The organism is Streptomyces sp. NPDC127097 (assembly GCF_042724075.1).
GTDB lineage: Bacteria > Actinomycetota > Actinomycetes > Streptomycetales > Streptomycetaceae > Streptomyces.
This window is the reverse complement of record NZ_JBHXFI010000004.1, coordinates 112,275-169,378: the sequence shown is the minus strand read 5'-3', so window position 1 is coordinate 169,378 and position 57,104 is coordinate 112,275. Positions and strand designations below refer to the sequence as shown.

Below are 57,104 nucleotides of genomic sequence, written 5' to 3'. Positions count from 1 at the left end.
GCTCGCCGACATCACCGCCGCCTTCCTCAAGGTCCAGATCGCCGCCGGGGCGAGCGCGGTGCAGCTCTTCGACTCCTGGGTCGGCGCGCTCTCCCCGGCCGACTACCGCCGCTCCGTGATGCCGGCCTCCGCCAAGGTCTTCCGGGCCGTCGAGGGCCTGGGCGTGCCGCGGATCCACTTCGGTGTCGGCACCGGTGAACTCCTCGGCCTGCTGGGCGAGGCGGGCGCGGATGTCGTCGGCGTCGACTGGCGGGTCCCGCTGGACGAGGCGGCCCGCCGGGTCGGCCCCGGCAAGGCGCTCCAGGGCAACATCGACCCGGCCGTGCTCTTCGCCCCCCGCGAGGCCGTCGAGACCAAGGCCCGTGAGGTCCTCGACGCCGCCGCCGGCCTGGAGGGCCACATCTTCAACCTCGGCCACGGCGTCCTGCCGACCACCGACCCGGACGCGCTGACCCGCCTGGTCGAGTACGTCCACACGCAGACGGCACGCTGAGCGAGGCCGCCGCGAGGACGGGGACGGCGGCCGGGCCGGGGCGGTCCGGCGCCGCACCGCCGGGTCAGGCCCCGGCGGCCCGTACGGCCCCGGCCGCCTTGCGGGCCGCCACCAGGACGGGGTCCCAGACCGGGGAGAACGGCGGGGCATAGCCGAGGTCGAGGGCGGTCATCCGCTCCACCGTCATACCGGCCGTGAGCGCGACCGCCGCGATGTCCACCCGCTTGCCGGCGCCCTCGCGGCCGACGATCTGCACCCCCAGCAACCGGCCCGTACGGCGCTCGGCGAGCATCTTGACGTGCATCGGGCGGGCGCCGGGGTAGTAGCCGGCGCGGTTGGTGGCCTCGACGGTCGCCGTGACGAAACGCAGTCCGGCGGCCAGCGCCTCCCGCTCCAGGAGCCCCGTCCGGGCGATCTCCAGATCGCAGACCTTGCTGACGGCCGTGCCGACGACACCGGGGAAGGTGGCATAGCCGCCGCCCACATTGGCGCCGATGACCTGCCCGTGCTTGTTGGCGTGGGTGCCCAGCGCGATATGGCGGGTGCGCCCGGAGATCAGGTCCAGCACCTCCACACAGTCGCCGCCGGCCCAGATGTGGTCCTGGCCGCGGACCCGCATCGCGAGATCGGTGAGCAGCCCGCCGGACTCGCCCAGCGGCAGCCCGGCCGCGGCGGCGAGCGTGGTCTCGGGGCGGACCCCCAGACCCAGCACGACCACATCCGCCGGGTACTCGCCGTCCTCGGTGGTGACCGCGCGGGCCCGCCCTTCCGTATCGGTCAGCACACCGGTGACGGTCGTCCCGCACACCGTCTCGATGCCCATCCCGCACATCGCCTCATGGACGAGCGCGCCCATGTCCGGGTCCAGGGTGGACATCGGCTGGGCGCTCTGCTCCAGGACGGTGACCGCATAGCCGCGACGGATCAGCGCCTCGGCCATCTCCACGCCGATGTAGCCCGCGCCCACGACGACCGCCCGCCGGCCGGACGACGCGTCGAGGGTGTCCAGCAGGGCCTGGCCGTCGTCGAGGGTCTGCACGCCGTGCACCCCCGGCGCGTCGATCCCCGGCAGACCGGGGCGGCGTGGCCGGGCGCCGGTGGCGATCACCAGCTTGTCGAAGCCGGTCCAGGACTCCCGGCCGCCGTCGTCCAGCTCCCGGGTACGCACCCGGCCGCGGTCCAGATCGAGTTCGGTGACCTCGGTACGCATCCGCAGATCGATGTCCCGGGCCCGGTGCTCGTCGGCCGTACGGGCGATCAGCGCCTCCGGGCCGTCGACGTCGCCGCCCACCCAGTACGGGATGCCGCAGGCGGAGTACGAGGTGAAGTGGCCGCGCTCGAAGGCGGTGATCGTCAGCTCGTCGGGCTTCCGCAGCCGGCGTGCCTGCGATGCCGCGGCCATCCCCGCCGCATCGCCTCCGACGACCACCAGCCGCTCCGTCGCCATGCCGGGTCCCCTTCGCCGAGTGGGTGCTTCGTGGTGTGGGTGGTGCGCTGTGCGGGTGGTGCGTCGTGCGAGTGCTTGTCGTGTGGGGTGCCGGCGACTTTCGTGTCCTGGAGGTGCGGGCGCCCGGGCCCGTTACGTTACGGCCCGCACGGTGTCCGCGCGGGCCGGCCGGGCCCGCGCCGCGCGGCGGACACCGGCGGTCCGGCCCGCCGGGGCGGTGCTCAGCGCTCCAGGACCAGTGCCAGCCCCTGGCCCACGCCGATGCACAGTGCGGCGAGTCCGGTGCCCGAGCCCAGGGCGGCGAGTTGGTGGGCCACCGAGCCCGCGAGACGGGCGCCGGACGCGCCCAGCGGGTGGCCGATGGCGATGGCGCCGCCGCGCGGGTTCACCACCGCGGGGTCCAGCTCCGGCCACTGCCCGATACAGCCCAACGCCTGGGCCGCGAACGCCTCGTTGAGCTCGAAGGTGGTCACCTCGTCGAAGCCGCGCCCGGACCGCTCCAGCGCGCGCCGGACCGCCTCCACCGGGCCCAGGCCGAACAGCTGCGGCTCGACGCCGGTCACCGCGCTCGCACGGATACGGGCCAGCGGCTCCCGCCCGGTGGCCCGCAGCCCCTCCTCGTCGACCAGCAGCAGTGCGGCCGCACCGTCGTTGAGCGGCGAGGAGTTCCCGGCGGTGACCGTGCCGCCGGCCGGGCGGAACACCGGCTTCAGCTTGGACAGCGACGTCAGGGAGGACGCCTCCCGGATCGCCTCGTCGCGCACCAGGTCCACGTCCGGCAGCGGTACGACCTCGGCGTCGTAGGCGCCCTCCTGCCAGGCACGCACCGCCTTCTGGTGGCTGGCCAGCGCGAAGACGTCCTGCTGTTCGCGGGTGATGCCGTGCTGGTCGGCGATCTGCTCGGCGCCCTCGCCCAGCGCGACCGTCCACTCCGGCTGCATCCGCGGATTGACCATCCGCCAGCCCAGCGTCGAGGAGAACATCTCCTGATGGCCCGCCGGGTAGGCGCGTTCGGGCTTGCGCAGCACATAGGGGGCCCGGCTCATCGACTCCACGCCGCCCGCCACCGCGATATGCGCATCGCCGTGCGCGATGGCGCGGGCCGCCTGGATGACCGCCTCCAGGCCCGACCCGCACAGCCGGTTCACGGTCACGCCGGGGACGGTCACCGGCAGCCCGGCCAGCAGCACCGCCATCCGCGCCACATTGCGGTTGTCCTCGCCCGCACCGTTCGCATCGCCGAAGCAGACGTCGTCGATGCGCGCCGGATCGAGGTCCGGAGTGCGGTCCACCAGGGCCTTGACCACATGGGCGGCGAGGTCGTCGGGCCGTACCCCGGCCAGCGCGCCGCCGTACTTGCCGACGGGGGTCCGTACGGCATCGACGATGTACACATCCCGTACGCGTGGGTCGGTCATCAGGCGCTGTCCTCGCTGTCCCGGCTCGGCATCGGTGCGGCGGTACGAAGATCGAAGCCCGCCGACCACGAGTCTTTGCCCGTCGCCGCCCGCTGTCAACGGGGCTCCCGGACACCTTCCGCCGCCGTATCGGACGCTTCGGCCGCCCCGGTGCCCTGCCGCTTCCCCGGCTTCCCCGTCCGTACAGCTTCCCGCATGACGCGCCCTCTCGAAGTGGCGTGCCGTTGTGGGCCCTTCGACGGACGCGGCCCACCGGGGCCGCCGTCCGCGGATCGCGATCCGGTCACGGTCGTGTCGGTGGGCTCTGAGAGAGTGGAGGCATGAGCGCAGCGCACACCCGTACGGGCCGCGAGCCCGGTCATGCCGTCGTCATCGGTGGAGGCATCTCCGGGCTGGCGGCCGCGCACCGCCTCCTCGAAGGCGGCGCCCGGGTGACCGTCCTGGAGGCGTCCGGCCGGCTCGGCGGGAAGCTGCGAGCCGGTGCGATCGCGGGCGTCCCCGTCGATCTCGGTGCCGAATCGATGCTGGCGAGGCGCCCGGAAGCGGTGGACCTCGCGCGCGAGGTCGGGCTCGGCGACCGTCTCCAGCCGCCCGCCACGGCCAACGCGGCGCTGTGGACCCGCGGTGCGCTGCGCCCGATGCCCAAGGGACACGTCATGGGCGTCCCCGGGGATCTCGGTCTGCTCGCCGCCTCCGGGGTGATCTCGCCGGAGGGGATGGCGCGGATCGCCGAGGACGAGACGCTGGCGCGGACCGAGGCCGGTGAAGACGTCGCGGTCGGCGCCTATGTCGCCGCCCGGCTCGGCCGGGAGGTCGTCGACCGGCTCGTCGAGCCGCTGCTCGGCGGCGTCTACGCGGGCGACGCCTACCGCATCTCGATGCGCGCCGCCGTCCCGCAGCTCTTCGAGGCCGCCCGTGCGCAGCGCTCCCTGATCGAGGGCGTACGAGCCCTCCAGGCGCGCGCCGCCGCCACCGCGCCTCCGGGCGGGCCGGACCGGACCCCTCCGGTCTTCATGGGCATCGACGGCGGCATCGGGACGCTGCCGGCCGCCGTCGCCGAGGCCGTCCGCCGGGCCGGCGGCGAGATCCACCTCGGGACCCCCGTCCAGGCCCTCCACCGGTCCGCGGGGGAGGGCTGGCGGATCCGCCTCGGCGACCGGACCATCGAGGCCGACGCGGTCGTGCTGGCCACGCCCGCCGGCGCCGCGGCGGGCCTGCTGCGCACCGAGTGCCCCGACGCGGCCGCCGCGCTGGACACCGTCGACTACGCCTCGATGGCGCTGGTCACCATGGCCTTCCGCCGCGCCGACCTGGACCGGATGCCCGGCGGCAGCGGTTTCCTCGTACCGCCCGTCGACGGCCACCGCATCAAGGCCGCGACCTTCGCCAGCCACAAATGGGGCTGGATCGACGCCGCCGACCCCGATCTCTTCGTGCTGCGCACCTCCCTCGGCCGGTACCAGGACACCGCCGACCTCCAGCGCGACGACTCCGAACTGGTCGCCCTCTCGCTCGCCGACCTCGGCGCGGCGGCCGGCCTGGCCGCCCGGCCGGTGGCGAGCACGGTCACCCGCTGGGAAGGCGGACTGCCGCAGTACTCCGTCGGCCATCTGGAGCGGGTCGCCGGGATCCGCGCGGCGGTCGCCCGGATGCCGGGTGCGCTGCGGGTGTGCGGCGCGGTCTACGACGGCGTCGGCATCCCGGCCTGCATCGGCTCGGCGCGCCGCGCCGCGGACGAGCTCCTCGGCACCCTGACGCCGGACGCCGTCCCCGCCGAGTGAGAATGGACCACATGACAGACGCTTCCACTCCCGCTTCCGCGCCGCAGCCCCCCGCGGCGCCCGAGAAGGTGCCGCACGCCGGCAAGAAGGCCAAGGACCTCAACGAGGTCATCCGCTACACCCTCTGGTCCGTGTTCAAGCTGCGCGAGGTCCTCCCGGAGGACCGCAGCGGCTTCGCCGACGAGGTCGAGGAGCTGTTCGCGCAGCTCGCGGCCAAGGACGTGGTGGTCCGCGGCACCTACGACGTGTCCGGCCTGCGGGCCGACGCGGACCTGATGATCTGGTGGCACTCGGAGAGCTCGGACGCCCTCCAGGAGGCGTACAACCTCTTCCGCCGGACCCGTCTGGGCCGTGCGCTGGAGCCGGTGTGGTCGAACATGGCGCTGCACCGTCCCGCCGAGTTCAACAAGTCGCACATCCCGGCCTTCCTGGCCGACGAGCAGCCGCGCGCCTATGTGAGCGTCTACCCCTTCGTGCGCTCCTACGAGTGGTACCTCCTCCCCGACGAGGACCGCCGCCGGATGCTGGCCGACCACGGCAAGATGGCCCGCGGCTTCCCGGACGTGCGCGCCAACACCGTGCCGTCCTTCTCGCTCGGCGACTACGAGTGGGTGCTGGCCTTCGAGGCCGATGAGCTGTACCGCATCGTCGACCTGATGCGTCATCTGCGCGGCTCCGAGGCGCGGATGCACGTCCGCGAGGAGATCCCGTTCTACACGGGGCGGCGCAAGCCGGTCGCCGAGCTGGTCGCGGGTCTGGCGTAACCGGACGCGCGCGTCCGGGCGGGCCCCGGACACCGCACCGCGGGCCGCCCCCTCAGGGACGGCCCGCGGCGCAATGGGGGGCGGCTACTTCCCGGGCAGGGCGTGCTGGGCCCGGGTCGCCTGCTGGCCCGGCAGCGGCTCCGCGCGCGGTGCGCAGTAGGCCCGGTGCGCCGGGACCTTCCCGTGCAGCAGATACGCCTCGGCGTACTTGGTCACACAGGCGTTGTCGTTGAACGCGATGCCGTGGGTGCCCGCGCCGTTCTCGGTGACCAGTGAGGAGCCGGGCAGCCGGCGCTGGAGCTCCAGCGCCCCCCGGTACGGCGTCGCCGCGTCCCGCTCGGCCGCCAGCAGCAGCACCGGCGGCAGCGCACCGGGCTCCGTATGGACATCGAGCGGACCACGCCGCCCATGGAGCGCGTCGTCGACCTGGGTCCTGGCCACATGGCCGGCGACATCGGCCAGGTCCCGCCCGGCAGCGGGGTGGTCCGCGCGGCGCACCGCGGCGTCGAGCTCGGCCGCGGCCGACGCCGGCCGGTCGGGCCAGAAGGCGCACGGCAGATTCATCCAGGCGTTGTCCCAGGTCTCGAACGGGGCGATCCGGGCGATCTCCGTGTTGTCCCGGTTCCACGTCCGCCATGCGCGCGGCCAGGGCGCGTCATTGCACTCCACGGCCGTGTAGACGGCGTTGCTGTTCTCCTCGGCGGCGGCGCCGGTGTCCCGGGGCAGGGCCTGGGCGATCAGCGGCTTGGGGTTGCCGTGCAGGTACCCGGCGAGCGCCTCGGCGCGCATGGGCCAGAAGGCGTCGTTGTAGCCGGTCTTCAGGAACGCCGACTGGAGCTGGCCGGCGCCGATCTTCCCGTTGAGCGGGGTGCGGCGCAGCTTGCTCGCGGCCTTGTTGTACGCCTGCTGCACCGCCTTCTTGGTCGTACCGAGGTGGTACTGGGCGTGGTGCCGGGCGACCCAGCGCAGCCAGTCGCCCCAGCGGCGCTCGAAGGCGATGTCCTGGTCGAGGTTGTTCTGGTACCAGATCTTCCGGGGCGCGGGATTGACCACACTGTCGAAGATCATCCGCCGTACGTGGCCGGGGAACAGCGTCGCGTAGAGCGCACCGAAGTACGTCCCGTACGACGCGCCCATGAACGTCAGCTTCTTCTCGCCGAGCGCGGCCCGCAGCATGTCCAGGTCGCGGGCGTTGTTGACGGAGTTGTAGTACGGCAGGTCCGCGCCGGCCCGGCGGACACAGCCGCGGGCGTACTCCCTGGCCTCCGCCCGCTTCCGGTGCTTGAAGGCGGCATCGGGGTGCATCCGGCTGTCGGTGGGCGCCTTGGCGAACTCCTTGGGGTTCTGGCACGACAGCGGCGCCGAGCGGCCCACACCCCGTGGCGCATAGCCCACGAAGTCATAGGCCCGGGCCACCCTGCGCCACTTGGGGAGCGTCCCGTAGAGCGGGAACTCCATGCTGGACGCGCCGGGGCCGCCGGGGTTGAAGACCAGGGAGCCCTGCCGCTCACCGCGCGCCGTGGCGCGGATCCGGCTGACGGTGAGGTGGATCTTCTTGCCGTCGGGGCGCGCGTAGTCGAGGGGAACGGTGAGTCTGCCGCACTCGACGGTCGACGGCAGATGCTCCACCGCGGCGCAGCGGCCGAATTCGATGCGGTGCGGAACGGGTGCGGGTGGCGCGGCGGCGGCCCCCGTGGCGCCGCCTGCCGGGGCAGTGGCGAGGGCGGTCACCAGCAGCGACCCGATGGTGCCGTACAACGCAAGTGCTCTCACTGGCCGTCCCTTCGTGTGTGCATACAAAAGGGATAGTTGGGGCGGCGATTGTCGTTGTAAAGCACCTGGCTCCGGTGTCGGAGGCTATGCCCCGGAAGAGTGGAGCGCGGCGCGCAAGGCGGGATCGGTGAGGGCGGCGGGGCCGCGGAGGGCAAGAGTGATGAGGGAGGCGGGCGTGGCAGGGGCGGCGGGGGAGTGGCCCACGCCGGGCAGTTGCCGCTCGCCGGCGGTGGTGGCCCAGTCGCTGTACGGGTGGAGCTCGAAGCGGGCCACGGCCCAGGTCCCGAGGGTGAGGATCAGCGGCAGCGAGAACCAGGCCAGCAGCAGCCCGGTGTCCGCGCCGGCCGGAGCCATCCAGTAGGAGGCGGCGGCGGACAGCAGCACCAGCAGGGCGGCGCCCTGCACCAGACGGACGGCGCTGCCGACACCCGGACGGACCGTGGCGGGCACCGCCAGCCCGTCGGTCACCAGCCGGTCGGCCACCTGCCGCACCGCGTCGTCGCCGACCAGGGCGTCCCGTATCGCCGGTATGCGGCGCTGCCCTTCGGGGCCGATGGCGGTGAGGGTGGCGCGCTCGACGGCGTCCTGGCCGACCGGGTCGACGACGGTGGCCCAGCCGGTGTCGGCGAGCAGCAGCCGCCGCTGCTGGGCCATCAGCACCAGCACCACGTCGGCGAGTCGGTGCGGGCCGCCCGACAGGTACGCCATCTCGTACAGGGTCAGGCCGGGGCCGCGGCGCGCTGCGGCCGCATCCGGGACGGTCTCGGGAGCCGGCCGCGGGGCCGGCCCGGGGGTGGCGCGGGCCGCGGCGACCGCCGCACGGCAGAGCAGCGCACAGGACAGCACCGCCGCCGAACAGGCGACGAGGAAGAAGAGCAGCCACATGTCGGTATTTTTATGCGAGGCGACACGACGACCGCCACAAATTTCTCAGTATGCGGGCAGTGGCCCGCCGGGCTCAGCCACCCCCGCAGCCCCCGCCGCCGCAGCTCGACCCGCCCCCGCACGACGAGCCGCCCCCACAGCTCGCACCGCCGCCGCACGACGAGCCGCCGCTGCCGCATCCGGACCCGCCGTCGGAGGAGCCGCACCAGGAGCCACCGTCGCTCCCCGAGCCGCTCCCGGAGGCATCGGACGCGGCGCTGCCGGACGCCGCGGAGCCGCTGCCCGCCGCGGCCCGCTGCGCCTCCTCGAACTGCTGCCGCAGCAGTTCGTCCGCGATCAGCGCCGTACCGCCGAGCGCCACCACCAGCCCGGCGGGCTGCCAGGCCCCGCCCGCGCCCGCGTGGGCGGACGCCGCCTTCGCGGTGTGCAGGGCGAACGACCCCGCCCTGGTGATCCGCCGGGTGAACGCCTTCCGGCACAGCGACGCCACGACCAGACCACCGATCACCGCGGGCGCGGTCGTGACGACCGGCGGCACCGCGAACCCGTCGTCCCCGCCGGACCCGGCGACCGAGAGCAGCACACCCACGAGGAAGAGCACCCCGCACGCCGCCATCTGGACGCCCGCCCACCGGCGCCAGCCCCGGCCGAGCCGCGGCCGGCGCAGCAGTCCGCGGGCCGCCAGCCCGTCGCCGACGCCCTGTACCGCCGCGCTGCGCATCGCCGTGGCCCGCAGCGCGGCGAGTGCCCCGCCGGGTGTCCGGGCGATCGCGTCCAGCACGGCCGCCTCGACGGCGTCCCGGGCGAGCGCCTGGCGCACGGTCACCACTCCGGGGCCGCCCACGGCCAGCCGGCCGTCCTCGTGCATCCCGGCGAGCGCGGCGTCCACCACCCGCCCGGGGCCGCCGGCCAGGAACGCCATCTCCCACACGTCATGGGCCAGGGCGTCGGTCCGCCGGACGGACGGGGTGCGCAGCCGCACCCATACGGTGCCGAGGATCAGCACCAGTGACGAGGCGGCGATCCCCGCGTACACCGACTGGGGGTAGGACATCGCGGTCACCCCCGGCGCCGGAAGAGCCGCAGGGCGCGCGCCAGCCGGGCCGCGGGCCGCGCGGACGGCGGCTTCGGGCCCGCGCGCTCCCGCCACCAACGCGTCAACTGCCGCCGCGCGACCGGGTCTTCGGGCCGCCCCTGGGCCAGCAGATACGCCGCGAAGTCCAGGGCGTCCTGGCGGTAGCCGCCGCTCATGGGCCGGTTCCGGGCATGGTCCGCGAAGGCGGCCCGGTAGTCGGCGCCGAGGATCTCGGGCAGTTCGGGCGCGACCTTGGCGACCACATCGGCCCGCTTGGCGGCCAGCGCCCGGCTCTGCACCCGCAGCCGGGTGCGGTCGAAGCCCTCGGGGGCGGGTGTCCCGGCGACCAGCGCGGACAGCAGCGCGGTCTGCGCCAGGGCCAGTCGCTGGCGGGCGGGGTGGGTGTCGGTGGGGCTGTCCACTCCGGCCTCCACTACGGACGCGATGTCCGGCACCGCCTCAAGCCGCCCGGTCATGGCGGGCCTCCTTCAGTACGGTGCGTATCGCATCGAGTTCGCCGGCCAGTTCGCCGCCTTCGGGGAAGTCGTCGTCCCGCTCCAGCAGCACGCCGGGCGGGGTGGTCCGGTCACACAGCGCGGCGAGCACGTCCAGCACGGGCCGGGTCACCGGGTGGGCGTGGCTGTCGTGCCACACCCCGTCCCGCTCCACCCCGCCCGCGACATGGACGTAGGCGAGGGCGTCCAGCGGCAGCGCGTCGAGGGCGGCCTGTGGGTCCTCGCCCCGGTTGATGCGGTTCGTGTGGAGGTTGGCGACATCGATCAGCAGCCGCACCCCGGTCCGCTCGACGAGCTCGGCCAGGAACTGCCCCTCGGTCAGCTCCTCGCCCGGCCAGTTGATGAGGGCGGCGATGTTCTCCAGCGCCAGCGGCACCGGCAGGGCGTCCTGGGCGATCCGTACGTTCTCGCACAGCACGTCCAGCGCGTCCCGGGTCCTTGGCACCGGCAGCAGATGCCCGGCCTCCATACGGGGCGAGGCGGTGAGCGGACCGCCCGCCCGGACGAAGGCGATGTGCTCGGTGACCAGCGGTGCGCCGAGCGCCTCGGCGCGCTCGGCGAGGGCGGTCAGCCGGCCGGGGTCCGGACGGTCGGCGCCCCCGAGGCCGAGCGAGACCCCGTGCGGGATCACGGTCGTGCCGCGCTCGCGCAACTCCTCCAGGGCGTACGGCAGATGGCCCGGGCAGATGTTCTCCGCGACCACCTCGACCCAGTCCACCCCGGGCAGCTCCGCGATCTCCGCGGCGATTTCCGGCCGCCAGCCGATTCCGGTACCCAGGCGCTCCATGGCTCCCCCTCTCGCTCCGTGGTGTCGTACTCATGCCGCGTGGGGCCCGGCCGAACCCTGCACCGGCCGAGTTCAGAGGTTGATTTGAGCTTCACCGGCGCCGTGGCGGGGCTGCCCGGCGCCGCCACGGGCCCACCTCTGCCGTACGGCGGTGACCGGCGCGAGCGGCGCCGGACGGTGGCCTGATCGGGACGGGTGCCGGGCCCGCCGGCTCACCCTCCGGCCGACAGGGCCCTCCGCAGCGCGGGGTGGTCGGCCACGACCGTGCAGGAGCCCGGCGCGATCTCCGTGAACCCGGCGTCCCGCACCACGGGCAGACCACTGCGGGTGAGCGCGTCCCACTCCGCGCGCCCGGCGGACCGCACCGACAGCGGGAACCCGGCCGCCCGCCACGCCGCCCGCTCCTCCTCGGACAGCTCCCACCACGCCAACTGCGCACCGTGCCCGGCCTGCGCCATCTCCTTGCCCGCCGACATCTCCAGTTCGGGGTTGAACCACAGCACCGGGCCGTCGCCGGGCGCCCCGGGCGGCCGCGGATCGTCCAGCTCGGTGCCCGAGACCTGGAGGCGCGCCAGGTCCTTCGGCCAGCCGTCCAGTGGTACCGGCGGGAAGACCCGTACCTCGGCCTCGTGGCCGGTGACCGTGATGCCCGGCAGGGCCGTCGCCCGCCGCCACTCGGCGCGGCGCGCCCGCCGCACCACCTTCCGGATCCGGGCGTCCTGCCAGTCCCGCACCGCCGCGGCCCACTCGCCGTCCCCGGCCGACCGCTCGTCCGACAGCAGCACCAGCACCGCCCGTGCGGCCGTCTCCAGCGCGTCCGTACGGGCCGGCGGGGCCTCCCGCTCGATCCGTACGACGAGCGGCAGCACGAACTGCGGCGCGGCGTCCCGGTCGGTCTCCGCGTGCTCGAAGGGGCTGCCGTCGCTGTTGCCGGCCGGCCCGGCGGTCTCGGTGCTGGTCACCCGCCCAGTCTGCCAGCCGCCACCGACAGCGCCCCCGGCCCGCTCCCGCCGCTCGGCCACCCGCCGGCCGTGACGAGGCCCAACACCGGCCGCCCGGCGCGAGGTTGGGGCGCGTACGGTCCGCAGCCGAACGCCGCCCCGGGCAGTCACCGGGAGGAAGGCCCGGCTACCGTCGGGAGTGGTGGAGCGGTGGGGCCGCCAGGAGGCAGCGGAGGTGCCGGAACGTATGAGGCTGGACGGGGTGGGGCGGCGGTACGGGGTGCGCGGCCCCTGGGTGCTGCGGGAGGTGGACCTCGACGTGCCCGCCCGCGCGCTGCTGCGCGTCGAGGGAACCAACGGCAGCGGGAAGTCCACCCTGCTGCGGCTGCTCGCCGGGATCGACCGGCCCAGCACCGGCCGGATCACCGGCCGCCCGCGCACCGCCTATGTGCCCGAACGCTTCCCGGTCGCCCTCCCCTTCACCGCCGTCGGCTACCTCACCCACCTCGGCCGCGTCCACGGGCTGCCCGGACCCGAAGCGACCCGCCGCGCCACCGAGTGGCTGGAACGCTTCGGGGCGGCCGGGCACGCCCGAACCCGGCTGGCCGAGCTGTCCAAGGGAACGAGCCAGAAGGTCGCGGTCGCCCAGGCGCTGCTCGCCGAGCCCGACCTCCTGGTCCTGGACGAGGCATGGACCGGTCTGGACGGCGGCGCGCGCGAGGTGCTCGACCGGGCGGTCGCCGAACGGGTCGCGGACGGCGGCACCGTCGTGTTCGTCGACCACGACCCGCAACGGCTGGCGGGCGCCGCCGACGCCCGCTACCGGGTCGTGGACGGACGGCTGTTGACCGACGAGGAGAGCGGCTCGGCGGCGGGTACTACGGGCGCGGCCGGTCCCCGTGTGCGCATCGAGGCCGAAGGGGCGGCGGCGAGTCTGCCGGCCGCCGGAGCGCCGCGGCTGCCCGGTGGGCCGGAGATCGTGCCCGGACCGGACGGGACGACCCGGCTGACGGTGCCGGCCGTCCACTCAGACGCCCTGCTGCGCGCGCTGCTCACCGCCCGTCCGCCCTGGCACATCCGCTCGGTCACCGCCGTCCCGCTGCCACCCGACGACGCCCTCCCCGCCGCCGACGATTCCCCCGCACCCCATGAGGCCCCCCTCCCGTGATCGCTCTCCTCCGCTATCAGACGGCACTGCTCATCGGCTCGCACCGCTGGCTGCCGCCGGTCATCCTCTACGCCGCCTGGCTGGCCATCGGCGTCCAGGGCGGCGGGCCGATCCTCGACGCGTTCGGCTATGCCGCCGGCGGGCTGCTTCCGGCCGCCGTATGGCTGACCCGGGTCTGTGTCACCAACGAGCCGCCGGCCGCCCGCAATTGCGCCGCGGCGGCCGCCGGGCCCGGCCGGGTACACCTCGCCTGTGTCCTGACCGCGGCCGGCACCGGGCTGCTGCCGGCACTGCTCGGCACGGCCGTGGTCGTGCTGCTGTCGGACCCGCGCTCCACCGACCACCAGGTGGCCGTTCCGGTGCCGCCCGCGGCCTTCGCCGGGCTGCTGGCCGCGCTGGTGTGCCTGCTGATGGGCGTCGCCATCGGCGCGCTGAGCAACTGGCCGGTGCTGCGCAGCACCGGCTGGAGCATCGCGACGGGTCTGCTCGCCGCCCTGCTGCTGTTGGTCCTGGCCGCCTCGCCCGCCAACGCCGCCGTATCGGGCCTGGTCACCGGCTCCGTCCACGGAACGATCAGCACCCCCTGGCTACCGCTCGCCGCCACCGGCCTCATCGCGGCCACCGCCACGGCGGCCGCGTGCGCCCTCAGCTCCCGGCGGGGCTGAGGGGGGGCGGCTTCGGGCGAAAGCGCCGCTGAAGGGCCGCCGGCTCTCCCCCGCCCCCTCCCCCTCCTCCCCCTTCGGGGGAGGGGGCGGGGGTGGGTTCGGGGGTGGGGGGAGTGGGCCCCCGGCGCAGCCTCAACGCCACCAGGCCCCCGGCGCAGCCTCAGTGACGCCAGAGCCCAGCCCCCGCCCCAGCGATGCCCGCCCCGGTCACGGCCTCAGCGCCACCAGCCCCCGCCCCCGTCACCGCCCCCGCCTCAGTGCTCCCAAGGCCCCCTCACCGCGAACGTCGTGCCCGGCGTATAGCAGTTGACGTACATCGTGCGGTGGTCGGGCGAGAACGTCACGCCGGCGAACTCGCCCCACTCCGGCTTCTCCGGGGTGCCGATGTTCTGCCGGCCGCGGGCCATCGCATAGACCTCGCCGCGCCGGGTGAGGCCGAAGACATGCTGGGCGCCGTCGCCGTCCTCACAGACCATCAGGCCGCCGCTGGGCGCCAGGCAGATGTTGTCGGGGGATTCGCCGGGCAGTTGGAGATCGGTGTCCGGGCCGAAGACGACGACCTGGGTGAGCCGCCGCTTCTTCGGGTCGTACTTCCAGACCTGTCCGTAGTGGTCGGCCGCCGAGCCGTCCTTGCGGTGGGCGAAGCTGGAGATGAAGTAGACGCAGGAGCCGCCCCAGTAGCAGCCCTCCAGCTTCTGGGCGTGGGTGATGCCCTGGGGTCCGAAGTCCTGGAAGCGGATCGGGGTCTCACGGGCCAGCGGGTCGGGCACATCGACCCAGGTGACGTGGTCGAAGGTGGTGCCGGGCCGCTGGATGGTGGAGAGGTCGGGCACACCGGGGACGCGCAGGGCCTGGAGGCGGCCGCCGGCCCTGAGCGAACCGCGGCCGCCCATCGGCTTGTTGGGCAGGAAGCGGTAGAAGAGGCCGAACGGCTTCTCGAAGGCGTCCTCGGTCTCGTAGACGATGCCGGTGCCGGGGTCCACGGCGATCGCCTCGTGCTGGAAGCGGCCCATCGCGGTCAGCGGGACGGCTCCGGTGCGCCGCGGGTCGTAGGGATCGACCTCGAAGATGAAGCCGTGGTCCTTGGTGTAGTTCTCCTCACCGGCCCGGTGCTCGGTCTCCTCGCAGGTCAGCCAGGTGTTCCAGGGGGTGGGGCCGCCCGCGCAGTTGGTGGAGGTGCCGGCGATGGCGACCCGCTCCGAGAGCACCTTGTTGTCCCGGTCGAGTGCGAGGGCCGTACAGCCGCCCTCACCACCGGGGTCGTAGGTCAGATCGCGGACCCGGGGGACGGCCTGGCGGGAGTTCGTCCGGTTCTCGTGGTTGCGGACCAGGTGGGTGCCGCCGCGGTGGCCGGGAGCGCCGGGGAAGGCCGCCATGCCGTCACAGTTGCTGGGCACCTTGCCCTCTCCCGAGTGCAGCGGGTCGCCCTCCCGGGACAGGACCCGGTAGCGGAAGCCCCGGGGGAGGTCGAGCAGACCGTCCGGGTCCGGCACCAGCGGGCCGTAGCCGCGCCGGCCCATGCTCTGGGCGGTCGCGGTTCCCGTGAAGAGCTCGGTGAGGCTTCCGGAGAAGGCGATCCCCGCCCCCAGCGCACCGGTTCTTGCCAGGATCTGACGTCGTGTCGCGGACATGGGCAACTCCCTGTTGGCGGACAGGTGGCGTGACCCGCTCGTGTGTACCACGCGGCCGGGCCGCCGGGAACCAGCCCGCGGGCACCAACCGGGTGTGGCCGCTGATCCGCCTACCGCGCGTCGGCCACCAGGGAGCCCGCGTCGCGGGCCAGCGCCGTCAGCCGGGAGATGGCCCGGAAGTACTTCTTGCGGTAGCCGCCGCGCAGCATCTCGTCGCTGAACAGCTCGTCGAATGCCTTGCCGGAGGTCACCACCGGCACCTCGCGGTCGTAGAGCCGGTCCGCGAGGACGACCAGCCGCAGCGCCGTGGACTGGTCGGGCACCGCCTGGACATCGGTGAGGCAGACCGCCTCGATGCCGTCGCACATGGCGCCGTAGCGGCTGGGGTGCACCTTGGACAGATGGTCCAGCAGGGAGGGGAAGTCGTCGAGCGAGGCGCCGGGGGTGCGGTACGCGGTGCGCGTGACGGTCTCGTCGTCGTACGGGGCGGGGGCCTCGGGCAGCCCGCGGTGACGGTAGTCCTCGCCGTCGATGCGCAGCGGACGGAAGTGGGCGCTCAGCCCCTGGATCTCGCGCAGGAAGTCGGCGGCCGCGAACCGGCCCTCGCCGAGCTTGCCGGGGAGGGTGTTGGAGGTGGCGGCCAGCGCCACCCCGGCGTCCACCAGCTTGCCGAGCAGGGTGGAGACCAGGACCGTGTCACCGGGGTCGTCGAGCTCGAACTCGTCGATGCACAGCAGCTTGTGGTCGCCGAGCGTCCGGACGGTCTGCTGGAAGCCGAGCGCGCCGACGAGGTTGGTCAGCTCGACGAAGGTGCCGAATGCCTTGCGCTCGGCCGGCGCGGGGGTGGCGTGCCACAGGGAGGCGAGCAGATGGGTCTTGCCGACGCCGTAGCCGCCGTCCAGATAGACCCCGCGGGGGCCCTGGGGGGCGGCCGGCTTCCTGGCGAACCAGCGCCGCTTGCCCGCGCCGGCCCGTCCGGCGTCGATGCCGTCCGCGAAGTCGCTCAGGACCTGGACGGCCTCGGCCTGGCTGGGCTGCTTCGCGTCCGGGATGTAGGTGTCGAAGCGGGCGCCCTGGAAGCGCGGCGGCGGCACCATCTCGGCGACCAGGCGGTCGGCCGGGACGTGCGGGGCGCGGGCGGTGAGTGCGGCGGGCACCGCGTCGGCACCGTCGGCCGGCGGTCCGGCGGCCGGGTCGGTCTGCGGGGCGGAGGACTGGGAAGGCGACACAGCCGTCCAGCCTATCGCGTGTGCGGTACCCGCCGGTCCGGTGAGCGAGGCATGTCACACTGCCGCCATGCGACGCCTGTTCCCGCTCCCCGCCCCACCCGTACCGGCCCCTGACCTCGACAGCAGTGGGGCGGCGACGACCGAATCCACGGACCGCGAGTGGACGCTGGACGAGCTGGCCGCGGCCTATGCGTACCCGGCGGCGGACGACCCGGTGCGCTCCGGGCGCACCGGCTGGCTGCGGGCGAACATGGTCTCCTCCCTGGACGGCGCGGCCCATCACGACGGCCGCTCGCAGCCGCTGTCCGGCGCGGCCGACATGCGGATCTTCGGGGTGCTGCGGGGGCTCGCGGACGCCGTGGTGGTGGGGGCGGAGACGGTGCGGCAGGAGGGCTACCGGCCGGGCCGCGCCCGGGAGGCGTTCGCCGCCCGCCGGGCCGCCGCCGGCCAGGGCCCGGCCCCCGCCATCGCCGTGGTGACCGCCGGTCTCGGGCTGGACTTCACGCTGCCCCTGTTCACCGAGCCGCTGGTGCCCACCGTGCTGCTGACCGGTGCGGCGGCGCCGGCGGACCGGGTGGCCGAGGCCCGGGCGGCGGGCGCCGAGGTGCTGTTCGCCGGTGAGGGGCTCGGGGTCGACCCGGCCCGGGTGGCCGGGGTGCTGGCCGGGCGGGGCCATCACCGGCTGCTGACGGAGGGCGGGCCGCGGCTGCTGGGGCAGCTGGCGGCGGCCGACGCGCTGGACGAGATGTGTCTGTCGCTGGCGCCGGTGGTCGCCCTGGGTGACGCGGCGCGGATCATGAACGGTCCCGCCGTCGCGGTGCCGGAGCGGTTCGCCCTGGCATCGGTGTTGGAAGAGGCCGGGTTCCTGTTCACTCGCTACCGTCGGTCCTGACAATCAGCGGAACAACCTGTTCCGCTTAGCTTCGGTTGGGCACACTAAAAGCCAACAGGTCCCGCGTGACGACGGGGCAGGATGGTGTCTGTCGGGCTCCGTGCCATGCGGCGCCCCGAAGAGAAGAAGGGCGTCCGTCGTGTTCACGAGCGTATTGATGATCGAGAAGCCTCTGACGCCCGCCGACGTGGAGTTTGTGACCACCCTGCACGGTGATGACCGGATCTCGTTCGTCGTGCTCATGCAGCCGCGGGGTAAGCAGGACGTGCTGCTGCGGGCCATCGACGACGTCGCCCTCGGCGAGTTCGACGACGCCGTACGGGAGGCCGAGGAACCCGGCGGCTCCCAGGCCGAGGCCCCCGCCGAGCTGGCCCTGGCGCACACCCTCCAGGCGCTGCGCGACGCCGGTTCGGAGGCCGTCGGGCAGGTGGTCGAGAACAAACCGCTGGACCTTTTGCAGTCCATCGTCGACGAGACCGGCGCGGACGAGGTGATCGTGCTGACCACCCCGCACTTCGTCGAGGAGTTCTTCCACCGCGACTGGACCTCCCGCGCCCGCCACAAGGTCGGCGTCCCGGTGCTCAAGCTCTTCTCGCACGCGGCGGACGACCAGCCTCAGGACACCGCGGGCGGCTGAGGCCCCTCCGCGGAGCCGGTTCCGCCGGGCCACCGCGGCCGGGCGGGGACCCGGCCGCGGGGGTGCGCGTCAGCGGCGGACGCCGCGGTGCGGGCGGAGCCGGCCGTCCCGTACCTCGGCGACCTCGTCCGCCGCGTCCAGATGCGCGGGGTCATGGGTGACCAGCACCGTCGCGGTGCCGCGCTCCTTGGTGAGGGTGCGCAGCAGCGCGAGCACCGCGGCGCCCCGCTCGTGGTCCAGGGCACTGGTCGGCTCGTCCACCAGCAGCACCGCGGGCTCGTTCATCAGCGCCCGCGCGATATTGACCCGCTGCCGCTGGCCGCCCGACAGCTGGTGCGGCCGCCGGTCCGCGAGCTCCGCCAGGCCGACCGCCGCCAGCAGGTCCCGCGCCCGGGAGCGCGCCGCACGGGGCGGACGGCCGTCCAGATGGGCCATCACCTGGAGCTGCTCGGCGGCCGTCAGCGACGGCAGCAGGTTCGGCTGCTGGAAGACCGTGCCGATGGTGGTCCGGCGCAGCGCCGTCAGCTCCGCGCGGCCGCGTCCCGCCGTGTCGGTGCCGTCGATCACCACCCGTCCGCGGTCCGGGCGGATCAGCGTCGCGGCGACCGCGAGCAGGCTGGACTTCCCGGATCCGGACGGCCCGATCACCGCCGTCAGACCACCGGGGGGCACGGTCAGCGAGACCCGGTCCAGCGCGGTCAGCCGGGCGTCGCCGTCGGGGTAGGTGAGGGTGACATCGGTCAGTTCGAGGCTCATCGGGCACTTCCCAGGGCGGTCAGCGGGTCGACGGAGGTGAGGCGGCGGATGGCGAGCGCGGCGCCGGCGGCGCCCAGCGCGATCATGATCAGGGCCGGGACCAGCACCGTCGGCGGATCGAGCACGAACGGCACGGTGCCGCCGACCGCCGCGCCGACCGCCGCCGCCAGGGCGGTGCCCAGCGCGGTCCCGGACACCAGCAGGACGACGGCCTGGCCGAGCGCGTCCCGCAGCAGCGCGCCGGTCGAGGCGCCCAGCGCCTTCAGCACCGCGACATCGCCGCTGCGCTGGATCGTCCACACCGTGAAGAACGCGCCGATGACCAGCGCGGAGATGGCGAACAGAAAGCCGCGCATCAGCTGGAGCGAACCGTTCTCGGCGGTGAACGAGCCGATGGCCCGCACGGCCTCGTCCGTGGTGACGGTCTTCGTGCCGAGCTCCTTGTCGGCGGCCGCCAGACCGGCCGGCCCGGTGGTGGACAGGGCGAGCACCGTCGCGCCGGGGGCGGCGCCGCCGTCAGGGCCCTCGTCGCGGGCGGCCGGACCGGCGCCGCCCGCGAGCCGCTGCCAGTCGCCCAGCGACGTCCACACCACCGGGGTGTGGCTGTACATCGCCGCGCCCGACACCGCCGCGACCTCGAACGTCCGCCCGCCCAGCGTCAGCTGCCCGCCGGCCCGCAGCCCGAGCGACGCGGCGGCCTTCCCGGACAGCACCACCGCACCGTCAGCGACCCGCTCCGGCGCCGGCCCGGATCCGGGCCGCACCCCGAAGGCCGACACCGCGGCGGTCCGGCCGCCCGCCTCCGCCCGGGTCGTCGTGATGCCCAGCGGCTCGGCATGCCGTACGCCCGGCACCCGCGCCCAGGCCCGTACGGTCCGCTCCGGCAGCCGGGAATCGGTGAACGCGAGCTTGCTGCCGTCGGCGGGCGCCGAGAACACCAGACGGTCGGCGGGCAGCCCGGTGATCGCCGAGGTGTTCTCCCGGCCCAGGCCCGCCGTCAGGCCCGACAGCAGGCCCACCAGCACCGTGATCAGCACGACGACGGTGCCCATCAGGGCGAACCGTCCCTTGGCGTATCTCAGGTCTCTCCAGGCGACGAACACGTGCTGCCCTCTTCGGATCGGGGCGCCGGACCCGACTGCCCGGCGGCTGCTCCCCACCGTCGCGTCCCGGACGGGGCCGCGGCATCGCGCCGGGGAGGGGTCCGCCGGCGCCGAAAGGTGCGCCCCGCGGTCAACCGTTTGATTGATGCCGCGGGTGCCCCCGGCCCGTAGCCTGGACGGGCCGTGACCGAAGAAGCCGTGACCGCTCACTCCCTCACCCCCGTCCTGCGGGCCCTGCGCAGCTGCCTGCATCTGATGGTGGCCGCGCTGCTCGCGCTCGCCGCCGTACGGGCGGTGGCCGACCGCACCCCCGACGCCCCCGCCGTGCTCGCCGCCGCGGTGGCGCTGTGCGCGCTCTACGTCACCGGCCCCCGGCTGCCCCGGCTGCGCACCTCCACCGGCGCCGCCGCCCTCTGGCTCACCGCCCTGGCCCTGGTCTGGCTGGTCCTGCTGGCCCTCACCCCGGACGGCGTCTGGGTGGCCTTCCCGCTCTTCTTCGTCCAGCTGCATCTGCTGCCGACGCGCTGGGCCCTGCCCGCGGTCGCGGCCACCACCCTCGCCGCCATCGCCGGGTTCGGATGGCACACCCACACCCTGAGCGTCGGTACGGTGCTCGGCCCGGCCCTGGGCGCCGCCGTCGCGGTCGCCGTCGTCCTCGGGTACGAGGCCCTCTACCGGGAGAGCGAACAGCGCCGCCGCCTCATCGAGGAGCTCACCGCGACCCGCGGCGAACTGGCCGACGCCGAACACGCCGCCGGTGTGCTCGCCGAACGCGAACGGCTCGCCCGCGAGATCCACGACACTCTCGCGCAGGGCCTGTCCAGCATCCAGCTGCTGCTGCGGGCCGCCGAGCGCGCCCTGCCGGAGCGGCCCGGCACCGCCCTCGGCCACGTCCGGCAGGCCCGCACCGCCGCCGTCGACAACCTCGCCGAGGCACGCCGCTTCGTGCGCGCGCTCAGCCCGCCCGACCTGGAGGCCGGATCGCTGCCCGCCGCCCTGGAGCGGCTCTGCGCCACCACGGCCCGTACCTCCCCGCTCGCCGTGCACTGCCAGGTCTCCGGCGTGCCCACCGCGCTGCCCACCCCGCACGAGGTGGCCCTGCTGCGCATCGCCCAGTCCGCGCTCGCCAACACCGTCCGGCACGCCGCCGCGGGCCGCGTCGAGCTGACCCTCAGCTACATGGACACCGAGGTCGCGCTGGACATCGTCGACGACGGCACCGGGTTCGTGCCCGCCGAGGTGCCCGCCCCCGGCTCCGCCGCGGTCCCCGGCACCGGCTTCGGTCTCGCCGCGATGCGCGCCCGGGCCCGCGCCCTCCAGGGCACCCTCGTCGTCGAGTCCGCCCCGGGGGAGGGCACCGCGGTCGCCGTCACCCTGCCCTGCCCCGCGCCCGCGCCCGCCGCCGCGCCGCACGCCGCACCGGAGGCCGCCTCGTGACCGCGGCGGACTCCCCGGAGTTCCCGGCCGCTCCCGCCCGCCCCCGGCGCATCCGGCTGCTGCTCGCCGACGACCACCCCGTGGTCCGCGCCGGACTGCGTGCCGTGCTGGAGACCGAGGAGGACTTCGAGATCGTCGCCGATGTACCGACCGCCGAGCAGGCCGTCGGCCTGGCCGCACGGCTCGACGTCGACGTGGTCCTCATGGACCTCCAGTTCGGCGGCCGGATGCTCGGCTCACAGGCCACCGCCGCGATCGCCGCCGCCCCCGGGGCCCCGCGCGTCCTCGTCCTGACCACCTTCGACACCGATGCCGACATCCTCGCCGCCATCGAGGCCGGCGCCACCGGCTACCTCCTCAAGGACGCCCCGCCGGAGGAGCTGGCCGCCGCGGTGCGCACCGCCGCGGCCGGGAAGTCGGCGCTCGCCCCGACCGTCGCACTGCGCCTCATGGACCGGATGCGGACCCCCGCCACCGCGCTCTCCCGCCGCGAGACCGAGGTCCTCCAGCTCGTCGCCGACGGCCTGTCGAACGCCGCGATCAGCAAACAGCTCTTCCTCAGCCAGGCGACCGTCAAGTCCCACCTCGTCCACATTTACTCCAAGCTGGGGGTGGACTCCCGTACGTCCGCGGTCGCCGCCGCCACCGCACAGGGCCTGATCCGCCGCTGACCTCCGGTCCCGGCGCCGGGCGCGCACCCGGCCGGGATCCGTGGACCGGCTCTGTCGGTGCCGGGTGCGAGAATCATCGACAGCACGACAGAACGACCGCACCACCGCTCGCGACGATCGACATCAGGGAGACCCACCCATGGCACCCGCCATCCCAGCCTCGATGGACCGGCCGCACTTCATCGGCATCGGGGGAGCCGGTATGTCGGGCATCGCCAAGATCCTTGCGCAGCGCGGCGCCCGGGTGGCGGGCAGCGACGCCAAGGATTCCGCGACCGCCCAGGCCCTGCGCGCCCTCGGCGCCACGGTCCACATCGGCCACGCCGCCGGGCATCTCGCCGAGGACGCCACCAGCGTCGTCGTCTCCTCCGCGATCCGCCCCGACAACCCCGAGCTGGCCGCCGCCCATGAGCGCGGCATCCCCGTCGTGCACCGCTCCGACGCCCTCGCCTCCCTCATGGACGGCCTGCGCCCCATCGCCGTGGCGGGCACCCACGGCAAGACGACGACGACCTCCATGCTCGCCGTCTCCCTCGGCGCCCTCGGCCTCAAGCCGTCCTACGCCATCGGCGGCGACCTCGACGCCCCCGGGTCCAACGCGGAGCACGGCTCCGGCGAGATCTTCGTCGCCGAGGCCGACGAGAGCGACCGCAGCTTCCACAAGTACGCCCCCGAGGTCGCCATCATCCTCAACGTGGAGCTGGACCACCACGCCAACTACGCCTCGATGGACGAGATCTACGAGTCCTTCGAGACCTTCGTCGGCCGCATCCGCCCCGGCGGCACTTTGGTCATCGCCGCCGACCAGCCCGGCGCCCGCGAGCTGACCGAGCGCATCTCCGGACGCTACGACATCGAGGTCGTCACCTACGGCGAGTCCGAGGACGCCGACGTCCGCATCCTCAAGGTCAACCCCCGCGGCCTGACCAGCGATGTCACCGTCACCCTGACCAGCGGCAAGATCCTCACCTTCACGGTCTCGGTCCCCGGCCGGCACTACGCCCACAACGCCGTCGCCGCGCTGGCCGCCGGCGTCGCCCTGGGCCTCGCGCCGCACAACCTCGCCTCCGCGCTCGGCAAGTACACCGGCGTCAAGCGCCGCCTCCAGCTCAAGGGCGAGGCGGCCGGCGTGCAGGTCATCGACTCCTACGCGCACCACCCCACGGAGATGACCGCCGACCTGGAAGCGATCCGCGGCGCCGCCGAGGGCGCCCGGGTCCTGGTCGCCTTCCAGCCGCATCTCTTCTCCCGCACCCAGGAGCTGGGCACGGAGATGGGCCAGGCACTCGCCCTCGCCGACGCCTCCGTCGTGCTGGACATCTACCCGGCGCGGGAGGACCCGATCCCGGGCATCACCAGCGCCCTGATCATCGACGCCGCGCGCGCCGCGGGCGCCGATGTCACCCCCGAGCACGACCAGGCCGCCGTCCCGGAGGTCATCGCCGGAATGGCGAAGCCCGGTGACCTTGTTCTCACCATGGGCGCGGGCGATGTGACCGACCTCGGCCCCGCCATCCTGTCCCGCCTGGGCAGCTGAGCTGAGGAGGACCCCGATGCCGTACGAGATCGACAAGCCCGACGAGCAGTGGCGCGCCGAGCTGAGCCCCGCGGAGTATCAGGTGCTCCGCCAGGCCGGCACCGAGCCCGCCTTCGTCGGCGAATACACCGACACCAAGACCGAGGGCGTCTACTCCTGCCGCGCCTGCGGTGCCGAGCTCTTCCGCTCCGACACCAAGTTCGAGAGCCACTGCGGCTGGCCGTCCTTCTACGACGCCCGCGACTCGGACGCCGTGGAGCTCATCCCCGACAACTCCCACGGCATGGTGCGCACCGAAGTACGGTGCGCCCGCTGCGGCTCCCACCTCGGCCACGTCTTCGAGGGCGAGGGGTACCCCACCCCGACCGACCAGCGGTACTGCATCAACAGCATCTCGCTGCGGCTGACGGCCGACGAGGGCTGACGGCGGAGGGGACGGGGAGGAGACGGACGTGGCACCGGGTGCGCCGACCGGCGCTCCGGTGCGTTCTCTCTCCACCTCGGCGGACTTCGGGCGGGGGCCTAAGAGGGTGCTGAAACGGGCGTGAGCTTCTCCTGGCCGATACGGTGGCCCGACTGGTAGATCGTCACGACTCCGTCGTGGATGCGATAGCGGTACGGGTCGTTGTGTGCCTCGTATCCGTCCGGCGTCTTTTTCGCGGGCATGGCGATCCCGTCCTCCCGGTGATCACTGAACTCTCCGTAGTAGAAGACCTTGTCGTCCTCGGTGCGGCAGAGAGTGATCGATTTGTTCTTTGTGCGGTACGCCTTCACCAGTGCGGCGCCGTCACCCCCTGGCAGTGCGGAGGCGATCCGCTCGGGGCACGAGGGCGGACCGCTCTTGGCGGATCCCGCGCCGGGGCTGCGCAGACCGCTGGTGAGTGCGTCGCATGCCTTGCTCAGCAGGGGAAAGCCGATGAGGAGCAGGATTCCCAGGACGCACCCCGTGCCCTTGCCCCCGGACTTCGGAGCTTTGTAAACGGGCGGCCGGTAGCCAGGCGCGGTGGTCCAGGGGGGAGGCGGCGGGACGGGCGGTGGCGTCGCGCGGGGTGGGGGAGCCGGGGGTGTGGGGGTGTAGCCGTGCGGTGCTGCCGCGGGGTAGAAGACTTCACCTGCCGCGGCCCGGGGCGAGGTGCTCCGTCCGCCGGTGCTCTTGCGTGGTGTCGAGGTACGGGGGGCGCTCTTACCACTCCTCGGCCGGGGCGTCGACGTGCTCTTCCGGGCACTGGCAGACCCCGTGCCGGACGGCTTGGCGGTGGTGGGCCTCTTGGCGGCCGTCTTCTTGGCCGACGGCCTCTTGGGCGCGGCACTCTTCGCCGCTTTCCATCCCGTCCCGCACACGATGCAGGACAGATCGCTCCGTGCGTTGTTCGTGTCGCATTGACGGCATTTCCAGTTGGTCGACGGCCGGGCGGAGGCCGGCCGCTTGGCCGCTGTCCGGCCTCGCTTCGTCTCGCATGCCTCGCACGCCGTCAGACCGGGATCGTTGTACGTATCGCATGCCGTACACCGCCAGTTCGCCCCCGACACCCCTCTCCCTCCCCCTGGCGCCTAGGACGCCGGTTCTGCTTCGATCCGGTGGAACACTTCCGCGTAGAGCTCCTCCGCAGGAGCACCCGCGGGGGAGACGAGCCAGTCCTGGCCCGCGGAGGGCACCCGGGCCAGCGGCTCCTCCTCTGCCTCCTCCGACGTCACGTTCCTGATCCCGTACTCGCGCTCGAGAGCCGCCACGAACCGCTCTGCCCGGGCGGCCCATTCGGGCGGGACGTCGGCCAGCGCCACGACGGTGCCACCGGACTCCTGGTTTTCCCGCCGGAACTGGAACACGAGCTGCCGGCTGCCGTCCTGCCCGCGCGGCCGGAACCGCACCGCGACACAGCGGTTGACGAATACCTCCAACCAGGCGAAGCCTCGCCAGCCGAATTTCAGGATTCCTTCGGCTACGTTCAGCTCACAATCCGGCAATTCCAGCCTCACAGGCTGTTCGCAATGGTCTCGATGATCTCGTCCATCTCGAATTCCTCAAGGCCCTCTCCTGCCTTGGACTCGAAGTGCAGCGTCAGGTCCCACTCCTCGGCGATGGGGTCAGACCATGGGCTGCCCTCGGGCGCGAAGAGCACCAGCCGCTTGGCCGACTGCTCCATCACCGCGCTCTGGCTGCGCGCATAGCCCCACTGCTCGAAGAGTTCGTCCATGCTGCGCGGAATCGAGGCGGGGTACGACTGTGCCGAGGCACCCGCTGTGCCCAGCGGATGGGCAGGCGCGTCGGTGAACATCACGACCACGTGCCGCCTTCGGTCGAGCCCCCTCTCCCAGGGCGAATTGATGGCAAGAGCCAGTGCTTCGAGGCCGGACTCCGGGATGTCGCCGCCGCCCATGGCGTCGATTCCCCGGACGAAGGCATTGAAGGCATCGGACTGCGCGGGCAACTGGAGGAAGTCCGTCTGCTCGATGGCGTTGGACGGATCATCGCCGAAGTCACGGAAGGCGATGACCTTCAGCCTGAGCTGACTGATCGCCTTGCCCTTCTTCGCCATGACGTCATGGAGACGGTCATGGAACTGCAACGAACTGGACTTCACCGAGTCCAGGACGGGGAACATGCTGGCGGTCGCATCGATGCACAGCACGATGTCCACCGCGTACTGAAGGTTCCCCTGGTACTGCTCGACGTTCGCGTTCATATGGTGCCTCCTTGGACTGGCGTTACGGCTTGCGGCGATCGCCCAGGTTGATCCGCACCCTGGACGTCCTGCGCGCGGGGGGCCCGGGCTCCGCCGGCGGCGTTGGAGCCGCGGTGTTTTCGGGACCCGAAGGGGGAGCGGATGCCGGAGCGGGCTCGGGCGTGCCGGCGGTGGGGCGCGCGCTCCCGCCGCCCGTGAGGTTGGCGCGGATGCGGCTGGTGCGGGGTGCCGCAGCGCCCGGTTCCGTGCCCGTTGTCACCGGGCCCGTACCGGCAGGTTCCGCATCCACCGGTCTTGAGGTACCGGGCCGCCGGTGCTGGAGCGCACAGACCTGAGGGTCCTTGAGCGCCGTCAGATAGGTGGCCATCCGCGGCCGACGACCCGGTTCCCGCGCCGTCATGGCCCGGATCAGACCGCGCATGGAATCCGACAGGCGCGCGTCGATGGTCAGCTCCTCGCCCGCGTTGACCGCGTCCGCCGGGGAGCCGTACTGCGCGGCGTGCCCGGGTGTCGCACCCGTCAGGTAGTAGTGCGTCATCAGCCCGAGAGCGAAGATGTCCACCGCCGTCGTGAGGTGCTCGGGCCGGACGTCCCCTTCCTCCTGGACGTAGTTCCGCCACTCCGGAGCGCCGTAGAGCGAGTCCCCGGCGATGTCCTGGGGCCCCGGCGGCATACGGGACACATAGGCGTCATCGAAGTCGATCAGCTTCGCGGTGTGGAAGGCCATGCCCTCCCGCTTCTGCACCAGCACGTTCAGTGGCTTGAGATCGCCGTGCACCACATCGATGTCGTGCAGTTGCTGCAGGCTCATCCCCAGGGTCTTGAGCAGCACCGCCTTCTGGCGGGGCTCCAGTGCCTGCGGCTTCTCCAGTGAGGAGGTGTCGATCCGCTCGGTGACCTTGTAGTACGTGCTGCCCTCGTGGAAGAAGTCCTGGGCGAGGACGAGATTGCCGCCGCCCCGGGCATCGGGGCGCAGCCGTTTCATGATGGTGCGGTGCCGGTTCTCGAACTCCTCGCACACCTCCAGGCGGATCCGCCGGCTTGCCGCGCTCGCCGTGGAGCCCTCGCGAGGCCGTTTGGGCTCCAGGAAGCGCTTCAAGAAGAATTGCCGGCCGCCCTTCTCGGCGAACGCCCACATGCACTTGCCGCCATTGGCGTTGGTCGGCTCGCTGATGATGCGGTAGCCCGCGATCACATCCCCGTTCTTCATGCCTGCTCCTCCGGCAGCGGTGGAAGGAACGTCTCGTAGGCCGCGCGGTAGGCGCGCCAGGTCTCGTCCTGCCAGCCGCGTACGTTCTCCGTCTGATCGGTGCCCTGGGGCCTTCCGCGTACATAGCGGTCGCGCACGGTGACATACCGGTCCGCAAAGGCATCGCGGAGGTGTGTCACGTCCTGATAGCCGAGTCCGATCAGCGCCAGGGAGGCGTCGTCCGCGGTGTAACCCTGAACCTCACGACGGATCAGATCGGCCCACTCGCACTCGTTGTTCGCCTGCATCAGGGTGCTGAGCAGTACGTACTCGAATTCCGCCGGGGTATGGACGTATCCGAAGAAGCCGTCGGTGGCCGCCAGGAACACACAGGGAAGCGGGAAGGACATGCGCTGGACGTCCACCACGAATTCCCGGTCCGCACAGATGGAGTTGGTCATCGGCGGGTCCGAGCGCAGCAGTTCGAGTGCGTCGCTCTCGTGTGCATGGTCGCGGGTGAGTACGCGCAGCCCGGCGTCGGGCTGGAGGGTGTAGGCGCGGGAGTCTCCGGCCCAGAGCGCCTGCCACTCGATGGACTGGTCCTCGTGTATCTGGTACTGCACGGCGGCGAGCGTGGTGGGCAGCCGGCGACGCATCGTCCCCACGATCTTGCTGCGCCGCTGCGGTGCCCTGGACAGGAAGTACCGGAGGTATTGGGTGAGTTGTTCGGGCGTATCCGCCTGACCGCGCTCGACGACATCGTGGAACCAGCAGTCGGCGGCCAGTCGGGCCACTCGCGAACCGACCCATGCGCCGGTCCGGGTGTCGCCGTCCGGAGCCTGCCAGGCAGGCGAGGAGCCCGCGCCGCCGGAGCCGTCGAAGACCGCGAGCATGCCCTGCTGCGTTCCGAAGTGATGGGCGACGAAGGGTTCGGCATCCTCGCCTCGTCCGGGAACACGCTCGGTCCACACGACGAGCGTCTGGAGGCCCGGCGTCCCGTGATGCCACGTCATCTGTGGTGGTACCGGCCGGTTCTCCTGCGCAATGGCGCTTGGCGGCTCGGCCGGATCCTCGGGTGACGGTGAGGGGGTGCCCACGGAACCGTCCGTGGGACGCGGCGGGGGCCCCTCCATGCTCCTCGGTGTGGTCATCGCCGTTCACCGCCGTCCCGGCCGGAACCGCCGCCCCGTCGTTTGGCTGTGCCACGCACCCGGCTCACGCGCTCCGTCGGTGCGGAGTCCGAGGGCGCCGCACTGGACGAGGGCCGGGCGGCCGGCCCGTGCGCGGTGCGCCGCGGGGGGACCGGTTCGTCCTCCGGAGGCGCGGTGTCGCGACGCGGCGTCACCACCTCGCCGCGCAGCGCGCCGCGACCCGGTGACTCCTCCTCGGCCCGCCGTTCCGGTTCCGGCGTTGAGGACCTCATGCCCGCGGAGAGGGCTCCCCTGAACCGACCGCGGCGCAGCCCGCCGAACGGCCCCTCGTCACCGAGCACATCCTCGACCACGGCACGCTCGAGCTCGGTCTGCTCGAAGGGCTCGCGGTGGGCGTCGCCGCGCTCCAGCACCATTCGCATGGCTTGGAGACGCGCCTCCCGCTTCTCGGCCTCGCCCTTCTCGATCCAGGCGAGTGCGGCGCGCGCGCCTTCCCTTTCCATGATCTCGGCGATGATTCCTTCGACGCCGTCGTCCCGGATCATGTCCAGGTGGCGCTTGCGGCGCATCCCGTCCAGCCGGGTCTCCCGTACGACGTCGCGGTACTCACGGCCGCTGGCAGCGATCTCGTCGTCGTCCACCAGCAGTTCGACATGGATGTTGCGCAGCCGTACGGCGGAATCACCGGTGAAGTCGCGGACCGCACGGTTCAGTGCCTCCTCCGCCTCGTGGAACTCGCCGATGTCGTAATCACGCGATATCCGGCGCAACATCCGGCGGAAGTGGCCGTACAGCGCGCCGCTCATGTCTCGGATGCCGCGTGCCACCACCTCGGCGGGGTCGCCGACCCGGCACACCACGTCCACCCGGCTGCGAAAGGAGAACGTGGCGTCCCTGCTGAGCAGCGCGATGTCCAGGACCAACCGGTGCTCGGTCAGGTCCACCGTGAAGACGCTCTGGTAGCTGCCGAAGCGGGCAGCGGGAATCTCCTCGCCGGGATGCACCGTCAGCGCGACACCGCTGTCCGGTACCAGCACCAGTGCTCTCCCCGGGGCGGGCGGCCGCAGCGGATTCAACAATCGCCATCGCGGCACCGTCTGGCTGTCCAGCACGGGGTCGTAGGTCAGCTCCTCCACCGTTCTCCTCCGCTGCGTCGTGCAGGTCGCCCTGGACGTAATCGAGGGCTTCTGCGGTCTGTGCTCGCGACCGGTCAGGCCGTCCGTTCCACGGCGCGACGCAGAGCCGCGGCGTGGCGGGAGGGCCGCTCCCGGTCGTTCGCCCACTTCTCCAGCCACCACAGAAGCCGTTCACGGTGCTTGCCGGGCCGGTGTGCGATCTCCACCAGCAGGTCGCGGATCGCGTCCTCGGAACCGGGGCAGCGGTCGGTGTAGTCGTCGATCCACTTGTGGAGCGCCTCGAGTGCGGTGTCCTGGACCGGCTTACGGGCCAGCGCCCGCGCCCACAGCTCGGCGAGCCGCGTGCCGTGCGCGGGCAGCAGGCTGAGTAGCAGGGGCACCCCGGCCACGGCGCCGTCCACGGCCCCGGTGGCGTCCCGTGCGGTCTCCTCGTACGGCTGGGAGGCTGCGAAGACGAACGCCGACAGCGTCTTGACCACCATGGGGGACAGGTCCTGCGGGGCGGACCAGTCGAGGTACGCCTGGAGCACATGACCGGTCCGGCCTTGGTGGATGAGGTGCACACCGCCCCACGCGACGGGCGTGAGGGTGCCCCAGTCGTCCTTGCGGTCGAGTGCGTCGTGCAGCACGTCCAGGGCACGTTCGGGTGCGGCCCTGCCGAGCAGGCCGCCGACGGCATTGGCCGCCGTGCCGGCCAGCCTGCGTTCGTAGGCGGAGGAGCCCCCGCGCGCCCAGGCATGCAGCAGGTGCCAGACCGGCTCGGCTGCTTCCGGCCTGCTGCCGGCCAGGCCGAGGGCGGTGGCCGCGGCCTGGCGTACCGGCCAGGAGGTGCTGCCCGCCCAGCTCTTCAGGAAACGGTGCACCGCGTAGTCGTGATCGGCCCATGCCAGTACTCCGGCAGCGACGGCGGCCCGCGCCCGCACCTCGAGGTCGGCATGGGTGAGCAGGCGGCGCAGCCAGGCGAGTACGGCCTCACGGCGCCCGTCGAGAGTCGTCCAGGCGTAGGCGAGCACCACCTGCCGCAGCAGCAAGCTGCGGAATCGTACGCGCGGAGGTCCCGCCGGCCCGCTCCGCCCGGTGAAGACCAGCTCGATCCAAGGCTGTTCGTATCCCAGGCGGTCGCGGAAGCGGATGTCCGGCGGCGCGTCGCCGGCGGGGGCGAGGGCGTTGCGCAGCGCCATGGCGGCATCCGAGACCGTGAGGTAGCTGCTGTCCTCCAGCACGGCTGCGGCCAGGGCGAATCCGATGGCCTCCGGCTCATAGTGGCGGCTGAACCAGGCGTGTACCTGGTCGCTCGGGTCCCGCAATGCGGCGACCTCGGCCGTCAGATCGCCCTCAGCAGTGATCACCGAGGCCAGCCGGGCGGCGTGCCGGGCAGAGGGGCGCTCACGCAGGGCGGTCAACGCACCGGCTGTTTCGAGCAGGGCGTGCAGCTCTTCTTCCTTCCCGGGCTCGGGGCCGTGCCCGAGCACCCGACGCTTCACCAGGGCCACTGGGTCGACGCCGGACAGGTGATGCCAGGCCACCCCGTCGGCGCCGGAGGCGGCGACGGCGAGTTCGTGACCGCCGACCAGCACCAGATGACTCCGTGCGGCCTTGAGCCCGGCCACGGCTGCGGCCAGCCCGCGAAGAGCGGTCGGCCCGAATGCCTCGGCACCCGCCGGGCCGTCGTCGAGGACGGCGAGGAATCCGCTGTTCTTGGCAGGCGGCTCCCAGTCGGCAGCGGCGATCGCCGTCGGATCGAGGATGCGATGGCAGGCACCGCCGCTCGTGCCGCTGATGGCCATCGCCTCCGCGAGGAGATTCACGGCGGTAGCCTCGCGACCGCTGCCCGGTGGCCCGGTCAGCACCAGCAGATGGCGCTGGTGCAGGAGATCCAGCGCTTCGTCGTACGAGCTGGGGTGGATGTACAGCTCGGTGTATTCGGAGAGTTCCGCGTCATCGAGGGCGATCGTGGCGGGTCCGCCCGATGCCCGGGCTCCGCTGCGGCCCCCGGTGATGAAGCCGCCGCCGAAACTGACGGAATCGTTGAAGAGAGCCAGTGTGCCGATCCGGGTTCCGGCGGCGTCGGCGTTGAGGCGCTCGGCGATGAGGTCGGCGATGGCACCCGCCCGCACCGCCTCGGAGCGCTCCGTATCGTCGTGACCCCCGCCGTTCACCAGGGAATGCAGCGCCTGCGATTCGCTGACCGGGCCGTCGCTCTCCTCGTCGTGCCGTTCGGGCGGGGAGGGCGCGCGGTCGTGTGCGGGGTCCGGGGCGTCGCCCTTCCCGGCGCCGTGCGGAGCGTCGCCCGCCGGTGCTTCCTCACTCATGAAGTCGAAACTTTCGTGCCGGCCCGGATGGTGTCAGGAGATGTTCCAGTCGCCCTGGATCTCCACCTTTTCGTTGAACACCTGGGCGTTCTTGATGAGGGCCGCGTTCACCTGTGCCCTGCCACGCTGGGCCGCCACCGCCTCATCGACCTGCCGGCGGATATCGGACTCGAAGTCGCGGTCACGAAGCATGTGGGCCAGCAGCATGCGCTGCAACTGTTCCTGTGCCGCTGTGTCATCCGGGCTCTGCTCCACCCGGTCGAGGGCGTCCACCGCCTCGCCGTCGCCCCGGAAGCGGGCACGCACCCGCTCGATCAGCCTTGTGCCGCCGCTCCAGCCGGACCGGCCGGCTTCCTGGCCGGCGGACTCCAGCGCACCCTTGACCACCAGTGCGACCGCAGCGGCTGCGGCGGCAGTAACCGGGTCCATGTGCTTCCCCCTTGCACCCACGGATTTCCGCCAACGCTAGTTGTCCCGGGCGTCGTTGTCGCATCCTGCCGGAGAATGTCTGAAAGCTGCTCTACTGTGAGGTCAGCAGCCCTGTTCCCGTAGGGCTCCCGCTTGCCTCGCCCTACTTTGTTGATCCGGTTTCGGCCATCGCGCACCGCGGGCGCGAGGCCATCGTCGCCGATCCCCTACGTGTGGGCCGGGTGGCTTCGCCTCGGCGAGTCCGACCGTGCCGAGTACCACCTGCATCGCGCAGCGTCCCCGCCTCGCTTTTGGGAGGGCGGGGGTTTGTGCAAGCCGTGCCCATCCGTCGATCCGGCCCCTCTCCCGCGGCCGGATCAGCGGCAGGTGAGCTGGGGGCCGCCCCAGTCGGCGTGGTCGGAGTTGTTGCCGTTGCCGCCGTCGGTGACCACGAGCCGCAGCTGGCTGCCGCCGGAGAGATCCGCGGTGAGGCGCTTGGCGGGCCGGTCGACGGTCATCAGCCCGCTGTCGGCGACCAGGGTGTTGTCCCGGTAGATCTGGAAGACCACGGAGCCGTTGGCGCCCACCTCGTCATCGACGCCGACATCCACGGTGAGGGCGGAGCAGGAGCCGCCGAGGTCGTAGAGGATCTGGCTGTCGGCGTGCGCGCCCAGGCCCTGCGGGTAGCCGACTCCCTGGATGGTGAGGGGATGTCCGTCGATGCTGCTGTTCAGCCGCGTGGGCGCGTAGCTGTCGCTGCTGGCGATCGGCTGCCGGTCGGTCAGCGAGGTGGTGTGGGCCGGCGGCTTGCTCCGGTGGCTCGGACGGGCGGAGCGCGAGGGCTTCTCGGGCGAGGGGTGCCGCGGCTTCGGATGCTTCGAGCCCGCGCTGCGGGTGGGGTCCGGGGAGCCGGACGCCGAGCGGGAGGCGCTCGCCGAGCCCTTGGGCGGGGCGGACGGCGACCGGTCCGCAGCGGGCGCCGACGCGCGTCCGGAGGGTGCGGGTCCGCCGGCCTCGGCATCGTGCCGCGACGGGCCGAACAGCGGGCCGGCGGATATCGCGACACCGGCCAGGACGGCCACGGCGACCGCGAGCAGGGTGATCCGCGCCGGTGAGAACCACGCCCGCCGGGGCTGGTCCGGCGCGGCGGGCGGGACCGTCCCCGAGAAGCTCATCCCGGCCGTGGGCACGCCGGCGCCGGCCGGCCGGCCGCCCCCGGCCGCGGGCGGCTGAGCGCCGTCCGCGGGACCGGGTCCTTCCCCCGGCTGTGCGGCCAGCCAGGACGCGAAGTCGTCGCGCAGCTCGGTGTTCCGGGAATGCTGGTGCCAGGCGGCGGCGGTGTGGCGTACCGCCGCCAGCAAGCTGTCCCGCCAGGCCGCGTCGGAAGCCTCCTCCGGGCCGGGGGAGTGCAGGACGCCGTTGATGGCTTCCTTCGTCAGATCGGCTGCCGCCTGGGAGGACCGGCAGCAGCCGCGGGCGTAGGCGAGTACGGCGGCGTAGTGCCGGCGGTGGAACTCGTTGAGGGCTTCCTCACCCGCCCCGGCCTCGCCGTCCGGAACCGGCGCGCCATACGGGCCGGCCGACAGCCGGCCGCCGGGCCCGGCCGCCGCACGGATACGCCGGACCAGCTCGGTGTCGGAGGGCGCGGTCCCACCGGTGGTGTCGCTGTGCTCTTGCATGAGTGGGCTGATGACCCTTCAACGTCCTGACGGGCCATGAAAAATACCCCAAGGTCGGCGGGTACCCCGCTGCCGGTGCGTCATTTGACACCGGATGGGCCGCGGGGACACCTGCCCCCCCCCGCGGCCGCTCGGTCACACCATTTCCACGATCGCCGTCACCACCAGCCCCGAACCGACGAGCCACCGGCCGCTGAACTCGGTGAGTTCCCTGCCGTCCACCACGGGCCCGGGGACGAGCAGCCGCGCGGTGAAGGTGGCGTTCGTCGGGTCGAGGGTGAGCAGCGCCTCCTCGAAGTCGAGCCAGCGGCGGGTGAGCGGGTACCACGCCTTGTAGACGCTCTCCTTCGCGCTGAACACCAGGCGGTCCCAGCAGACTTCGGGCTGGAGCGCGGCCAGCCGGCGGAGCTGCGCGCGCTCCTCGGGGAGGGTGACGAGGTCGACCACCCCGGGGTCGTTCACCGGCAGATTGGGCTCCGCGTCCAGGCCGATCGTCCGTACCTCTCCCGCGCGGGCCACCGCCACGGCGCGGTAGCCGGCGCAGTGCGTCATGGCGCCGACGACGCCGTCCGGCCACTGCGGCTCCCGGTTGGGGCCGGGGAGCAGGGGAGCGGGGGCGAAGCCCAGCTCGGCCAGGGCCCGGCGGGCGCAGCCGCGTACGGTGCCGAACTCCCGCTGCCGCTTGGGCACGGCGTTGGCCACCTGCGCCCGCTCCTCGGGGAACATCTCGGACAGCGGCGCGTCATCGAAAGCCTCGGCGGTCCTGACCGGGGCCGGCAGCAGCTTCTCGATCATGCGGGGCTCCCGGGGGTGCCGGAGGCGACCGTGGCCGGCTGGGGCAGGATCTGGACCGGGCGGCCCGGCGCGGCGGCCCGGCGCTGCCACTCCCGCGGATAGCCGAGCGAGACCTCCTGGTGCGGTACGCCGTCCAGCGTCAGCAGCCGCGGGATGTGGAGATGGCCGTACACGACGGCGGCGGCACGGAAGCGGCGCGGCCAGTCCGCGGTCGACTCCGTACCGCACCACAGCGCGAAGTCCGGGTACCACAGGGGCCTGGTGGGCTCGCGCACCACCGGCCAGTGGTTGACGAGCACCGTGGGCAACTCCTCAGGAACGGCGGCGAGCCGGGCCTCGGTCCCGGCCACCCGCGCCCGGCACCACGCCTCCCGGGTCGGATACGGGTCCGGGTGCAGAAAGTGCTCGTCGGTGCAGACCACCCCGGCCTTCTCGGCCCGGGCGAGCGCCTCTTTCTTGGACGTCGTCCCCGGCTGCCGGAAGGTGTAGTCGTAGAGGAGGAACAGCGGTGCGATGACGACGGGACCGCCGGCGCCTTCCCACACCGGATACGGGTCCTCGGGGGTGAGCACGCCCAACTCCCGGCAGATGTCCACCAGATGTTCATAGCGCTCCACACCGCGCAGCTGCACCGGGTCCTGGGCCGGGGTCCACAGTTCGTGATTGCCGGGCACCCACACCACCTGGGCGAACCGGCTGCTGAGCAGCGACAGCGCCCAGCGGATGTCGGAGACGAACTCCCCGACGTCGCCGGCGACCAGCAGCCAGTCGTCGTCGGACTCGGGTCTTAACCCCTCGACGATGTCGCGGTTCTCCTTGTAGCGGACGTGCAGATCGCTGACGGCCACCAATCTGCCGCGGCCGCCGCCGTGCGAGGAGCCGGCGGCGGGCCCGGCGGCGCCGGGCGTGGGGGTGCGGATCTCGTAGGTCATCATCGAAGTAAAGACGGTGCGGGCGCGAGAGTGAAGCGCGGACCTGGGGAGAGACACCCCTAGGGAGCCCCGCGTCACCGCCCTGGCGGCGGCGCTGCCGGCCGGCCGTTGGTGCCGGTGGGGGCGGTGTCGCCGCGGCGGATGCGGGTGGCCAGCCACAGGTCGAAGCGGTCGTCGGGGTCGTCGAGGCGGCGGCCGGTGAGGTCCATGGCCTTGTCGAGGCGGTTGCGGACGGTGTGCCGGTGGACGCCGAGGCGCCGGCTGGTGGCGTCCCAGGCGCCGCCGGTCTCCAGCCAGGCCGCGAGGGTGGCGGTCAACTCCTCCCCGTTGTCCGCGAGATCGAGCGGGCCGAGCACGGTGTCGGCGTAGCCGTGCAGCGTCCGGCGGTCGCCCAGGTCGAGCAGCAGCCGGCTGGCCTGGCTCTGCCGGGCCTCCGCGGGCTCGCCGCTCGACCGGCTGACGGCGAGCAGGCCGGCCGCCTGGCGCACGGACACCCGTACCGCTTCCGGGGCGGTGGCCGGGCCGATGCCGGCCGGGCGGCCCGGGGCGAAACGGGCGAGCACATCACGGATGTCCAGATCCTCGCCGACCACCGCCTCGATGACCGCGCCCGGCGCCTCGTCCACCACCCTGACCAGGCCACCGGGCATCGCCAGCGCCAGATCGGCGGCCATCTCCTGCGCGGCGCCGTCCGCCACCCCCGCCCCGGACCCCGGCGCGGCGGAGGCCCCGTGCTCGCCCGCGTCACCGCCCGCCGCCACCACGACCCCGCGCACCCGCTCGGCCGTCAGCCCCACCGAACGCAGCATGTCCCGGGCCCGCCCGGCGGCCGGATCCTCCTCCGCCAGCAGCTCCGAAAGCAGCGCCGACCGGCGACGGCGCTCCGGCTCATCGCGCAGGTGACGGCGCTCCAGCTCCAGCGAGAGCAGCGAGACCAGGCCGGGGACGACCGAACGGGCGGCGTCGTCCGGGCGGCCGGTGAGCAGCAGCAGCCCGCGCAGCCGGCGCGCCCCCAGCGGCTGCACCTCCAGCTGCTGCCCGGCGGCCGTGCTGGACGCGCTGCCGCGCAGTCCGCGGGCGGCGACCCGTTCGATCAGGTCCCGGGCCGGTGCCGGCGGCGTCCGCTGCGCCCGCTCACCCGCCGCGAGCAGCCGCCCCAGCGGGTCGAACACCGCCGCGCCGACCCCGGTGGCGGCGGTCCACTCCGCCAGCATCGGCCGCAGCCCGTCGCCGGTCGCCGCGGCCGTCAGCCGCCGCTGGGTCGCGAACGCCCGCTGAAGCCGCGCCCGCTGCTCCTCGGCCCGTGCCGCGAAGACCGCCTTGGTGACGGCGATGAACGGCACCCCGTCCGGCACCGTCAGCAGCGGCAGCCCGGCCTCCGCGGCCGCGGTCACCAGCGGTTCCGGCGCCTCCTGGTACGGCAGCCCCTGCCCCAGGCCGAGCGCCAGACAGGCCGCCCCGCCCTCGGCCACGTCCCGCACGTACGCCCGGCACGCGGCCGGCTCCTGCGGCAGCAACAGGCCGATGGTCATCAGGAGTTCGCCGCCCTGGAGCCACTTTCCCGGCGCCGGGAGATCCGAGACGGTCGCCGCTTCGATCGTGCGGGCCAGCAGCCGCGGCGGCACGTCGTAGGTGACCGACAGCCGGAGATCGGGCCGGGCCAGCAGATCGGAGAGGTGCAGGGGCATAGACACAGTGTCCAGCAGAGGGCCCGGCGATGGACACTCGGGCGACCGGCCGGCCCGCCTGACCTGCGGTTTCGGGCGGCCGGTGGACGGCGCGGCCGGCCGGCGGCGGCAGCTGTGCACCGGGCCGTCCGGGGCCGGGAGCACCGCCCCGTCCCGCGGATGAGCGAGGGCCGGGTGGGCCGTTATGGTCGAGAGGTGTGGGAGCGGGGCCCCTCCCCGCTTCGCGACCCGACGAAGGGACGTGAGCTCGGTATGCAGGCGGCGTTTCTGGTGGCTCCGGAGGGCACCGAAGAGGTCGAGCTGACCCGGCCGTGGCAGGCGGTGACCGACGCGGGCGGCGGCCCGACGCTGGTCTCCACCCACACGGGCAAGGTGCAGGCGTTCCACCACCTCGACAAGGCGGACACCTTCCCCGTCGATCTGACGGTGGACGAGGCGACCGCGGCGGACTTCGACGGGCTGGTGCTGCCCGGCGGGGTCGCCAACCCGGATGCCCTGCGGCTGGACCGGCGGGCCGTGGCGTTCATCAAGTCCTTCTTCGACGCCGGGCGGCCGGTGGCCGCGATCTGTCATGCGCCGTGGACGCTGATCGAGGCCGATGTGGTGCGGGGCCGCACGCTGACCTCCTGGCCGAGCCTGCGGACCGACATCCGTAACGCGGGCGGCACCTGGGTCGACGAGCAGGTCAAGATCTGCACCGCCGGACCGAACACCCTGATCACCAGCCGGAAGCCGGCCGATCTGGAGGCGTTCTGCGCGGCGTTCGTCGCGGAGTTCTCGCACTGAGCGACACCGCCCGAGGGCTGCGCCCGCCAGGTCCGATGGCTGTCCCGCCAGGGATGACGGGACGGCCCTCAGGGCCCCAGCACCACCGCCGATTCCGGCGGCAGGCGCAGCACCCCGTCCGCGCCGGGGAGCCGGGCGCCGGGCCAGCCGGCCAGGGCCTGGAGCCCGGCCCCGCCGTCGTCGCCCACCGGGACGGCGGCCGTGGTGTCCGGCGCGAGATTGACCGCCACCCGTAGCGGGCCGCGCCGCAGCAGGAGCCAGCGGGCCGCCTCGTCGTAGTGGACGGCGGTGTGCCGCGGGTCCGGGTCGGTCAGCGGGGGCAGCTCATGACGGTGCGTCAGCAGGGTGCGATGCCAGGCCAGCAGCGCGGTGTGCGGCTCCCGGGCCGGTTCGGTCCAGTCCAGGACACAGCGGTCACGGGTCGCCGGATCCTGCGGGTCGGGCCAGTCCCCGGCGTCCCCGGCCCACTCGTGTGCGGTGAACTCGCGCCGCCGCCCCTCCCGTACGGCCGCCGCCAGCTCCGGATCCTGGTGATCGGTGAAGTATTGCCATGGCGTGGTCGCGCCCCACTCCTCGCCCATGAACAGCATCGGGGTGAACGGCGCGCACAGCACCAGCGTGGCGGCGCAGGCGAGCAGGCCGGGGGAGAGCCCGGCGGCGAGCCGGTCGCCGAGCGCACGGTTGCCGATCTGGTCGTGCGTCTGGGCGTAGGCCAGCAGCCGGTACGCGGGGGTCACCCGCAGATCGAGCGGTGCGCCGTGCCGCCGGCCGCGGAAGGCGGAGTGCGTACCGTCGTGGAAGAAGCCGCCGGTCAGCGTCTTGGCGAGGGCGGCGAGCGGGGCCCGCGCGAAGTCGGCGTAATAGCCCTGGGATTCGCCGGTGAGCGCGGTGTGCAGGGCGTGGTGGAAGTCGTCGTTCCACTGGGCGTGCAGCCCGTGCCCGCCGTCCGCCCGGGGCGCGGTGGTGCGCGGATCGTTGAGGTCGGACTCGGCGACCAGGAACAGCGGGCGCCCCAGCCGCGCGGCCAGCGCGTCGACGGCGGCGGACAAGGCGGCCAGGAAGTGCGGCGAGCGGTCGTCGTGCAGCGCGTGCACGGCGTCCAGCCGCAGTCCGTCGAGCCGGTAGTCGCGCAGCCAGGAGAGCGCACTGGCGAGGAAGTAGGCGCGCACCTCGTCGGAACCGGGGGCGTCGAGATTGACCGCCGCGCCCCACGGGGTCCGATGGGTGTCGGTGAAGTACGGCCCGAACGCCGGGAGAGGGTTGCCGGACGGGCCGAGGTGGTTGTGCACCACGTCGAGCACGACCCCCAGCCCGTGCCCGTGCGCCGCGTCCACGAACCGCTTGAGGCCGTCCGGTCCGCCGTACGGTTCGTGCACCGCCCAGGGCGCGACCCCGTCGTACCCCCACCCATGGGTGCCGGGGAACGGGCAGACCGGCATCAGGGAGACATGGGTGATGCCCAGGTCGGCGAGGTGGCGCAGCCGCGCGGCGGCGGCGTCGAAGGTGCCCTCGGGGGTGTACGTCCCGATGTGCAGTTCGTAGAGGACCGCACCGGGCAGCGGGCGGCCCGGCCACGGATGCCGCCAGTCGAACCGGTCGTGTACGACGACCGCGGCGGGCCCGCCGGGGCCCTCCGGCAGCCGGGCGGCCCGTGGATCGGGCAGCGGTGGCCCGCCGTCCAGCCGGAAGGCGTACCGGTCCCCGTCCCGGGCCGGTGCCTCGGCCCGCCACCAGCCCGCGCGGCCGGGGTCGCGCTCCATCGGGACCGGCGGCTCGCCCGCCCGGCCCCCCGCCCACTGGAGAGCGACCCGCCCGGCCTGTGGCGCCCACACCTCGAACAGCACGGCCGTCCTCCTTCGTTCGGTCCCGGTCCCCGACCCAAGCACGCCGCCGCGCCGCCCGACAGTCCGACGTGGCGAGGCGGCGCCACATCCCGCCATTCGCTGGGCCGTTCCGGCTAGGGCCTGATCCAAACGACAGGCCCTAGGTCACCGGCCCGCCGCAGCGCTCTGCGCAGCCACATCGCCTGGACAGCGGCTCGCGGTGGCCGGAGAATCCCGGTATGACTTCGCTCGAGTTCCCTGCGCGTCCGGCGCGGCCGTCGGACGCCGACCGGGAACGCGCCCTCGACCTGCTGCGTGACGGCGCGGCGCAGGGACGGCTGTCCCAGGACACTTTCCTGCGGCGCCTGGAACTCGTTCTGACCGCCCAACAGCAGTCCGAACTCGACCTGGTCACCGCCGACTTGGCGAGCCGCGGCAGGGTCCAGGGCGTGGTGCTGCGGATGGTGGGCCGGGCGTCCGCCTTCCACCTCCGGGTGCGCCGCGCCTGGCGTACGGAGCGGCTGCCGAAGCTGCTGCTGCCCGAGCCGGGCCCGCTCCCGCTGCTCATAGGGCGGGCTCCCGGTTCCGGTCTGCGCCTCAACCACGAGACGGTCTCCCGTGCGCACGCCGAACTCCGCAGCGCCGGCAAGGGCTGGCTGCTGCGCGACCTCGGCTCCACCAACGGCACCTGCGTCAACGGCCGCCGGGTGGTGGGCGAGGTGCCGGTCGGCCCCGGGGACCACATCCGGTTCGGCCAGGTGGATTACGTCCTGACGGAGCGCTGAGCCGGGCCGCGCGCGACGGAAGGGCCATGGGCCCCGGCCCGCTCCGGCCCGGCGGCCGCCGCCTCACCGGGATCCGCTCTCCTCCGGTGCCGCGTTCCCCCGCACCGGACGGTCGCCCGAGGGGGCGGACGTCCACACCCCCTCGCCGTGCGTCAGACCGGGCAACAGCCCCTGGAAATCCTGGACATGGCGCGCCGGGAGGACCCCGCTGACCAGCCAGGAGTGCCGGCCGCCGGTGGTCTCGGCGAACTCGGCGCCCAGCGCCGCGAGACGGGCGGTCACCGGCGCCAGCGCGGCGAGCGGGATGTCCGCCTCGAAGGCGTGATACGGCTCGTAGACCCGGGTACCGGCCCGCTCCAGGGCGCGCCGCAGCACCCGGGGAGTGACCGTACGGAAGTCCCCGGCGGTGCTGACCGGGCCGACGAAACCGGACCGGGTCAGCACCACCCGGCAGTCCGTCACCGCCAGACCGCGCGGTCCGTGCCGCAGGGTCGCCTGCACCGTCTCCTCGATGGCCTGGTGGAAGCCGTGTGGCAGGGCGCCCAGTTCGGTCTCGTAGGCGAAGACCGGGCCGGAGTGCCGGGCGCCCGGCTCGACCCGGAGTCCGACCGTGGCCCAGGGCCCGGTGTGGCCGTGCCGGGCGATCTCCTCGCACGCCTCGCCGACCCCGCACGGCCGCTCGACACACACCACCCGGCTCGGCGCGAACTCGGCCTCGATGCCGTGCTCCTGGTGCAGGGTGGCGGCGAGGATCTCCTTCTGCACCTCGCCGTGCAGCAGCACCGAGGTGGCACCGCCGGGCGCGGGGCGGACCTGGAGCAGCGGGTCCTGGTCGGCGAGCGTCAGCAGCGCGGTGCGCAGTGCGGCGGCCTGTGCCGGGATACGGGCCCGGACCAGGGTTTCGAGGGTGGGGGAGGGGAACAGCGCGGCGCCGGCGGGTCCGTCGCCGGGCGGGCCGAGACGGTCACCGGTGCGGATGCCGGGCAGCCCGCGGAGCACCGCGATCTGGCCCGGGGTGAGCGGCCGGTCGTCGCCGGGCGGCCGGCCGACGACCTGGAGGGCGGTGATCCGGCCGGTCAGGGTGCCGTCGGTGCCGTCCGTGCCGGGCCGGTGGAGGGTGATCTGCTGCCGTGGCCGCAACTCGCCCGCGTAGAGCCGGAGATACGCCGTCCGTTCGCCGTGCGGCGGCTGATGCACGGCGAAGACCGTGCCCCGCGGCTCGGTGCCCGGACCGGCCGGTGCGGGCGGGATCAGCCGGACCATCCCGTCGATGAGCGCGCCGACGCCCTGGCCGCCGAGGGCGGAGCCGAAGTAGACCGGGTGCAGCGAGCCGTCGGCGGTCCGGGCGGCCAGCGCCGCACGGAGCCGGTCCGCGGTCAGCGGCGGGCGACCGTCGCCCGCGTCCGGCCCGCCAGGGAGCCGGCTGACCAGCAGATCCAGCATCGACTCATCGGCCTCGGCCACGACTTCCGCGATCCGCTCGCGGACCCGCGGGTCCGCCAGGTCGTACGGCACGGACGCGGCCCGCGCGGTGCCCAGGCCGGTCACGGACGTCATCGGGACGGCGACCGGCGCCAGCAGCCGGCGGATGTCGGCGAGCAGCGGCTCGCCCCGGGCGCCGGCCCGGTCGATCTTGTTGATGAACAGCAGGGTGGGCAGCCGCAGCCGCCGCAGTGTCTTCATCAGCACCCGGGTCCTGGCCTGGACGCCCTCCACCGCGGACAGCAGCAGCACGGCGCCGTCGAGCACCCCGAGCGCGCGCTCGACCTCGGCGATGAAATCGGAGTGGCCGGGGGTGTCGAGGAGATTGACCTGGGTGCCGCCGACGGTGAAGGAGGCGACGGCGGAGCGGATGGTGATACCGCGCTGCCGCTCCAGCTCACCGGTGTCCGTGCGGGTGTCACCGGCGTCGACGCTGCCGAGGTGCTCGATGGCGCCGGTGTCGAACAGCAGCCGCTCGGTGAGGCTGGTCTTACCCGCGTCGACGTGGGCGAGAATGCCGATGTTCAGGGTGCGCGAAGGATGCATGGAAGGTGGTTTCCTCAAGAACTGTCGTCCGGTGGGGGCGATGAGTGGTTCCGAGGAATCCGCGCATTCCGTGCTCCTTGCTCAGGGAAACGAACCGTCGTACGCGGCCATGCTGTCAGCCCGGCGCGGGACCGCAACCGAATTACGGTCCCGGCCCCGGCCCGCTCAGTGCTGGTGCAGCCCCCGCCCCGCCAGCGTCAGGAACGCCTCGCCGACCGCCTCCGACAGCGTCGGATGGGCGTGGATGTGCCGGGCGACATCGGCCGGTTCGGCGTCCCAGCCCACGATCAGCTGGCTCTCCGCGATCATCTCCGAGACATGCGGCCCGACGAGATGGACCCCGAGCACCGTGCCGGTGGCCTCACCGCCCGCACCGTCCGCCGTCGCGATCACCTTCACCATCCCGCCCTGGCCGTGCACCATGCCCTTAGCGGTGGCGGCCAGCGGCATGGTGTTCACCTTGATGTCCACGCCGGCGGCGCGCGCCTCGGCCTCGGTCCGGCCGACCGACGCGGTCTGCGGTGCGGAGTACGTCACCCGCGGCACGGTCGCGTAGTCCACCGCCCGCGACGGGAGGCCCGCCAGCGTCTCGGCCACCAACAGGCCCTCCGCGAAGGACGCATGGGCCAGCCCCGGGGACGGCGGCGGCAGCAGATCGCCGACCACATGGATGCCGGGGACCGCGGTCTCCAGCCGGGACCAGTCCGCCGGTGCGACGAACCCCCGCTCGTCCGCCGCCAGCCCGGCCGCCGCCGGCTCCAGCCCGTCCGTCACCGGGGCCCGCCCCACCGCGACCAGCAGCCGCTCGGCCTCGATCACCAGCTCCTCGCCCTTCGGGGTGCGCACGGTGGCCCGCACCCCGTCCGGCAGCAGCTCGGTGCCGGTGAGCGTCGAGCCCGTACGGACCGCGATACCGCGCTTCTTCAGCCCGCGCGCCAGATGGCGGCCGACGTCCTCGTCCTCCATCGGAAGCAGCCGCCCGGCCGCCTCGACGAGGGTGACCTCGGCCCCCATGGAGCGGTGGAAGGACGCGTACTCGACGCCGATCGCCCCGCCGCCCAGGACGAGGACGGACGCCGGAAGCCCGGCCGCGAACAGTGCGTCGTCGCTGGTCACCACCCGTCGGCCGTCCGCGGCCAGGCCCGGCAGCATCCTCGGCCGGGAGCCGGTGGCCAGCACGATGCCGCGCCGCGCGGTGAATTCCCCGGCGCCCTCGACATGGACCGTACGGGGCCCGGTCAGCCGCGCGGTGCCCTGGAGGACCCGCACCCCCGCCGTCCGCAAGTGCCCGGCCACGCCCTGGTGGTTGCGGGCGACGATGGTGTCGCGGGTGGCCACCAGGGCCGGCCAGTCCAGGGAGTCGACGGTGGCCTTGACGCCCCACCGCTCGCGGGCCTCCGCGATGCCGTCCACCAGCTCGGCCGCGTGCAGCATGGCCTTACTGGGGATGCAGCCGCGGTGCAGACAGGTACCGCCGATCAGATCGCGTTCGGCCAGCACCACCCGCAGCCCCAGGGACGCGGCGCGCAGGGCGGTGCTGTAGCCGCCGGTGCCGCCGCCGATGACGATGACGTCCGTCGTGTTCGGGTCTGTCTCACTCATCTGCTCAGACTGCGCCCACCTGCGGTGATGAGTCCAAGGCAATGTTTCCATGGAGGTGATGAAGAACCTTCATACGCCGGTGCTTCTTCCCGTACGGCACGGCATGAAGGGCCGAGGGCACCGGGAGGGGCGGGCATGAGTCTGCGGCAGATGGAGTACCTCGTCGCGGTCGTGGAGCAGGAGTCCTTCACCCGCGCCGCCGAGGCGCTGCATGTCACCCAGTCCGCGCTCTCGCACCAGATCAAGGCGCTGGAGCGGACGGTCGGCGGCCCGCTGCTGGAGCGGATGACCCGCGGGGTGCGGCTGACCGCGATGGGCCGGGCCTACTTCCCGCACGCCCAGCTCGCGGTCCGCAGCGCCCGGCAGGCCCGCCGCGCCGCGCTCGCGGCGGGCGGTGCGGAGAGCGGTGAACTGCATATCGCGACGGTGCACTCCCAGGCGGTCGGGGTGCTCCCGGAGGTCTGTGCCCGCTGGGCCCGTACCCGTCCGGGCGTCCGTCTGGTGCTCCATGAGTACGCCACCACCGAGGAGCTGGACGAGCAGATGGCCCGCGGGGTCGCCGATCTGGCGCTCGGCCCGCGCCCCAAGGACTGGCCGGGGCCGGTCACCGTCGTGGGACGGGAGCGGATGGTGCTGGTCGTCCCGCACGGTGACCCGCTCGCCGCCCGGGAGTCGGTCCGCCTCGCCGAGCTGGCGGACCGCCCGTGGGTGCGGTGCAGCCTGGAGCCGGTCGTCGACGGCCGGCGGTGGCTGGACCGGGAGTGCGAACGGGCCGGCTTCACCCCGCGGACCGCGGTCCGCACCCAGCACAGCTCCACGGCCGTCCGGATGGCGTCGGCGGGCGTCGGTGTCCTGCTGACCGCGGCCCATGAACTCCGCGGCCTCGACTGCGCGGTCGTGCCCACCGACCCGCCCTGGCACCGCGACATCACGGTCTTCTCCCGGGTCGAACCGACCGGCGCGGCCGCGGAGTTCACGGAGCTGCTGCGCACGGTGGTGGCCAGCGCGGAGGGACCGCGGGACGCCGGACACTGACGCCATCTCACTCGCGGAGGGGCGGCGGGACAGCAGAAACTGACGACTCATCACTCCCGCACGAACAGCGCCACCGGCGACTCCGCCAGCAGGTCGCTCAGCCCCACCACCGCGCCGCCCGGCAGCTCGCGCCCGCTCAGCAGCTCGCGCCAGGGGCCCTCCGACGGCAGCCGCAGCAGGGTGTCCCACCAGCCGCCGGTCTCCACCAGCCGCAGCGACAGCCGGGTCACCACCGTCAGCACCCGCCCGCTGCGGCAGAACGCCACACAGTGCTCGGCCGCCGGGCCCTCCCCGTACACCGGCTCGTACGAGGCCGCGGCGCCGAACCACTGCGGATGGTCGCGCCGCAGCCGGAGCGCCGCGGCGGTCAGCCGGAGCTTCTCATCGGACAGATCGCCCGGCGGGCTTCCGCCGTCCAGCGCGGTGAGCACCTCGGGGCGGAAGCGGGCCGGCCGCCGGTTGTCCGGGTCGACCAGCGCGGCATAACCGGCTTCGGTGCCCTGGTAGAGATCGGGGACGCCCGGCATGGTGAGCTGGAGCAGCGCCGCGCCCAGCACATTCGCGCGGACGAACGGGGCGAGCTCCCCGTCCAGCGCGGCGAGCGGGGCGGCCGTGGGACCACAGGGCCCGTTGCGGACGAACTCCTCGACGGCGTCCTCGTAGATCGCGTTCCGCTCCGTCCACGAGGTCCGCAGCCCGGCCTCCCGCGCGGCCTTGAGCACCGCGGGCGCCACCCGCTCGGCCGCCTCGCCGTCACCGGCCGCCCCCAGGCCGAACGCGGTCTGCCAGGCCAGCCAGGACACCATCGGGTCCGCCGGGGCGATACCGTCCAGCGCACTCGCCGTGCGGCCGCACACCGCGTCGTCGCCCATCGCACCGAGCACATCCCGCCACCGGTCCGGGCACTCCGACAGCACCGCGATCCGCGCCCGTACATCGGCGCTGCGCTTGGTGTCGTGGGTGGAGAGCACCGTGCCGGCCGCCGGCCGGTCCCGCTGAAGCCGGGCGCAGTACGCATGGAACACCTCCGGGGCGAGCGCCGGCTCCCCCGGATCGCCGCCGACCTCACAGGCCGACAGCAGCACCGGATAGCGGTAGAAGGCGGTGTCCTCCACGGATTTGGCGTGCAGCGCGGACGCGGTCTGCGCGAACCGCGCGGTGAAGTCGGCGCAGTCCGTGCCCTCGTGCTCCGGGGGGTCGGTCAGCCGGCCGAGCGCCAGATCGCGGAGCAGATCGACCGCCCGCGCCTCCTCGGGCACCCGGAACGCCGTACGCGCCTGTTCCGCCGCCGCGTCCAGCATGGCCGCGTCCTGCCCGGCCCGGGTCGGATCCGCGGCATACGGGCGGTAGACCGGCAGCCGCACCAGCAGCTCACGGAGGGCGTGCCGCAGCGCCCAGGTCGCATGGTCGCCCGGCCCGGGGGCGCGGGCGCTGATCCGGGCCGCGGTCCGCACCAGCCGCTCGATCTCGGTGGCCAGATCGTGGGTGACGACCTCGTACGCGGCCCGGCGCACCGTCTCCTCCCAGTCGCCGCCCTCGTCGGCCAGCGGGGTGACGAAGTCCCGGTAGTGGGAGAACAGCCGTCCGGCCCCCTGGGGGCAGACGAACACGCCGTCGATGTGCCGCAGGGCGTCATAGCCGGTGGTGCCCGCACAGGCCCAGCTGTCCGGGAGCCGCTCGGCACCGGTGAGGATCTTCTCCACCACCGTCCAGCGGCCGCCGGTCCGCTCGTGCAGCCGGGCCAGATAGCCGCCGGGGTCCGCCAGACCGTCCGGGTGGTCGATGCGCAGCCCGTCGATGACGCCCTCGTCCATCAGCCGCAGCACCGTGGCGTGCGTCGCCTCGAACACCTCGGGGTCCTCGACGCGCACCCCGATCAGCTCGGAAATGGTGAAGAAGCGGCGGTAGTTCAGCTCGCTGCGGGCCAGCCGCCACCAGGCGAGGCGGTACCACTGGGCCTCCAGCAGGCGGTCCGGCGGCAGCTTCTCGGTCCCGGGGCGCAGCGGGAAGGCATGCCCGTGATAGCGCAGCACCTCGCCCTCGACCCGGAAGTGCCGCCGCTCCTCGCCGATCCGGCCGCCGAGCACCGGCAGCAGCAGCCGCCCGCCGTGCCCCGCGCCCCAGTCGATGTCGAACCAGCGCGCGTACGGGGACGCCGGGCCGTCCCGCAACACCTGCCACAGCGGCCCGTTCAGCGACATCGGCTCCGGCACCGCCATATGGTTCGGCACCAGGTCGACGACCAGCCCGAGGCCGTGCGCGCGGGCGGTCGCCGCCAGCGCCCGCAGCCCCGTCTCGCCGCCCAGCTCGGCCCGTACGGCCGTGTGGTCGACCACGTCGTAGCCGTGTGTGGAGCCCGGCACCGCCTCCAGCACCGGAGAGAGGTGCAGATGGGAGATGCCGAGCGCGGCCAGATGCGGGACGGCCCGCTCGGCGGCGGCGAACGGGAAGTCCGGCTGGAGTTGCAGCCGATAGGTGGCGGTCGGTGACGGACTGGAGGGCTGCGTCATGGGAACACCCGTACCCCGCTGACGGCCCGTTGTGTCATCTCCCTCCCGCATGGGTGTCGTTGTTTCCTCCGACGGAGTGGGCTCCGGGGGCGGGTACCTTCGTAGGTCCGCTCCATGGGGCGCGCGGCGGCCCGCCGGTTAGCGTCGGGCGATGACCGCTGCCACCGCCGCCTTTCGCCGGGTGCTCGCGCTGGGCGGGCCGCTGCTGCCCGTCGTCTCCTTCCTCGGCCGGCTCCCCACCGCCATGTGCCAGTTCGGCAGTCTGCTGCTGGTGGCGGAGACCAGCGGCTCGCTGGCCACCGCGGGCCTGGTGGGCGGGGCGCTGGCGGCCGGCCAGACGGTGGGCGGCCCGCTGCTCGGCCGGCTCGCCGACCGGCACGGGCAGCGGCCGGTGGTGCTGGCCGCCTGCTGGTTCGACGCCCTCGCCGTGACCGCGCTGGTGCTGGCCGCGCTCGCCCGGACCGGGGCGCTGCCGCTCGCCCTGCTCGCGCTGCTCGCCGGGGCCGGAGTGCCGCAGATCGGGCCGCTGGCCCGCACCCGGCTCGTCGCCCTCGCCCGCCGCGCCCGGGCCGACGACCGCCTGGTCGACACCGCGCTGTCCTGCGAAGGCACCCTGGACGAGGTGTCGTTCGTGCTCGGTCCGGCGCTGGTGGGACTGTCCGCCACGGTGGCCCACCCGGCCGTGGCACTCGCCCTGGCCGCGCTGCTGCTCGCGGTCTGCGGCTCGGCCTTCGCGCTGCATCCCACGGCCGCGGTGCTGCGACCCACGACCGCGGCGCCGCGGCCCACGGGCGCCGGGGCCGGGCCGGCTCCGGACCGCCGCCGCGGCGGGTGCCCCGCTGCCCGGCCAGCCCGCGCCCGGATGCCCCGCGCGGTGCACGTCATGCGCGCCTCGATGGCGTTGCAGGGCGCCCTCTTCGGCGCCTGCCAGTCCGGCATCACCGCGCTCACCGCGGACCTGCACCGGCCCGCCCAGGCCGGGCTGGTCTATGCCGCGATGGGGGTGATGAGCGCGGTCGCCGGGCTCGCGATGGCGCTGGTGCCCGCCCGGATCGGGCTGCCGTTCCGCTGGCGGGCGGCCGCCGTGGCCTTGATCGCGCTGTCCGTACCACTGCTGTTCGTACGGTCCCTGGGGGCGCTCTACCTGGCCGTCGTGGTCCTCGGCGTGGCCTTCGCCCCGCATCTGATCACGCTGTTCGGCCTCACCGAACGGCTGGTGCCGGCCGGCCGGCTGGCCGAGTCGATGGCCTTTCTGACCAGCGCGATCGTGGGCGGCCAGGCGCTGTCCCTGGCCGTCTCCGGCCGGCTCGCCGAGGCCCACGGCCCGTCCGCCGCCTTCGCGGTGGCCGTGGGCGCCGCCGTCCTGATCCTGGCCCTGGCCCTGACCACCCGGGCCACCGGCCGGCCGGCCGCCGCGGTCAGGCCGGCCGCTGGAGCACCAGCAGGCTCCGCCCGATGAGCGTCAGCCGGTCGCCGGCCTTCACCTTGGCGCCGCCGCCGTCCGCGACCGCCTGCGGCCGGTCGGTGTCCACCACGACCTGCCACTGCCGCCCGAGGTGCTCGGGAACCCGGAACTCCTTCTCCTGGTCGTGGGCGTTGAACATCAGCAGGAACGAGTCGTCGGTGACCGGCTCGCCCCGGGGGCCCGGCTCGGAGATCGAGCTGCCGTTGAGGAACACCGTCAGCGCCTTGGCATGCACCGACTGCCAGTCGCGCGGCCCCATCTCCTCGCCGCCCGCCGTGAACCAGGCGATGTCGGACAGCTCGTCATGGGCGCCCTCCGCCGGGTGGCCCTGGAAGAACCGGCGGCGCCGGAACACCGGATGGTCCCGCCGCAGCCACACCATCTGCCGCACGAACGCCAGCAGCGCCAGCTGCTCCGCGTCCGCGTCCGCCGCCTCGTCCGGCCCCTCCGCCGGGTCCGCGTCCGGTTCGTCGGGATCCCCGGCGCCCGCGCCCCGCCCCCGCTCCGGCCAGCGCACCCACGACAGCTCGTTGTCCTGGCAGTAGGCGTTGTTGTTGCCGCCCTGGCTGCGCCCGAACTCGTCCCCGTGGCTGAGCATCGGCACGCCCTGCGACAGCATCAGCGTGGCCACGAAGTTGCGCATCTGCCGCGCCCGCAGCCGCCGCACCCCGGGATCGTCGGTCGGCCCCTCGGCACCGCAGTTCCAGGACCGGTTGAAGCGCTCACCGTCCCGGTTGTCCTCGCCGTTGGCCTCGTTGTGCTTCTCGTTGTACGCGACCAGATCGCCCAGCGTGAAGCCGTCATGGCAGGTCACGAAGTTCACCGAGGCCAGCGGCCGCCGGCCGTCCTCCTGGTAGAGGTCCGACGAGCCCGTCAGCCGGGACCCGAACTCCGCCAGGGTGCGCGGTTCGCCCCGCCACAGGTCCCGCACGGTGTCCCGGTACTTCCCGTTCCACTCGGTCCACAGCGGGGGGAAGTTCCCCACCTGATAGCCGCCCTCGCCGACGTCCCACGGCTCGGCGATCAGCTTCACCTGGCTGACCACCGGGTCCTGATGGACCAGATCGAAGAACGACGACAGCCGGTCCACCTCGTGGAACTGCCGGGCCAGCGTAGCCGCCAGATCGAAGCGGAAGCCGTCCACCCGCATCTCCTGCACCCAGTAGCGCAGCGAGTCCATCACCAGCTGGAGCACATGCGGGCTGCGCATCAGCAGCGAATTCCCGGTGCCCGTGGTGTCCATGTAGTACTGCCGGTCGTCCGACAGCCGGTAGTAGGAGGCGTTGTCCAGCCCCCGGAAGGACAGCGTCGGGCCCAGATGGCTGCCCTCGGCCGTGTGGTTGTAGACCACATCGAGGATCACCTCGATACCGGCCTGGTGCAGCGCCCGCACCGCCGTCTTGAACTCCAGCACCTGCTGCCCGCGGTCGCCCCAGGACGCATAGGCGTTGTGCGGGGCGAAGAAGCCGATGGTGTTGTAGCCCCAGTAGTTCGTCAGTCCCGCGTCCACCAGCCGGTGGTCCTGGACGAACTGATGCACCGGCATCAGCTCCAGCGCGGTCACCCCGAGCTTGGTGAGGTGCTCGATGATCGCCGGATGCGCCAGCGCGGCATAGGTGCCGCGCAGCTCCTCGGGGAGCTCCGGATGGCGCATCGTCAGGCCCTTCACATGGGCCTCGTAGAGCACCGTCTCGTGATACGCGGTGCGCGGCGGGCGGTCGTCACCCCAGTCGAAGTACGGATTGACCACCACCGACGCCATGGTGTGCGGCGCCGAGTCCAGGTCATTGCGCACCTCGGGCCGCCCGAAGTGGTAGCCGTAGACGGCCTCGTTCCAGTCGATCCGGCCGCTCATGGCGCGGGCGTACGGGTCGAGCAGCAGCTTCGCCGAATTGCAGCGCTGCCCCCGCTCCGGCTCGTACGGACCGTGCGCCCGGAAGCCGTAACGCTGCCCCGGCATCACCCCCGGAAGATACGCGTGCCGTACAAAGGCGTCGCTCTCGCGCAGCTCGACGGCGGTCTCCGAACCGTCGTCGTGCAGCAGACACAGTTCGATGCGCTTCGCGGCTTCGGAGAACACCGCGAAGTTGGTGCCCGCCCCGTCATAGGTGGCACCCAGCGGATACATCTGTCCCGGCCAGACCTGCATGGGTAGACTCTTCCACTTTCTTCTCGGGCGCTGCGGCGACTCCACGGCACACATCCGCGGAACGGTGCGAAATCCTTCCCCCCTTCTGTCGCAACTTTTCGTACACAAAGGCTTTTTCGCGAGATCTCCGCTGAATGGTGGCAACCTGTCGCGATGTCGCATCGTCCTACTGGTCGCCCTACCGGAGGACCGGCCGGGGGAGCCGACATGCGTGTCACGAGGATGTGACAGCAGGGAGGAACCGTGCGCCATCTGATGCACCGCCACCTGGGCAAGGCCGTCGCGGGCGCCGCCGGCGCGCTGACCGGCACCGCCGCCATGGTCGCGATCACCTTGCCGTCCGACGCCGGCGCCGCCGGCGGTACGGGCCCCCGGAGCCGGCCCGCCGCGGCCGCACCGGGACGCGACCAGGGGCCGCCGCCACCCGGCGTCGTGGAGAAAGCCCCCGCGGAGGGGGAAAGCGGCCGGGGGCGGGACCCGCTCACCGACGACGAACTGCGGCGCGCCCAGGACCTGGCACTGCCGCGCACCCGGCGCGGCGGCGCCGCCGACGTCACCGGACGGCCCGGCCCCGAACGCCTCACCACCGACCTGGCCGAACTCGCTCCCGCGGAGACCGGGCTCGCCGACCCGCCGCGCCGGGCGCTGGTCTCCTTCTACGACTACGCGCGCGACAGCTACGTCACCAAGACCGTCAACCTCACGACCTCGAAGGTCGAGTCGACGGACACCCAGCACGGCGTCCAGCCGCCGCCCAGCCACGCCGAGGCCGTCGAGGCGGCCCGGCTGCTGATCGCCGCCCCGCTGGGCTCCGGTCTGCGCCAGGACTACCGCGCCGCCACCGGACACGACCTCACCGGGCCCGATCCGCTGTCCGTCACCGGCTTCGTCTACCGCGGCCGCGCCGCGGGCGACGCGAAGGGCGCCCTCGGCGACTGCGGGGAACACCGCTGCATCCGCCTCTTCACCAAGGTCAAGAACGGCCGGTGGATCGACACCCGCCGCTTCGTGATCGACCTCAGCGCCCGCACCGTCGCCCGTCTCGGCTGACCGCCGCCACCGACCACCCGCCACCCCACCGGAGCCCGCCTTGCCCGGAAGACCCGCCACCCGCCGCCCGCGCCGCCGCGCCGCGGTCCTCGCCACCGTCCCGCTGCTGCTCGCCACGGCCGCCCTGACGACCGGCCCGGCCGCCCAGGCCGCCCCCGAGGCCCCCGCCGCACCCGCGCCCACCCCCCACTGCGGCGCCGCCCACCGCATCACCCGGACGCTGGACGGCGGCACCGTCTGGCGCATGTGCTGGCACTACGAGGGCAACGCCGGTCTCGTCCTGGACGACGTCTCCTACCAGCCCAAGGGCGAACGCACCCCGGTCAAGGTGCTCACCACCGCCAAGCTCGCCCAGATCCACGTCCCCTACGACGACGGCCGGAACGAGTACGACGACCTCACCGGCCAGGGCTTCGCCCAGGGCCTCCAGAAGCTCGACCCGGCCGAATGCCCCGGCGGCACCCTCAAGACCGTCCGGGTCCCCGGCGCCTATGACCCCGCCCACCCCGACGTCAGGGGTCTGTGCGCCACCACCCGCGCCCGCGGCCACGCCTACCGCATGGGCCCCTACCCCGGCGAGCGCGCCAAGATCTACCAGCTCCAGGGCAAGGACCTGCTGCTCTACACCGTCAACAAGGTCGGCTGGTACGAGTACATCAGTGAATGGCGGTTCTCCGGCGACGGCGCCATGACCGTGCAGGTCGGTGCCACCGGCACCGTCTCACCCGGCGACTACGACGCCGGGGACGGCCGGGGCGCGCCGCTCGGCAAGGGCGCCAAGGACTACGCCACCAGCCACAGCCACAATGTCTTCTGGCGGCTCAACTTCGGCCTGGGCGGCTCCGCCGCCAACAAGATCGAGCAGTTCGACTCCGCCACCACCGTCCGCTCCGGCGGCCGCACCCCCACCATCCGCACCACCCGCACGCCGGTCACCAAGGAGCTGGCCGGGGACGCCGGCCCGCTGCGCTGGTGGCGGGTGGTGGGCGCGGGCCGCAACAAGGACGGCCACCCGCGCTCGTACGAGATCGTCCCCGGGCCGACCAGCAAATACAGCGGGCGCAGTTACACCACCCATGACGTCTATTTCACCGAGTACAACAAATGTGAGCAGTTCGCCAGCAACAACCTGGCCAACTGTGGCCCCCGGGCCGGCAAGAGCGTCGACACCTGGGTCAACGGCCAGCCGCTGAAACACCCCATCGCGTGGGTCAACATCGGGTTCCACCACATCGCCAGGGACGAGGACCAGGAGCCGATGCCCGTGCACTGGCAGGGCTTCCAGCTGGTGCCCCGCGATGTCACCGCTATGAATCCGCTCACTCCGCCCACGCTGTCCGGGCACAACGGGCACTATGGATAAGGGGAGTTGGTAACCGACTCGATCCATCCTGCTGCACCGCCTCCCGCACCGCAGTAGTCTGCCTTGATCGTTGGCACGGGGGTTCGGAAGGCGGTGGCAGGTGAGCGGCGGGCTGGAGTTGCCCCCTGGTGACGAGAGTCATGAGGGCCATGAGGGCGGCTCCGTCGACGCACCGCCCGGCGCGGTGTCCCTGGCACGACCGCTGGAGATCGGGGCTGAGCTGGACTGGGGCGCCGACGCCTGGAGCGAGGTGCGCACCCGCGCCCGCCGGGCCGGTCGCGCCTACATCTGGCTGAATCTCGTCGAGCAACGGCTGCGGGCCGTCGTCGCGGCCGTCCTGCGGCCCATCTACGAGCCGGTGCACGGCGACGAATGGGTCATCGCCGCGGCCGGCCCCGCCGGTCAGGAGTGGGTGCAGCGCGCGGTCGCCGTCCGCGAGGTCAGCCGCCGCAAGGGCTACCTCCTCGACCCCGCCGACGACAACATCGTCAGCTTTCTGACCCTGCCGCAACTCCGCGAACTGATGGTCCAGCACTGGCCCTGCTTCGAGCCCTACTTCGACGACCGCCGCGACGTCGAGCTGGCCCTCGACGAACTGGAGGTCGCCCGCAACATCGTCTCCCGCAACCGCGCCCTGTCCGAGACGGTCCTCGCCCAGGCCGAGCGCGCCTCCGCCCGCCTCCTGGACATACTCGGCTCCGGCGTCGGCACCCGGATCTCCGGACGGCTGCCCATCGACGCGGTGGAGGACCTGGTCGGCGACCGCTACGCCGATGTCATCGGGGTGCACTCCGACCGGGTGCGCCTCCAGCGCCAGCTCCCCGCCGAGGACCTCTTCGGCGACGCCCGCCGCCTCGACGCCGTGGGCATAGGACTCAACCTCCTGGTCCAGAACTACTCGGGCCGTCGCCTGGTCCGGCTCGCCGAATCCGGCTGCCGCGTCCGGCTGCTCTTCCTCAACCCGGCCAGCAGCGCGGTCCGCCGCCGAGAGCGCGAAATCGGCCTGAAAAAGGGCGAGATGAGCCGCTCCATCGAGATGAACATCCTCCATATGCGGCGGGTGCGGGCCAGGCTGCGCGACCCCGGCGCCTTCGAGATCCAGGTCTTCGACGAGACCCCGCGCTTCACCGCCTACCTCGTCGACGGCGACGGTCCCGACGGCGTGGCGGTGGTCCAGCCCTACCTCCGCAAGAGCCGCGGCATGGAATCCCCCGTACTCGTCCTGCGCGGCGGCGGCCGGGAGGTCGTCCGCCAGGACGCCCCGCACACCCGCGACGGCGACCACGGTCTCTTCGAGACCTACCGGGAGGAATTCGAGAGCATGTGGGCGGATTCGCGGCCGGTTTCCTGAACCGGACGCCGCCCCCGTCACCCACGGGGGCGGCAGTCGCCGTACTACGGGGCTCCCGGCGCCGCGGGCCGGCCCCCGACTGCGCCCGGTGGCCGAGAGCCTGGAGGAGCAGCGGCTGACCGCCCTGGAGGAACGGGCCGCGGCCCGCCTGGAGCTGGGCGAGCACGCCCCGCTGACCGCCGAGCTGGCCGGTCTGGCGGCCCGGCATCCCCTCCGCGAACGGCTGCGCGTCCTCCAGCTGACGACAAGCCGGCCGGCCGGGACCTACGGCGTCCCCGTGATCCCCCCGTCGACCCGTAGCTCGATCCCGTTGACATAGTCCGCGAGCGGGCTCGCCAGATAGGCGACCGCGGCCGCGATGTCCGACGGGCGCCCCAGCCGCCCGCTCGGATTCGGCGCGTACTCCGCGACGAGGTCCGCCTCGTCCGGCCCGCCCTCCGAGTCCCCTTGGACGCCGTCGTCCCCGGCCGACCGCTCCTCGAACATCCGGTACATGGAGGGCGTGACGATCACCCCCGGGCTCACACAGTTCGCGGTGACCCCGGTCCCGGCGAGGTGCCGGGCCAGGCTGGTGGTCATGTTCACCACGGCGGCCTTGGCGGCGGAGTACGTCACCATGTGGGGCAGCGGTGTCCGTACCGCCCGGCTGCCGATGGTGATCACCCGGCCCCAGCCGTGGGCGCGCAGCGACGGCAGCAGGGTCTGGCTGACCCGCACGGTCGGCAGCACATTCCCCTCGAAGGCGGCCCGCCAGTCGGACGGCCGGGAGCTCTCCCAGTCGTGCTCGGCGAACGGACCGGCGTTGTTGACGAGGATGTGGGCACCGAAGTCCCGTGCGGTGAGGGCGACCTGCTCGGCGATGCCCGGTTCCGTCAGATCACCGAGCACCACTTCGGCCCGCACCCCACGGGCCGCGACCTGCTCGGCGACGGCCGCCGCGGCCCCCGCGTTCCGCCCGTGGACGAGGACGTCGCACCCCTCGTCCGCCAGCGTCTCGGCGATCGTGGCCCCGATGCCCGAACTGCTGCCCGTCACCAGCGCGCCGTGTCCTGTCAGCCGTAGGTCCATGGCGGTCAGCCTAGGGGTGCGGGGGGCCGGTGGGGCCTCTGTCGCGACAGGCCGCCGGTCGATTGTCAGTGGTGCGTGCGAGAGTGGGCGAGCAACGGGGGAAGTACCACCGAAGGAGGCCGCATGAGCGAGCGCAGCAGGGGGATCCCCCCGGCCGAGGGCCGGGGGTTCGTCATGGCGGGGTGCGCGCCGCGCGAGTGCGAGGCCGGGCGAAGCGAGGTTTCGGCATGAGTTGGCATCAGGGGCTGCTGGTCAGCTTCGATCTGGAGACCACGGGCACCGACGTCGAGCAGGACCGCATCGTCACCGCGGCCCTGCTAAGGCTGGAGGGGGACGGCCGGCCGGCCGCCAAGCTGACGTGGCTGCTGGATCCGGGTGTGCCGATTCCGGACGAGGCAGCGGCCATTCACGGCATTTCCACCGCATATGCCCAAGAGCACGGGTGTCCGCCGGCCACCGCCATAGAGGAAATCACCGAGGCGCTGGCCGAGGCCCTGCGCGCGGAGATCC

48 protein-coding genes and 1 pseudogene (2 of these 49 cut by a window edge) are annotated in these 57,104 nt (G+C 73.4%); 20 read left to right on the top strand and 29 right to left on the bottom strand.

Translation table 11 applies throughout. The features are described from left to right. On the top strand, window positions 1-493 hold the 3' end of the coding sequence (gene hemE, locus ACFWJW_RS05975) for a uroporphyrinogen decarboxylase (RefSeq protein WP_387235531.1). 575 nt of this gene lie to the left of the window's left edge; the window shows 493 of its 1,068 coding nt (coding positions 576-1,068); its start codon lies beyond the left edge, outside the window; its stop codon occupies window positions 491-493. A gap of 64 nt (window positions 494-557) precedes the next feature. On the opposite strand, the gene ACFWJW_RS05970 is transcribed toward hemE, so the two are convergent. After that, a complete protein-coding gene (locus tag ACFWJW_RS05970; protein ID WP_387235528.1) occupies window positions 558-1,940 on the bottom strand; it encodes an FAD-dependent oxidoreductase in 1,383 nt (460 codons plus the stop codon). 221 nt (window positions 1,941-2,161) lie between these two features. Beyond that, the gene (locus ACFWJW_RS05965) at window positions 2,162-3,358 is read right to left on the bottom strand and encodes a thiolase family protein (RefSeq protein WP_387235525.1); all 1,197 of its coding nucleotides are present in this window, start codon (window positions 3,356-3,358) and stop codon (window positions 2,162-2,164) included. Between the two features lie 320 nt (window positions 3,359-3,678). Here ACFWJW_RS05965 and hemG point away from each other — a divergent pair, with 320 nt between their 5' ends. Both hemG and hemQ read left to right on the top strand, forming a co-directional pair. Then, on the top strand, window positions 3,679-5,139 hold the full coding sequence (gene hemG / locus ACFWJW_RS05960) for a protoporphyrinogen oxidase (RefSeq protein ID WP_387235522.1): 1,461 nt from the start codon (window positions 3,679-3,681) through the stop codon (window positions 5,137-5,139). Between the two features lie 11 nt (window positions 5,140-5,150). Continuing rightward, window positions 5,151-5,903 carry a hydrogen peroxide-dependent heme synthase gene (gene hemQ, locus ACFWJW_RS05955; RefSeq protein WP_387235519.1) on the top strand — a complete coding sequence of 251 codons (753 nt, stop codon included), beginning with the start codon at window positions 5,151-5,153 and terminating at the stop codon, window positions 5,901-5,903. An 84-nt stretch (window positions 5,904-5,987) separates the two neighbouring features. Here the strand turns inward: hemQ and ACFWJW_RS05950 are convergent, their stop codons facing one another. The 5 genes and pseudogenes from ACFWJW_RS05950 to ACFWJW_RS05930 all read right to left on the bottom strand — a co-directional run bounded on the left by ACFWJW_RS05950 (window position 5,988) and on the right by ACFWJW_RS05930 (window position 11,900). Continuing rightward, the gene (locus ACFWJW_RS05950; protein WP_387235516.1) at window positions 5,988-7,676 is read right to left on the bottom strand and encodes an alpha/beta hydrolase; all 1,689 of its coding nucleotides are present in this window, start codon (window positions 7,674-7,676) and stop codon (window positions 5,988-5,990) included. Window positions 7,677-7,760: 84 nt separating this feature from the next. After that, window positions 7,761-8,561, bottom strand: coding sequence for a TIGR04222 domain-containing membrane protein (locus ACFWJW_RS05945; protein ID WP_387235513.1), 801 nt, complete (start codon window positions 8,559-8,561; stop codon window positions 7,761-7,763). 73 nt (window positions 8,562-8,634) lie between these two features. Continuing rightward, complete coding sequence (locus ACFWJW_RS05940; RefSeq protein ID WP_387235510.1) at window positions 8,635-9,615, bottom strand: TIGR04222 domain-containing membrane protein; 981 nt, start codon at window positions 9,613-9,615, stop codon at window positions 8,635-8,637. Between the two features lie 5 nt (window positions 9,616-9,620). Continuing rightward, a pseudogene (locus ACFWJW_RS05935) lies at window positions 9,621-10,938 on the bottom strand (DUF692 domain-containing protein). A gap of 212 nt (window positions 10,939-11,150) precedes the next feature. After that, complete coding sequence (locus tag ACFWJW_RS05930) at window positions 11,151-11,900, bottom strand: aminoacyl-tRNA hydrolase (RefSeq protein WP_387235507.1); 750 nt, start codon at window positions 11,898-11,900, stop codon at window positions 11,151-11,153. Between the two features lie 226 nt (window positions 11,901-12,126). Here ACFWJW_RS05930 and ACFWJW_RS05925 point away from each other — a divergent pair, with 226 nt between their 5' ends. After that, window positions 12,127-13,047, top strand: coding sequence for an ATP-binding cassette domain-containing protein (locus ACFWJW_RS05925; RefSeq protein WP_387235504.1), 921 nt, complete (start codon window positions 12,127-12,129; stop codon window positions 13,045-13,047). Further along, window positions 13,044-13,712, top strand: a complete 669-nt coding sequence (locus ACFWJW_RS05920; protein WP_387235501.1) for an ABC transporter — start codon at window positions 13,044-13,046, stop codon at window positions 13,710-13,712. The genes ACFWJW_RS05925 and ACFWJW_RS05920 overlap by 4 nt, the downstream gene beginning before the upstream one ends. 254 nt (window positions 13,713-13,966) lie before the next feature. On the opposite strand, the gene ACFWJW_RS05915 is transcribed toward ACFWJW_RS05920, so the two are convergent. Together ACFWJW_RS05915 and zapE are read right to left on the bottom strand one after the other, a co-directional pair. After that, window positions 13,967-15,343, bottom strand: a complete 1,377-nt coding sequence (locus ACFWJW_RS05915; protein WP_387235498.1) for an alkaline phosphatase PhoX — start codon at window positions 15,341-15,343, stop codon at window positions 13,967-13,969. 110 nt (window positions 15,344-15,453) lie between these two features. Then, a complete protein-coding gene (gene zapE, locus ACFWJW_RS05910) occupies window positions 15,454-16,572 on the bottom strand; it encodes a cell division protein ZapE (RefSeq protein WP_387235495.1) in 1,119 nt (372 codons plus the stop codon). A gap of 67 nt (window positions 16,573-16,639) precedes the next feature. Between zapE and ACFWJW_RS05905 the strand changes: the two genes are divergently transcribed. Beyond that, a complete protein-coding gene (locus tag ACFWJW_RS05905; protein ID WP_387235492.1) occupies window positions 16,640-17,464 on the top strand; it encodes a pyrimidine reductase family protein in 825 nt (274 codons plus the stop codon). Between the two features lie 139 nt (window positions 17,465-17,603). Continuing rightward, the gene (locus tag ACFWJW_RS05900) at window positions 17,604-18,101 is read left to right on the top strand and encodes an indole-3-glycerol phosphate synthase (RefSeq protein ID WP_387235489.1); all 498 of its coding nucleotides are present in this window, start codon (window positions 17,604-17,606) and stop codon (window positions 18,099-18,101) included. 69 nt (window positions 18,102-18,170) lie between these two features. On the opposite strand, the gene ACFWJW_RS05895 is transcribed toward ACFWJW_RS05900, so the two are convergent. Next, window positions 18,171-18,857: an ABC transporter ATP-binding protein gene (locus ACFWJW_RS05895; protein WP_387235486.1), complete on the bottom strand. Its 687-nt coding sequence runs from the start codon at window positions 18,855-18,857 to the stop codon at window positions 18,171-18,173. Beyond that, a complete protein-coding gene (locus ACFWJW_RS05890; protein WP_387235483.1) occupies window positions 18,854-19,960 on the bottom strand; it encodes an ABC transporter permease in 1,107 nt (368 codons plus the stop codon). Before ACFWJW_RS05890 ends, ACFWJW_RS05895 begins: the two co-directional genes overlap by 4 nt. Window positions 19,961-20,143: 183 nt before the next feature. Here ACFWJW_RS05890 and ACFWJW_RS05885 point away from each other — a divergent pair, with 183 nt between their 5' ends. From ACFWJW_RS05885 to msrB, 4 genes are all read left to right on the top strand, one after another. Then, window positions 20,144-21,397 carry a sensor histidine kinase gene (locus ACFWJW_RS05885; RefSeq protein ID WP_387235480.1) on the top strand — a complete coding sequence of 418 codons (1,254 nt, stop codon included), beginning with the start codon at window positions 20,144-20,146 and terminating at the stop codon, window positions 21,395-21,397. Then, a complete protein-coding gene (locus tag ACFWJW_RS05880; protein ID WP_387235477.1) occupies window positions 21,394-22,068 on the top strand; it encodes a response regulator in 675 nt (224 codons plus the stop codon). The genes ACFWJW_RS05885 and ACFWJW_RS05880 overlap by 4 nt, the downstream gene beginning before the upstream one ends. A 139-nt stretch (window positions 22,069-22,207) precedes the next feature. Continuing rightward, entirely contained in the window at window positions 22,208-23,605 is a 1,398-nt protein-coding gene (gene murC / locus ACFWJW_RS05875; protein WP_387235474.1) for a UDP-N-acetylmuramate--L-alanine ligase, read from the top strand. A gap of 16 nt (window positions 23,606-23,621) precedes the next feature. Then, window positions 23,622-24,029 (top strand): peptide-methionine (R)-S-oxide reductase MsrB, encoded by a 408-nt coding sequence (gene msrB, locus ACFWJW_RS05870; protein ID WP_387235471.1) that lies wholly within the window; start codon window positions 23,622-23,624, stop codon window positions 24,027-24,029. A 98-nt stretch (window positions 24,030-24,127) separates the two neighbouring features. Here msrB and ACFWJW_RS05865 read toward each other — a convergent pair whose 3' ends face one another. The 12 genes from ACFWJW_RS05865 to ACFWJW_RS05810 all read right to left on the bottom strand — a co-directional run bounded on the left by ACFWJW_RS05865 (window position 24,128) and on the right by ACFWJW_RS05810 (window position 37,579). Further along, window positions 24,128-24,379, bottom strand: coding sequence for a hypothetical protein (locus tag ACFWJW_RS05865; protein ID WP_387235468.1), 252 nt, complete (start codon window positions 24,377-24,379; stop codon window positions 24,128-24,130). A gap of 777 nt (window positions 24,380-25,156) precedes the next feature. Beyond that, complete coding sequence (locus ACFWJW_RS05860; protein WP_387235465.1) at window positions 25,157-25,582, bottom strand: hypothetical protein; 426 nt, start codon at window positions 25,580-25,582, stop codon at window positions 25,157-25,159. Beyond that, window positions 25,579-26,289, bottom strand: coding sequence for a vWA domain-containing protein (locus ACFWJW_RS05855; RefSeq protein ID WP_387235462.1), 711 nt, complete (start codon window positions 26,287-26,289; stop codon window positions 25,579-25,581). Before ACFWJW_RS05855 ends, ACFWJW_RS05860 begins: the two co-directional genes overlap by 4 nt. Window positions 26,290-26,311: 22 nt before the next feature. Continuing rightward, complete coding sequence (locus ACFWJW_RS05850) at window positions 26,312-27,499, bottom strand: lipopolysaccharide kinase InaA family protein (protein WP_387235459.1); 1,188 nt, start codon at window positions 27,497-27,499, stop codon at window positions 26,312-26,314. After that, window positions 27,496-28,491 (bottom strand): serine/threonine protein phosphatase, encoded by a 996-nt coding sequence (locus ACFWJW_RS05845; RefSeq protein WP_387235456.1) that lies wholly within the window; start codon window positions 28,489-28,491, stop codon window positions 27,496-27,498. The genes ACFWJW_RS05850 and ACFWJW_RS05845 overlap by 4 nt, the downstream gene beginning before the upstream one ends. A 134-nt stretch (window positions 28,492-28,625) precedes the next feature. After that, window positions 28,626-29,765, bottom strand: a complete 1,140-nt coding sequence (locus ACFWJW_RS05840; RefSeq protein WP_387235453.1) for a hypothetical protein — start codon at window positions 29,763-29,765, stop codon at window positions 28,626-28,628. 74 nt (window positions 29,766-29,839) lie between these two features. Continuing rightward, window positions 29,840-32,077: a HEAT repeat domain-containing protein gene (locus ACFWJW_RS05835; protein WP_387235450.1), complete on the bottom strand. Its 2,238-nt coding sequence runs from the start codon at window positions 32,075-32,077 to the stop codon at window positions 29,840-29,842. 33 nt (window positions 32,078-32,110) lie between these two features. After that, on the bottom strand, window positions 32,111-32,506 hold the full coding sequence (locus tag ACFWJW_RS05830) for a hypothetical protein (protein WP_387235447.1): 396 nt from the start codon (window positions 32,504-32,506) through the stop codon (window positions 32,111-32,113). A gap of 356 nt (window positions 32,507-32,862) precedes the next feature. Beyond that, complete coding sequence (locus tag ACFWJW_RS05825; protein ID WP_387235444.1) at window positions 32,863-34,164, bottom strand: NPCBM/NEW2 domain-containing protein; 1,302 nt, start codon at window positions 34,162-34,164, stop codon at window positions 32,863-32,865. Between the two features lie 135 nt (window positions 34,165-34,299). Further along, window positions 34,300-34,959 carry a 4'-phosphopantetheinyl transferase gene (locus ACFWJW_RS05820; RefSeq protein ID WP_387235441.1) on the bottom strand — a complete coding sequence of 220 codons (660 nt, stop codon included), beginning with the start codon at window positions 34,957-34,959 and terminating at the stop codon, window positions 34,300-34,302. Then, entirely contained in the window at window positions 34,956-35,891 is a 936-nt protein-coding gene (locus ACFWJW_RS05815) for a metallophosphoesterase family protein (protein ID WP_387235438.1), read from the bottom strand. The genes ACFWJW_RS05820 and ACFWJW_RS05815 overlap by 4 nt, the downstream gene beginning before the upstream one ends. Window positions 35,892-35,965: 74 nt before the next feature. Further along, window positions 35,966-37,579, bottom strand: coding sequence for a PucR family transcriptional regulator (locus ACFWJW_RS05810; protein WP_387235435.1), 1,614 nt, complete (start codon window positions 37,577-37,579; stop codon window positions 35,966-35,968). A 252-nt stretch (window positions 37,580-37,831) separates the two neighbouring features. Here ACFWJW_RS05810 and ACFWJW_RS05805 point away from each other — a divergent pair, with 252 nt between their 5' ends. Beyond that, window positions 37,832-38,365 carry a type 1 glutamine amidotransferase domain-containing protein gene (locus ACFWJW_RS05805; protein ID WP_387235432.1) on the top strand — a complete coding sequence of 178 codons (534 nt, stop codon included), beginning with the start codon at window positions 37,832-37,834 and terminating at the stop codon, window positions 38,363-38,365. A 68-nt stretch (window positions 38,366-38,433) separates the two neighbouring features. On the opposite strand, the gene treZ is transcribed toward ACFWJW_RS05805, so the two are convergent. Then, window positions 38,434-40,209 carry a malto-oligosyltrehalose trehalohydrolase gene (gene treZ, locus ACFWJW_RS05800; RefSeq protein WP_387235429.1) on the bottom strand — a complete coding sequence of 592 codons (1,776 nt, stop codon included), beginning with the start codon at window positions 40,207-40,209 and terminating at the stop codon, window positions 38,434-38,436. A gap of 218 nt (window positions 40,210-40,427) precedes the next feature. Here treZ and ACFWJW_RS05795 point away from each other — a divergent pair, with 218 nt between their 5' ends. Further along, window positions 40,428-40,973 carry an FHA domain-containing protein gene (locus tag ACFWJW_RS05795; protein ID WP_387235426.1) on the top strand — a complete coding sequence of 182 codons (546 nt, stop codon included), beginning with the start codon at window positions 40,428-40,430 and terminating at the stop codon, window positions 40,971-40,973. 63 nt (window positions 40,974-41,036) lie between these two features. Here the strand turns inward: ACFWJW_RS05795 and otr(A) are convergent, their stop codons facing one another. Both otr(A) and lpdA read right to left on the bottom strand, forming a co-directional pair. After that, window positions 41,037-43,001, bottom strand: coding sequence for a tetracycline resistance ribosomal protection protein Otr(A) (otr(A), locus tag ACFWJW_RS05790; protein WP_387235423.1), 1,965 nt, complete (start codon window positions 42,999-43,001; stop codon window positions 41,037-41,039). A 165-nt stretch (window positions 43,002-43,166) separates the two neighbouring features. Beyond that, window positions 43,167-44,603: a dihydrolipoyl dehydrogenase gene (gene lpdA, locus ACFWJW_RS05785; RefSeq protein ID WP_387235420.1), complete on the bottom strand. Its 1,437-nt coding sequence runs from the start codon at window positions 44,601-44,603 to the stop codon at window positions 43,167-43,169. Between the two features lie 135 nt (window positions 44,604-44,738). On the opposite strand from lpdA, the gene ACFWJW_RS05780 reads away from it, so the two are divergent. Next, window positions 44,739-45,638 carry a LysR family transcriptional regulator gene (locus ACFWJW_RS05780; protein WP_387235417.1) on the top strand — a complete coding sequence of 300 codons (900 nt, stop codon included), beginning with the start codon at window positions 44,739-44,741 and terminating at the stop codon, window positions 45,636-45,638. Window positions 45,639-45,688: 50 nt separating this feature from the next. Here the strand turns inward: ACFWJW_RS05780 and treY are convergent, their stop codons facing one another. Continuing rightward, window positions 45,689-48,148, bottom strand: coding sequence for a malto-oligosyltrehalose synthase (gene treY / locus ACFWJW_RS05775; protein ID WP_387235414.1), 2,460 nt, complete (start codon window positions 48,146-48,148; stop codon window positions 45,689-45,691). 151 nt (window positions 48,149-48,299) lie between these two features. On the opposite strand from treY, the gene ACFWJW_RS05770 reads away from it, so the two are divergent. After that, a complete protein-coding gene (locus tag ACFWJW_RS05770; RefSeq protein ID WP_387235412.1) occupies window positions 48,300-49,607 on the top strand; it encodes an MFS transporter in 1,308 nt (435 codons plus the stop codon). Here ACFWJW_RS05770 and glgX read toward each other — a convergent pair. Continuing rightward, window positions 49,567-51,762, bottom strand: coding sequence for a glycogen debranching protein GlgX (gene glgX / locus ACFWJW_RS05765; RefSeq protein WP_387235409.1), 2,196 nt, complete (start codon window positions 51,760-51,762; stop codon window positions 49,567-49,569). The two genes, ACFWJW_RS05770 and glgX, sit on opposite strands and share 41 nt — an antisense overlap. A 243-nt stretch (window positions 51,763-52,005) precedes the next feature. On the opposite strand from glgX, the gene ACFWJW_RS05760 reads away from it, so the two are divergent. The 4 genes from ACFWJW_RS05760 to ACFWJW_RS05745 all read left to right on the top strand — a co-directional run bounded on the left by ACFWJW_RS05760 (window position 52,006) and on the right by ACFWJW_RS05745 (window position 55,845). Further along, entirely contained in the window at window positions 52,006-52,812 is an 807-nt protein-coding gene (locus tag ACFWJW_RS05760; protein WP_387235406.1) for a Tat pathway signal sequence domain protein, read from the top strand. A gap of 40 nt (window positions 52,813-52,852) precedes the next feature. Further along, on the top strand, window positions 52,853-54,175 hold the full coding sequence (locus ACFWJW_RS05755; protein ID WP_387235403.1) for a copper amine oxidase: 1,323 nt from the start codon (window positions 52,853-52,855) through the stop codon (window positions 54,173-54,175). A gap of 100 nt (window positions 54,176-54,275) precedes the next feature. Further along, entirely contained in the window at window positions 54,276-55,526 is a 1,251-nt protein-coding gene (locus tag ACFWJW_RS05750) for an SAV2148 family HEPN domain-containing protein (RefSeq protein ID WP_085927119.1), read from the top strand. Next, entirely contained in the window at window positions 55,507-55,845 is a 339-nt protein-coding gene (locus ACFWJW_RS05745; protein ID WP_387235828.1) for a BTAD domain-containing putative transcriptional regulator, read from the top strand. Before ACFWJW_RS05750 ends, ACFWJW_RS05745 begins: the two co-directional genes overlap by 20 nt. Here the strand turns inward: ACFWJW_RS05745 and ACFWJW_RS05740 are convergent. After that, window positions 55,791-56,594, bottom strand: coding sequence for an SDR family NAD(P)-dependent oxidoreductase (locus tag ACFWJW_RS05740; protein ID WP_387235400.1), 804 nt, complete (start codon window positions 56,592-56,594; stop codon window positions 55,791-55,793). The genes ACFWJW_RS05745 and ACFWJW_RS05740 overlap by 55 nt on opposite strands. 227 nt (window positions 56,595-56,821) lie before the next feature. Between ACFWJW_RS05740 and ACFWJW_RS05735 the strand changes: the two genes are divergently transcribed. Continuing rightward, on the top strand, window positions 56,822-57,104 hold the beginning of the coding sequence (locus ACFWJW_RS05735) for a 3'-5' exonuclease (protein WP_387235397.1). Its footprint extends 437 nt past the window's final position; only the first 283 of its 720 coding nucleotides appear in the window; the start codon lies at window positions 56,822-56,824; the stop codon falls past the right edge of the window.

Bases quoted from the DNA above. Each gene is read 5' to 3' on its own strand.
- ACFWJW_RS05970 (WP_387235528.1), bottom strand. From the start codon at position 1,940: ATGGCGACGGAGCGGCTGGTGGTCGTCGGAGGCGATGCGGCGGGGATG.
- ACFWJW_RS05965 (WP_387235525.1), bottom strand. From the start codon at position 3,358: ATGACCGACCCACGCGTACGGGATGTGTACATCGTCGATGCCGTACGG.
- hemG (WP_387235522.1), top strand. From the start codon at position 3,679: ATGAGCGCAGCGCACACCCGTACGGGCCGCGAGCCCGGTCATGCCGTC.
- hemQ (WP_387235519.1), top strand. From the start codon at position 5,151: ATGACAGACGCTTCCACTCCCGCTTCCGCGCCGCAGCCCCCCGCGGCG.
- ACFWJW_RS05945 (WP_387235513.1), bottom strand. From the start codon at position 8,561: ATGTGGCTGCTCTTCTTCCTCGTCGCCTGTTCGGCGGCGGTGCTGTCC.
- ACFWJW_RS05940 (WP_387235510.1), bottom strand. From the start codon at position 9,615: ATGTCCTACCCCCAGTCGGTGTACGCGGGGATCGCCGCCTCGTCACTG.
- ACFWJW_RS05925 (WP_387235504.1), top strand. From the start codon at position 12,127: ATGAGGCTGGACGGGGTGGGGCGGCGGTACGGGGTGCGCGGCCCCTGG.
- ACFWJW_RS05915 (WP_387235498.1), bottom strand. From the start codon at position 15,343: ATGTCCGCGACACGACGTCAGATCCTGGCAAGAACCGGTGCGCTGGGG.
- ACFWJW_RS05905 (WP_387235492.1), top strand. From the start codon at position 16,640: ATGCGACGCCTGTTCCCGCTCCCCGCCCCACCCGTACCGGCCCCTGAC.
- ACFWJW_RS05895 (WP_387235486.1), bottom strand. From the start codon at position 18,857: ATGAGCCTCGAACTGACCGATGTCACCCTCACCTACCCCGACGGCGAC.
- murC (WP_387235474.1), top strand. From the start codon at position 22,208: ATGGCACCCGCCATCCCAGCCTCGATGGACCGGCCGCACTTCATCGGC.
- msrB (WP_387235471.1), top strand. From the start codon at position 23,622: ATGCCGTACGAGATCGACAAGCCCGACGAGCAGTGGCGCGCCGAGCTG.
- ACFWJW_RS05855 (WP_387235462.1), bottom strand. From the start codon at position 26,289: ATGAACGCGAACGTCGAGCAGTACCAGGGGAACCTTCAGTACGCGGTG.
- ACFWJW_RS05850 (WP_387235459.1), bottom strand. From the start codon at position 27,499: ATGAAGAACGGGGATGTGATCGCGGGCTACCGCATCATCAGCGAGCCG.
- ACFWJW_RS05845 (WP_387235456.1), bottom strand. From the start codon at position 28,491: ATGACGTGGCATCACGGGACGCCGGGCCTCCAGACGCTCGTCGTGTGG.
- ACFWJW_RS05835 (WP_387235450.1), bottom strand. From the start codon at position 32,077: ATGAGTGAGGAAGCACCGGCGGGCGACGCTCCGCACGGCGCCGGGAAG.
- ACFWJW_RS05830 (WP_387235447.1), bottom strand. From the start codon at position 32,506: ATGGACCCGGTTACTGCCGCCGCAGCCGCTGCGGTCGCACTGGTGGTC.
- ACFWJW_RS05825 (WP_387235444.1), bottom strand. From the start codon at position 34,164: ATGCAAGAGCACAGCGACACCACCGGTGGGACCGCGCCCTCCGACACC.
- ACFWJW_RS05820 (WP_387235441.1), bottom strand. From the start codon at position 34,959: ATGATCGAGAAGCTGCTGCCGGCCCCGGTCAGGACCGCCGAGGCTTTC.
- ACFWJW_RS05815 (WP_387235438.1), bottom strand. From the start codon at position 35,891: ATGACCTACGAGATCCGCACCCCCACGCCCGGCGCCGCCGGGCCCGCC.
- ACFWJW_RS05810 (WP_387235435.1), bottom strand. From the start codon at position 37,579: ATGCCCCTGCACCTCTCCGATCTGCTGGCCCGGCCCGATCTCCGGCTG.
- ACFWJW_RS05805 (WP_387235432.1), top strand. From the start codon at position 37,832: ATGCAGGCGGCGTTTCTGGTGGCTCCGGAGGGCACCGAAGAGGTCGAG.
- ACFWJW_RS05795 (WP_387235426.1), top strand. From the start codon at position 40,428: ATGACTTCGCTCGAGTTCCCTGCGCGTCCGGCGCGGCCGTCGGACGCC.
- lpdA (WP_387235420.1), bottom strand. From the start codon at position 44,603: ATGAGTGAGACAGACCCGAACACGACGGACGTCATCGTCATCGGCGGC.
- ACFWJW_RS05780 (WP_387235417.1), top strand. From the start codon at position 44,739: ATGAGTCTGCGGCAGATGGAGTACCTCGTCGCGGTCGTGGAGCAGGAG.
- treY (WP_387235414.1), bottom strand. From the start codon at position 48,148: ATGACGCAGCCCTCCAGTCCGTCACCGACCGCCACCTATCGGCTGCAA.
- ACFWJW_RS05770 (WP_387235412.1), top strand. From the start codon at position 48,300: ATGACCGCTGCCACCGCCGCCTTTCGCCGGGTGCTCGCGCTGGGCGGG.
- glgX (WP_387235409.1), bottom strand. From the start codon at position 51,762: ATGCAGGTCTGGCCGGGACAGATGTATCCGCTGGGTGCCACCTATGAC.
- ACFWJW_RS05740 (WP_387235400.1), bottom strand. From the start codon at position 56,594: ATGGACCTACGGCTGACAGGACACGGCGCGCTGGTGACGGGCAGCAGT.